Origin of the sequence: Escherichia sp. E14S1, assembly GCF_004211995.1 — a bacterium.
Classification (GTDB): Bacteria; Pseudomonadota; Gammaproteobacteria; order Enterobacterales; family Enterobacteriaceae; genus Escherichia.
This window is the reverse complement of the sequence record NZ_RHJQ01000004.1, coordinates 241219-288526: the sequence shown is the minus strand read 5'-3', so window position 1 is coordinate 288526 and position 47308 is coordinate 241219. Positions and strand designations below refer to the sequence as shown.

The following is a 47308-nucleotide window of genomic DNA, read 5'->3' as shown; positions in this document are numbered from 1 at the left end:
CAAATTCACTATGCCACTACATATTGATTATATACAGGGAGATGGTTATCGGAACCACGACAGCCTCCCTGAACTAGCATTAATATCATCAGATCTCCTATCTCTAAACCATAAGAAAGCAGGAGCAACAGTGATGCATGTTTTTGCCGAATTGAATCAAGAGATCTCAAGGAGAGATACTAATGTAAACGGAGAAATGATGGCGGATGCTCAACGGAAACTTAGAGAGCTTCCAGTTAATAAATTATGCCTAATCAATCCATTCTCACTAAGAACTTAAACAAAAGAAGCCATAAAGCCCCGTTGGTGGTACTAGCGACCAGCGGAGCAAAGCGACAGCCTCAAACGGCTTATGTACAGACTGGCTAACTTATCAGGATAACCGTGTACCCTTGCGGGAGCGTGGCTGAGACGCTGGTAGAGCCTGCATATCGTATACAGGTACGCACCACCATAGACCTGTTTACGCCGCCATTCAGATCTAAAATTCAGATACAGGAAGACAGCACATCGGGCTTGAATGCTTAGTTAGTCTGCTTTGGAAGGATTTATAGACGTGGTATCGTCATCAGCTTCGAGTTCTTAATACCTGTTCGAGCTGTACAACTACAGGCCGTTACAGTTAAGATCTCCCATTACAATCATCAACCATAGCGGCAGTTCAGGGTAATAGATTACGGGAAAATATTAGTAGCAATAGACAGGGTTTTCACCATAACTCGTTGAAAAACAAGCTATTGCAAACTAATGGTGCCGAAGGCCGGACTCGAACCGGCACGTATTTCTACGGTTGATTTTGAATCAACTGCGTCTACCGATTTCGCCACTTCGGCACTGAAGAGGTATGCGGAAAACGTTGTGGATTATACCTGCCACGCGCCGCCATGCAAGCGCCAGCTTGCTCCCACTTTGCTAAGTGCTGAAATTTTCAGCATTACACTCAGCGATATGTAACCTTTGTCACACTCCAGGCCCCGTCCTACCATGCTCTACACTTCCCGGGCAACACCAGAGGACGACAAAAGCATGTCGATAATCAATAACGAATAGGGATTTTCGCAATATCCGCTACTTGCCGAACATAAGGTGATTCGCCGCGTGGTTGCCCAGGGTAGCGCCACGCAGCAGTGGTCACTGCGGCGCCTGTATTCGCGATAATCAGACCAACTTCTGGCAAGGTGCGGTGCCTACAATTATGAATTGCGGAGACTTTGTTGGGTCGCTTCTGCCAGGCCTTTAAGATATCTCGCAATCGGCTGAATTTAGTGGTGAAAACTTTTTAACCGTGCCTATACTCCAGACAGGGAACTGGAGGAAATCTCATGAGCGAACCACGTTTAATTGCCCGCACGCCGGACACAGAACTGTTTTTACTACCCGCTATGGCTAACCGTCACGGACTGATTACTGGCGCAACGGGGACAGGTAAAACTGTCACGCTGCAAAAACTGGCGGAATCTCTGTCAGAAATCGGCGTACCGGTGTTTATGGCCGATGTAAAAGGTGATTTGACCGGGGTTGCGGCAGAAGGTACCACCTCGGAAAAACTGCTCGCTCGGTTGAAAAATATCGGCGTCAACGACTGGCAACCACATGCTAATCCAGTGGTGGTATGGGATATTTTTGGTGAGAAAGGTCATCCAGTGCGGGCAACGGTATCGGATCTCGGGCCGTTGTTGCTGGCGCGTTTGTTGAATCTCAACGATGTGCAATCTGGCGTCCTGAATATCATTTTCCGTATTGCTGACGATCAGGGATTGTTGCTTCTCGACTTTAAAGATTTGCGGGCGATTACCCAATACATCGGTGATAACGCCAAATCATTCCAGAATCAGTACGGTAATATCAGTAGCGCATCGGTTGGCGCCATCCAGCGCGGATTACTGACGCTGGAACAGCAAGGGGCGACGCATTTCTTTGGCGAGCCGATGCTGGATATCAAAGACTGGATGCGTACCGATGCCAACGGTAAGGGTGTTATCAATATCCTTAGCGCCGAAAAACTCTACCAGATGCCAAAACTGTACGCCGCCAGCCTGTTGTGGATGCTTTCAGAGTTGTATGAACAACTGCCGGAAGCAGGCGATCTGGATAAACCGAAACTGGTGTTTTTCTTCGACGAAGCGCATCTGTTGTTTAACGATGCGCCGCAGGTGCTGCTGGATAAGATTGAACAGGTAATAAGGCTTATCCGTTCAAAAGGCGTGGGCGTCTGGTTTGTTTCGCAAAACCCTTCTGATATTCCAGACAACGTGCTTGGGCAGTTGGGAAATCGCGTTCAGCACGCTCTGCGCGCCTTTACACCGAAAGACCAGAAAGCGGTGAAGACAGCAGCGCAAACCATGCGACCTAATCCTGCATTTGATACGGAAAAGGCGATTCAGGAACTAGGAACCGGCGAAGCGTTGATCTCTTTTCTGGATGCGAAAGGAAGCCCTTCTGTGGTAGAGCGTGCGATGGTGATCGCGCCTTGTTCACGGATGGGGCCGGTGACAGAAGATGAGCGTAATGGCTTGATTAATCACTCCCCGGTGTATGGCAAGTATGAAGATGACGTGGACCGGGAATCCGCCTATGAGATGTTGCAAAAAGGCGTACAGGCAAGTACCGAGCAGCAAAATACCCCTCCGGCCAAAGGGAAAGAGATAAGTGAAGATGATGGTATTCTGGGTGGGTTGAAGGATATTTTGTTTGGCACTACCGGACCACGCGGCGGGAAGAAAGATGGCGTGGTGCAAACAATGGCGAAAAGCGCCGCCCGCCAGGTGACGAATCAGATTGTACGCGGTGTGCTGGGGAGTTTGCTTGGGGGGAGAAAAAGGTAAGTCAGGCGCTGTTTGTGTTCTCTCACACCAGCTTGCCTTTGCCTGATGCACTACGCGTATCAGGCCTACGCCACTTTGCTAACAATAATAAAGGGAGCTTTAGCTCCCTTTATTCATTCATCAAGTTACGATTTTCTCATTAACAGCCACAGACTGATTAAGAAGAAGCTGGCGCTTGGCAACAGTGCGCCGATAATCGGCGGGATGCCGTAAACCAACGTCAGCGGGCCGAAGATCTGGTCCAGTACGTAGAACACAAAACCGAAGCTAATACCGGTGACCACACGAACGCCCATCGGCACGCTGCGCAGTGGACCGAAGATAAATGACAGCGCCATCAGCATCATTACCGCCACGGATAGCGGCTGGAAGATTTTGCTCCACATATTAAGCTGGTAGCGCCCGGCGTCCTGACCGCTCGACTTCAGATACTTCACGTAGTTGTGCAAACCACTGATGGAGAGCGCATCCGGATCCAGCGCTACCACGCCCAGTTTGTCCGGCGTGAGGTTGGTTTTCCAGGTGCCGCTCACCGTCTGCGAACCGGTTATCTGTTTTGGATTGGTCAGGTCAGATTCATCAACCTGCGACAGACGCCAGACTTTATGTTCAGGGTCAAACTTCGCGGAAGCGGCATAGCGAACGGATTGCAGACGACGATTCTCGTTAAAGGCATAAATACTGATACCACCTAACTCTTCATCACCTTTTACTCGCTCAATATAGACAAAGTTGTCACCATCTTTAGCCCATAAACCTTGCTGAGTAGAAAGCAACGAACCACCGTACATCGCCTGCGCGCGGTAATTACGCGCCATCTGTTCGCCCTGCGGCGCGACCCATTCGCCAATCGCCATCGTCAGCAAAACCAGTGGAATGGCGGTTTTCATTACTGACAACGCGACTTGCATGCGGGTAAAACCAGAAGCCTGCATCACCACCAGTTCGCTGCGCTGCGCCAGCATCCCTAGCCCGAGCAACGCGCCCAGCAGGGCCGCCATCGGGAAGAAGATTTGCACATCTTTCGGCACGCTCAACAGGGTATACATTCCCGCGCCTACCGCGTCGTAACTCCCCTGCCCGGCTTTTTTCAGCTGATCGACAAACTTGATAATGCCGGAGAGCGACACCAGCATGAACAGCGTCATCATGATGGTGGTGAAAATGGTTTTACCGATATAGCGGTCAAGAACACCAAAAGGTTGCATCACACCGCTCCTTTACGCGAAAAACTGGCGCGCAGTCGGCGGACCGGTACTGTGTCCCAAAGGTTGAGAACAATCGCCAAAGCCAGATAAATCAGGTTAACGGTCCACATCCACAGCGTCGGGTCCAGCTTACCTTTACCGCCGTTAGATTTAAGGGAGGTCTGGATCAGGAAGAAAAGCAGATATAGCAGCATGGCTGGCAGCATCGACAGGACACGTCCCTGACGCGGGTTAACCACGCTCAGAGGCACAACCATGAGCGCCATCATAAACACGGTGAATACCAGCGTGATACGCCAGTTCAGTTCTGCGCGGGCACGATCGGTGTCGGTGTTCCACAATGTGCGCATGTCCATCTGGTCGGTATCGTTCGGGTCGAGCGCCACCGCCTGGTGACCAATGATCGCCTGATAATCCTGGAAGTCCGTAATGCGGAAATCACGTAACAGTGCAGTGCCTTCGAAGCGCGTTCCCTGGTTGAGGCTGACGACCTGGGATCCGTCGCGAAGTTGCGTTAAATGTCCGGAATCGGCCACCACCACGGAAGGACGCGCGTTACCTTTTGGTCGAATTTGCGCGAGGAACACATCTTTGAAATCGCTGCCGTCAACGCTTTCGATGAACAGCACTGAGCTGCCATTAGTCGCTTGCTGGAATTGCCCTTGCGCCAGCGCCGCCATGCCTGGGTTAGCTTTCGCTTCTGCCAGCACTTCATCCTGATGGCGCGATGACCACGGCCCCGCCCACATAACGTTAACCGCCGCGACAATCGCCGTGAACACCGCGAGAACCATCGCCGCTTTCACCAGCACCGCTTTGCTCAGGCCGCAGGCATGCATTACCGTAATTTCACTTTCGGTATACAGTTTGCCCAGCGTCATCAGCAGCCCGAGGAACAGGCTTAATGGCAGGATAAGCTGCGCCATTTCCGGCACGCCCAACCCGAGAAGGGAGAGCACCAGATTCGCCGGAATATCGCCGTCAACTGCTGCGCCGAGGATCCTCACTAACTTTTGACAGAAGAAGATCAAAAGCAAGATGAAGAGTATCGCCAGCTGGCTTTTGAGCGTCTCCCGCACCAGATATCTTATGATTATCACTTTAAATACGCCCGTAAAAACTCGTCTTTTGCAGGATTTTAGCTTGTTTCATGGCTTAAACGTCATTTATTCTCTTGAGTCGTCGAAATCGTCGCTAAGATAATTATACTCAACGGATTCACCTCTCAGATTTTGTTCTGACGTGCCAATGCCGTAATAACGTTAAGATTAACACGAAGTCATCGCAACAGCGGACATGAGTTACGAAAGCTTGCAATTCTATCTGTAGCCACCGCCGTTGTCTTTAAGATTCAGGAGCGTAGTGCATGGAGTTTAGTGTAAAAAGCGGTAGCCCGGAGAAACAGCGGAGTGCCTGCATCGTCGTGGGCGTCTTCGAACCACGTCGCCTTTCTCCGATTGCAGAACAGCTCGATAAAATCAGCGATGGGTACATCAGCGCCCTGCTGCGCCGAGGCGAACTGGAAGGAAAACCGGGGCAGACGCTGTTGCTGCACCATGTGCCGAACGTGCTTTCTGAGCGCATTCTCCTTATTGGTTGCGGTAAAGAACGTGAGCTGGATGAGCGCCAGTACAAGCAGGTGATTCAGAAAACCATTAATACGCTGAATGATACTGGCTCGATGGAAGCGGTCTGCTTCCTGACTGAACTGCACGTTAAAGGCCGTAACAACTACTGGAAAGTGCGCCAGGCTGTCGAGACGGCAAAAGAGACACTCTACAGTTTCGATCAGCTGAAAACGAACAAGAGCGAACCGCGTCGTCCGCTGCGTAAAATGGTGTTCAACGTGCCGACCCGCCGTGAACTGACCAGCGGGGAGCGCGCGATCCAGCACGGTCTGGCGATTGCCGCCGGGATTAAAGCAGCAAAAGATCTCGGCAATATGCCGCCGAATATCTGTAACGCCGCTTACCTCGCCTCTCAGGCGCGCCAGCTGGCTGACAGCTACAGCAAGAATGTTATTACCCGCGTTATCGGCGAACAGCAGATGAAAGAGCTGGGGATGCATTCCTATCTGGCAGTCGGTCAGGGTTCGCAAAACGAATCGCTGATGTCGGTGATTGAGTACAAAGGCAACGCGTCGGAAGATGCACGCCCTATCGTGCTGGTCGGTAAAGGTTTAACCTTCGACTCCGGCGGCATCTCCATCAAGCCTTCAGAAGGCATGGATGAGATGAAGTACGATATGTGCGGTGCGGCGGCGGTTTATGGCGTGATGAGGATGGTCGCGGAACTGCAACTGCCGATTAACGTTATCGGCGTGCTGGCAGGCTGCGAAAACATGCCTGGCGGGCGTGCCTATCGTCCGGGCGATGTGTTAACCACCATGTCCGGTCAAACCGTAGAAGTGCTGAATACCGACGCCGAAGGCCGCCTGGTACTGTGCGACGTGTTAACTTACGTTGAGCGTTTTGAGCCGGAAGCGGTGATTGACGTGGCGACGCTGACCGGTGCTTGCGTTATCGCGCTGGGTCATCACATTACCGGTCTGATGGCGAACCATAACCCGCTGGCCCATGAGCTGATTGCTGCATCTGAACAATCCGGTGACCGCGCATGGCGTTTACCGCTGGGTGACGAGTACCAGGAACAACTGGAGTCCAATTTTGCCGATATGGCGAACATTGGCGGTCGTCCTGGCGGGGCGATTACCGCAGGTTGCTTCCTGTCGCGCTTTACCCGCAAGTACAACTGGGCGCACCTGGATATTGCAGGAACAGCCTGGCGTTCTGGTAAAGCAAAAGGCGCAACCGGTCGTCCGGTGGCGTTGCTGGCACAGTTCCTGTTGAATCGCGCCGGGTTTAACGGCGAAGAGTAATTGCATCAGGCAAAGTTGTTATTGTCGGATGCGGTGTGAACGCCTTATCCGACCGACACACAGCACTGAACTCGCAGGCCTGATAAGACGCGGCAGCGTCGCATCAGGCAACGCTGTTATTGTCGGATGCGGCGTGAACGCCTTATCCGACCGACACACAGCACTGAACTTGTAGGCCTGATAAGACGTGGCAGCGTCGCATCAGGCAATGCTGTGTATTACCAGATGCATATTTAAATCCACCACAAGAAGCCCCATATATGAAAAACGCAACGTTCTACCTTCTGGACAATGACACCACCGTCGATGGCTTAAGCGCCGTTGAGCAGCTGGTGTGTGAAATTGCCGCAGAACGTTGGCGCAGTGGTAAGCGCGTGCTCATCGCCTGTGAAGATGAAAAGCAGGCTTACCGGCTGGATGAAGCCCTGTGGGCGCGTCCGGCAGAAAGCTTTGTTCCGCATAATTTAGCGGGAGAAGGACCGCGCGGCGGTGCGCCGGTGGAGATCGCCTGGCCGCAAAAACGCAGCAGCAGCCCGCGCGATATATTGATTAGTCTGCGAACAAGCTTTGCAGATTTTGCCACCGCTTTCACAGAAGTGGTAGACTTCGTTCCTTATGAAGATTCTCTGAAACAACTGGCGCGCGAACGCTATAAAGCCTACCGCGTGGCTGGTTTCAACCTGAATACGGCAACCTGGAAATAATGGAAAAGACATATAACCCACAAGATATCGAACAGCCGCTTTACGAGCACTGGGAAAAGCAGGGCTACTTTAAGCCTAATGGCGATGAAAGCCAGGAAAGTTTCTGCATCATGATCCCGCCGCCGAACGTCACCGGCAGTTTGCATATGGGTCACGCCTTCCAGCAAACCATCATGGATACCATGATCCGCTATCAGCGCATGCAGGGCAAAAACACCCTGTGGCAGGTCGGTACTGACCACGCCGGGATCGCTACCCAGATGGTCGTTGAGCGCAAGATTGCCGCAGAAGAAGGTAAAACCCGTCACGATTACGGCCGCGAAGCTTTCATCGACAAAATCTGGGAATGGAAAGCGGAATCCGGCGGCACCATTACCCGTCAGATGCGCCGTCTCGGCAACTCCGTCGACTGGGAGCGTGAACGCTTCACCATGGACGAAGGCCTGTCCAATGCGGTGAAAGAAGTTTTCGTCCGTCTGTATAAAGAAGACCTGATTTACCGTGGCAAACGCCTGGTAAACTGGGACCCGAAACTGCGTACCGCTATCTCTGACCTGGAAGTAGAAAACCGCGAATCGAAAGGTTCGATGTGGCACATCCGCTATCTGCTGGCTGATGGCGCGAAAACCGCAGACGGTAAAGATTATCTGGTGGTTGCGACTACCCGTCCGGAAACCTTGCTGGGCGACACCGGCGTGGCCGTTAACCCGGAAGACCCGCGTTACAAAGATCTGATTGGCAAATATGTCATTCTGCCGCTGGTTAACCGTCGTATTCCGATCGTGGGCGACGAACACGCCGATATGGAAAAAGGCACCGGCTGCGTGAAGATCACTCCGGCGCACGACTTTAACGACTATGAAGTCGGTAAACGTCACGCCCTGCCGATGATCAACATCCTGACCTTTGACGGTGATATCCGTGAAAGCGCTCAAGTGTTCGATACCAAAGGTAACGAATCTGATGTTTATTCCAGCGAGATCCCGGCAGAGTTCCAGAAACTGGAGCGTTTTGCTGCGCGTAAAGCCATCGTTGCTGCGGTTGACGCGCTTGGCCTGCTGGAAGAAATTAAACCGCACGACCTGACCGTTCCTTACGGCGACCGTGGCGGCGTAGTTATCGAACCGATGCTGACCGATCAGTGGTACGTGCGTGCCGATGTACTGGCGAAACCGGCGGTTGAAGCGGTTGAGAACGGCGACATTCAGTTCGTACCGAAGCAGTACGAAAACATGTACTTCTCCTGGATGCGCGATATTCAGGACTGGTGTATCTCTCGTCAGCTGTGGTGGGGTCATCGTATCCCGGCATGGTACGACGAAGCGGGTAACGTTTATGTTGGCCGCAACGAAGACGAAGTGCGTAAAGAAAATAACCTTGGTGCTGATGTTGCCCTGCGTCAGGACGAAGACGTTCTCGACACCTGGTTCTCTTCTGCACTGTGGACCTTCTCCACGCTTGGCTGGCCGGAAAACACCGACGCCCTGCGTCAGTTCCACCCAACCAGCGTAATGGTGTCTGGTTTCGACATCATCTTCTTCTGGATTGCCCGCATGATCATGATGACCATGCACTTCATCAAAGATGAAAATGGCAAACCGCAGGTGCCGTTCCACACCGTTTACATGACCGGTCTGATTCGTGATGACGAAGGCCAGAAGATGTCCAAATCCAAGGGTAACGTTATCGACCCGCTGGATATGGTTGACGGTATTTCGCTGCCAGAACTGCTGGAAAAACGTACCGGCAATATGATGCAGCCACAGCTGGCGGATAAAATCCGTAAGCGCACCGAGAAGCAGTTCCCGAACGGCATTGAGCCGCACGGTACTGACGCGCTGCGCTTCACCCTGGCGGCGCTGGCTTCTACCGGTCGTGACATCAACTGGGATATGAAGCGTCTGGAAGGCTACCGTAACTTCTGTAACAAGCTGTGGAACGCCAGCCGCTTTGTGCTGATGAACACGGAAGGTCAGGATTGCGGCTTCAACGGCGGCGAAATGACACTGTCACTGGCGGACCGCTGGATTCTGGCTGAGTTCAACCAGACCATCAAAGCGTACCGCGAAGCGCTGGACAGCTTCCGCTTCGATATTGCCGCAGGCATTCTGTATGAGTTCACCTGGAACCAGTTCTGTGACTGGTATCTGGAGCTGACTAAGCCGGTAATGAACGGTGGCACCGAAGCCGAACTGCGCGGTACTCGCCATACGCTGGTGACCGTGCTGGAAGGTCTGCTGCGCCTCGCGCATCCGATCATTCCGTTCATCACCGAAACCATCTGGCAGCGTGTGAAAGTACTTTGCGGCATCACTGCCGACACCATCATGCTGCAACCGTTCCCGCAGTACGATGCGTCTCAGGTGGATGAAGCGGCGCTGGCCGACACTGAGTGGCTGAAGCAGGCGATCGTTGCGGTACGTAACATCCGTGCAGAAATGAACATCGCGCCGGGCAAACCGCTGGAGCTGCTGCTGCGTGGTTGCAGCGCGGATGCAGAACGTCGCGTAAATGAAAACCGTGGCTTCCTGCAAACGCTGGCGCGTCTGGAAAGCATCACCGTGCTGCCTGCCGATGACAAAGGTCCGGTTTCCGTTACCAAGATCGTCGACGGTGCAGAGCTGCTGATCCCGATGGCTGGCCTCATTAACAAAGAAGATGAGCTGGCGCGTCTGGCAAAAGAAGTGGCAAAGATTGAAGGTGAAATCAGCCGCATCGAGAACAAGCTGGCGAACGAAGGCTTTGTAGCGCGCGCACCGGAAGCGGTCATCGCGAAAGAGCGTGAAAAGCTGGAAGGTTATGCGGAAGCGAAAGCGAAGCTGATTGAACAGCAGGCAGTTATCGCCGCGCTGTAATCAACACTGTGAAGAAAACGAAGGCCGGAGCATGCTCCGGCCTTTTTATTTAGATAAACGGAACATACGGCATAATACCGCGAGATATCCACATTAACGGACCGCTATCCTGCGGTTTGTCATCATTGGTTAACTCCAGCGAATCAAGGTCGCCCTGGACATGGGTATTGTTAGCAACCCAGCTAACCATCCACATTTTCAGCCAGGGATAAGCCAGACCACAGGTAATTGAGGACCCCATTAATACCGCCAACATGCGCAAAAGCATACCGATCGCGGTAACAGATGAATGAAAACGAATAGTGCCATTTGCCAGTGTCAGATTATTCAAAAACAGATTGCGTAACGTGACATAGAGATAACTGGCAAAAACAAGAATCGCGACAAAATACAGGAAATAAGAAGCCGTAATCTGCGGGTAATATTGCAATACTAGCTCCCTGCCCGCATCAGACCTACCCAACATGGTCATCATCATTAACTGCTGAAATACTGGCGCAATCATAATACCAATCACAATGATGAAAGGAACCATGGTTAATATTGCGAGCATACAGCCTTTAATGCATTCTTTTACGTTGACCTTAATGGAAAATTGATGGACACCAAAAGTCGCGTTATTACCCAGTAATGGCATCCACTTGCTATAGGTAATACCATTGATAACACCCAGTCCGATGACGGAAAGCAAACTTAAGACCACTAAGTTAAAGATTAACCCACCTATCGATGTCGTCACTTGCGCAATAAGGTGCAGTGCGAGCCAAAAAGCTAACGCCAACAGAACAGGCAGACCTAACATAACCCACCATGCACGAAGCATTGAGCAGTTAAAGCCAAAGCGAATGTCATTCAGCGAGGTCATGTTCGCCTGATACTGCAGACTCTTCACTGCCATGCAAGGAATACCGCAGATCAAGAGAGCAAACAGGAATAAACCGAGCGCAAAGTGTTGGCCTGCAAAACAAGAAATACTGAGAAGATAAACCGCCACAATAAGTAACATGCTAACAAAAATGGCACCACCTGTTCCCTTATAACTAAATGGTTGCCCCTTGAGTGTCACATGTTGATAAATATAACGACGGCATTTTATCAATGCCCACGGCCCATATATCCCCAGAGTAATAATTGTCAGTAAAAAATTCACAAGACAAATAAGAAAATACTCACTACCCTTGCCTGTAAAAACAAATGCGTGACGAGGATTATCTTTCCCGACGTTTACACCATTCATGAACTATATCCCTAAAATAAATTCCATTCATATAGATAATAATTCCAGTCAATTGATACTGGACCACCTAGAATACGCTTTATCTAAGCGATATATGCTTAATATTTTCTGATTTATCTTCTTCTTGCACCACATAAGCGAGGGTGGTATTAAAGGGAGCTATAAATCATACATTTGAAATTGAGCTATGCTATGAATGTTGTCGTTTCGCCCGCGCTCCGTTTGCGCAAACTTACCGCCGCCGATAATCCCGCCATCGCCAGCGTCATCCGCCAGGTGTCCGCAGAGTACGGTCTTACCGCTGATAAAGGCTATACCGTCGCCGATCCCAATCTCGACGAATTGTATCAAGTGTATAGTCAGCCCGGTCATGCCTATTGGGTAGTTGAGCACAATGGCGAAGTGGTGGGCGGCGGCGGGATTGCGCCATTAGCAGGTAGTGAATCGGACATTTGCGAACTGCAGAAAATGTATTTTCTTCCCGCCATTCGCGGCAAAGGGCTGGCGAAAAAACTGGCCTTAATGGCGATGGAGCAGGCACGAGAAATGGGCTTCAAACGCTGCTATCTGGAAACGACCGCTTTTTTGAAAGAAGCGATTGGTTTGTATGAACATTTAGGTTTTCAACATATCGACTATGCACTTGGCTGCACGGGCCATGTTGATTGTGAAGTGCGGATGTTGCGCGAACTCTAAAAAAATGCCCGCTAGTGTGTGCTATCGGGCATTTTAATCAATTAATTAATGGCGAACACCGTCATCGTCTTCGTCGACATAATCTTCATCGTCGCCATCTTCGCCGTTAGGATCTTCAAAATAAGTCCCCCAACCGTCGTATTCAACGTCGAATTTCTCTGCCAGGTTCATCAATTGCTCAACCTGGGCATCGATCAGATCGGCATTCAACGCGCATTCGCTGACGATGTCACAGCAAATTACGATATCGCCATCTTCCACTTCCAGCTCTTCCGGATCGGTCACTTCGTAACCGAGTTTAAACGCTTCAACCGCTGCTTTTTCCAGGGTTTCCAGATCGTCTGCGGAAAGGTGATGTTCGATGGTGTACAGCGCGTCCGGATCGCTGCCATCTTCCAGTAATTCTTCAATAATCAAACGTGTTTCTTCACGCTGTTCTTCGAGTTGTTCCGGGTTTGCCATGACTTATTCCTCTTAATGTCCTGCTGATACTCTTATTGTCACACACCACTGACATTGCCTCCACCTTTGTGACAAAGTTTTATGCTTTAGGCTTGCAAATGAATATTCATACATATAAATTGAATTTTAATTCATTATGGCGTAAGCCACAGGAGGGATCTATGTCCGGGTTTTATCATAAGCATTTCCTGAAATTACTTGATTTCACGCCAGCTGAACTCAACACCTTGCTCCAGCTAGCCGCTAAACTAAAAGCAGATAAAAAAAGCGGTAAAGAAGAAGCCAGACTCACCGGTAAAAACATCGCGCTCATCTTCGAAAAAGACTCAACCCGTACCCGATGCTCTTTCGAAGTTGCCGCATATGACCAGGGCGCTCGCGTTACTTATCTCGGCCCGAGCGGCAGCCAGATTGGCCATAAAGAGTCAATTAAAGATACCGCCCGCGTGCTTGGCCGCATGTATGACGGTATTCAGTATCGCGGCTATGGTCAGGAGATTGTCGAAACACTGGCGGAATACGCTGGCGTCCCGGTATGGAATGGGCTGACCAATGAGTTCCACCCCACGCAACTGCTGGCAGATCTGCTGACCATGCAAGAACATTTACCGGGTAAAGCGTTTAATGAGATGAAGCTGGTCTACGCCGGAGATGCCCGCAATAACATGGGGAACTCGATGCTGGAAGCGGCCGCGCTGACCGGTCTGGATTTGCGTCTGGTGGCGCCACAGGCATGCTGGCCAGAATCTTCGCTGGTTACGGAATGCCGCGCCCTGGCACAACAAAATGGCGGGAATATTACCCTGACAGAAGATGTCGCGACTGGCGTTAAAGGTGCTGACTTTATCTATACCGATGTGTGGGTATCAATGGGTGAAGCAAAAGAGAAATGGGCTGAACGGATTGCATTGCTGCGTGATTATCAGGTGAATAGCAAGATGATGCAGTTAACTGGTAACCCGGAGGTCAAATTCCTCCACTGTCTGCCCGCGTTTCATGATGACCAAACAACGCTTGGCAAAAAGATGGCTGAAGAATTTGGCCTACATGGTGGGATGGAAGTAACAGACGAGGTTTTCGAATCTCCCGCCAGCATTGTTTTTGATCAGGCGGAAAACCGTATGCATACTATCAAAGCGGTAATGGTCGCGACGCTTGCCAAATAATTTCAGTACCGGAGGCGGCTTCACGTCGCCACCGGCAGGTACTCGCTTAAGCCATCAGCATCTTAACAACCGCTTTGCGAACCTGAGCAGGCTCACCCACTGCGCACAGCGGTTTGTGCACTTCACCCGGATAAAACACAACAAAATCGCCTTCATTAAGGATAACTGTTTTCTCTTCAATACCTTCAGGCAAAAAGGCGATGTCTTTATCAGCTAACCAGTCAGTATCCGGCGTACCCGCAGGCTGTGTGCTAAAAGTCATTCCTTCATGCCCTTTTAACACAATCTGGATGTCGAGATAGCGGGCATGATACTCCGCGCGACGCGCTTCATACGGCTCAGTCATATCTTCAGAGATAAGATAAAACAGACGATTGCCTTCGATATCATGCTTACCTTTTGGCGTTTCTGCCGTAACGTGCATTTTGATATGTTCAATGGCCTGGCGTAACTCTTCTGGCAACCACGGCTGGAGATTATGAATATTTCCGATGATCATCTTTTTCATTCCTCAATTAAAACAATGTTTCATTTCTCTCGTTATACGTAATTCCTTACTGCCATACCAGCATTTTTTGCTGTCCGATTGCGCCAGAGCATGTTTTTATGCCCGCCTACCACAAAAACAAATTTTGTTAAAAACTCAATTTTAAAGCATATAAATTCACCACAATCGTTTACCTGGGCAATTTTTTGCATTGATTGCTTGATCCCACTTTCTGGCTGAGTATAATGCCGGACAATTTGCCGGGAGGATGTATGGTTCAGTGTGTTCGACATTTTGTCTTACCGCGTCTGAAAAAAGACGCTGGCCTGCCGTTTTTCTTCCCGTTGTTCACCTATTCCCAGCCCCTCAATCGAGGGGCTTTTTTTTGCCCAGGCGTCAGGAGATAAAAGATGGCTAATCCGCTATATCAAAAACATATCATTTCCATAAACGACCTTAGTCGCGATGACCTTAATCTGGTGCTGGCGACAGCGGCGAAACTGAAAGCGAACCCGCAACCAGAACTGTTGAAACATAAAGTGATTGCCAGTTGCTTCTTCGAAGCATCAACCCGCACCCGCCTCTCTTTCGAAACCTCGATGCACCGCCTGGGCGCTAGTGTGGTGGGATTCTCTGACAGCGCAAACACCTCACTGGGAAAAAAAGGGGAAACGCTGGCTGATACCATCTCGGTTATCAGCACTTACGTCGATGCGATTGTGATGCGCCATCCACAGGAAGGTGCGGCACGCCTGGCAACCGAATTTTCCGGCAATGTACCGGTACTGAATGCCGGTGATGGCTCCAACCAACATCCGACGCAAACCTTGCTGGATCTGTTCACCATTCAGGAAACCCAGGGACGTCTCGACAATCTTCGCGTCGCAATGGTCGGCGACCTGAAATATGGTCGCACCGTTCACTCCCTGACCCAGGCGCTGGCGAAGTTCGACGGCAACCGTTTTTACTTCATCGCGCCGGACGCGCTGGCAATGCCGCAATACATTCTGGATATGCTCGATGAAAAAGGTATCGCCTGGAGTCTGCATAGTTCCATTGAAGAAGTGATGGCGGAAGTGGACATTCTGTATATGACTCGCGTGCAAAAAGAGCGTCTGGACCCGTCCGAATACGCCAACGTAAAAGCACAGTTTGTCCTGCGCGCCAGCGATCTCCACAACGCCAAAGCCAATATGAAAGTGCTGCATCCGCTGCCGCGTATTGATGAAATTGCGACGGATGTCGATAAAACGCCGCACGCCTGGTACTTCCAGCAAGCAGGCAATGGGATTTTCGCTCGCCAGGCGTTACTGGCACTGGTTCTGAATCGCGATCTGGTACTGTAAGGGGAAATAGAGATGACACACGATAATAAATTGCAGGTTGAAGCTATTAAACGCGGCACGGTAATTGACCATATCCCCGCCCAGATCGGATTTAAGCTGTTGAGCTTGTTCAAGTTAACCGAAACCGATCAGCGCATCACCATCGGTCTGAACCTACCTTCCGGCGAGATGGGCCGCAAGGATCTGATCAAAATCGAAAATACCTTTTTAAGTGAAGATCAAGTAGACCAACTGGCACTGTATGCACCGCAAGCCACGGTAAACCGTATCGACAACTATGAAGTGGTCGGCAAATCACGCCCCAGTCTGCCGGAACGTATTGATAATGTGCTGGTCTGCCCGAACAGCAACTGTATCAGCCATGCAGAACCGGTTTCTTCCAGCTTTGCCGTGAGAAAACGCGCCAATGATATTGCGCTCAAATGCAAATATTGTGAAAAAGAGTTTTCGCATAATGTGGTGCTGGCCAATTAATTGCGGTTGGTAATAAATGTCAGGCTCCCTATAATGAGCCAGACTTTTTACCGCTGTAATAAAGGAGAAATCATGAGCAAAACTATCGCGACGGAAAATGCACCCGCAGCTATCGGTCCGTATGTTCAGGGCGTTGATCTGGGCAGTATGATCATCACTTCCGGTCAGATCCCGGTAAACCCGAAAACTGGCGAAGTACCGGCAGACGTCGCTGCACAGGCGCGTCAGTCGCTGGATAACGTAAAAGCGATCGTGGAAGCGGCAGGTCTGAAAGTGGGCGATATCGTTAAAACCACCGTGTTTGTGAAAGATTTGAACGATTTCGCAACCGTAAACGCCACTTACGAAGCGTTCTTTACCGAGCACAATGCCACCTTCCCGGCACGTTCTTGCGTTGAAGTTGCACGTCTGCCGAAAGACGTGAAGATTGAGATCGAAGCGATCGCTGTTCGTCGCTAATCTTGATGGAAATCCGGGCTATCATGCCCGGATTAAGTCTGATGACAAAAGCAAAATCGCCTGATGCGCTACGCTTATCAGGCCTACGTGATTCCTGCAATTTATTGAATTTGTAGGCCGGATAAGGCGTTTACGCCGCATCCGGCATGAACAAAGCTCACTTTGTCTGCAATCTGAATCCGGGCCACCATGCCCAGTTAATTCTTTACTGCCAGCCGTAACGACGACTATAAATCCCTTTAACCAACTGCGTTAACACCATATACCCTGCCAGAATCGCAATCAGCCACGGGAAGTAACTTAACGGCAGTGCCTGCAGTTGCAGATAACCCGCCAGCGGTGAAAACGGCAACGCGATCCCCACGACTATCACGATCGCGGTCATCGCCATTAATGGCCACGACGCACAACTCTGAATAAACGGCACACGGCGGGTGCGGATCATATGCACAACCAGCGTTTGCGACAGTAATCCCACCACAAACCAGCCCGACTGAAACAGCGTTTGCGTTTCCGGCGTATTGGCATGAAATACCCACCACATCAGGCAAAACGTCAGAATATCGAAGATCGAGCTGATCGGTCCGAAGAAGATCATAAAGCGCCCCAAATCCGCCGGATTCCAACGCTGCGGCTTTTGAATTTGCTCGTCGTCGACATTATCAAACGGGATCGCCACCTGTGACACATCGTACAGCAGGTTTTGAATAAGCAAGTGTAACGGCAACATCGGCAGGAAGGGCAAGAATGCACTCGCCACCAGCACGCTGAACACATTACCGAAGTTAGAACTGGCCGTCATTTTGATGTATTTCAGCATGTTGGCAAAAGTTCGGCGTCCCTCAATAACCCCCTCTTCCAGTACCATCAGGCTTTTTTCCAGCAGAATGATATCAGCCGCTTCACGGGCAATATCTACCGCACCGTCCACAGAAATGCCGATATCCGCAGCGCGTAAGGCGGGCGCATCATTAATACCATCGCCCATAAAGCCAACCACATGCCCTTCGCGCTTTAGCAAGGTCACGATGCGTTCTTTATGCATCGGCGTCAGGCGGGCAAACAGTGTGGTACGTTGCGCCAGGCTTGACAGTTCATCGTCATTTAGCGTTTCAATATCACTACCAATTACCACCTCTCCCGCATCTAGTCCCACTTCATGGCACACTTTCGCCGCCACTAACTCACTGTCGCCAGTAAGGATTTTGACGGTAATTCCACTCGCTTTTAATGCCTTCAGTGCCGGAGCGGTTGTCTCTTTTGGCGGATCAAGGAAAGCAATATATCCTTCGAGGATCAGGTCGGATTCATCAATCCGCTGATAATCCCCTTCACGCGCGGGCAGATATTTCGTCGCCACCGCCACCACACGCAACCCCTGACGATTAAGCGTATTTGTAACCCGCTTAATCTTACGCAGCATGGTGTCATCGAGCGGAACAATCGCGCCATTGTGACGCACCTGCGAACACACATTGAGGATTTCCTGCAATGCGCCTTTGCACACCAGTTGATGGTGTTCGGCATTTTCTGCCACTACCACCGACATCCGGCGACGCTCGAAATCAAAAGGAATTTCATCCACTTTCTGCCAACGACTGGCCAGCGAGCGCGCTGACTTTTCATCTATACCTTCCAGCACCGCCGTATCAAGCAGGTTTTTAAGTCCGGTCTGGTAATGACTGTTCAACCACGCGCTATGCAGCACGCGCTCACTGGTTTTACCGGAGATATCGGTATGATTCTCCAGCACAATTTTATCTTGCGTCAGGGTGCCTGTTTTATCAGTGCACAGAATATCCATTGCACCAAAGTTCTGAATCGCATCCAGATGTTTGACGATCACTTTCTGTTTCGACAGTTTTACTGCTCCACGCGCCAGCGTCGAGGTGACAATCATCGGCAACATTTCCGGCGTTAAGCCCACCGCCACTGAAAGCGCGAAAAGTGCCGCTTCCCACCAGTCGCCTTTGGTGTACCCGTTGATCAACAGCACCACAGGCGCCATCACCAGCATAAAGCGAATCAGCAGCATACTGACGCGACTGATCCCTTGCTGAAAAGCATTCGGCTCGCTTTCCTGCTCGCTGACACGCCCCGCCAGTTGACCAAACCAGGTGTTGGCACCTGTGGCAATCACCATTGCTTGTGCCGTACCGCTCACCACGGTGGTGCCCATAAAACACAGGGTATCGCACTCCAGCGGATTGCTGTGCTCTGGCTGGCGAGTGGTTGCAGCTTTTTCCAAGGGCAGAGACTCACCGGTTAACGATGCCTGGGCGACGAACAGATCCCGCGCCTGCAAAATACGTAAATCTGCCGGGATCATATCTCCCGCCGCCAGTTTAATAATATCGCCAGGCACCAGCTGATCGATCGGGATCTCCAGCCAGCCATTTTCGCCTTTATCGTTAATTACGCGCAGCACCGTCGCAGTATTACTGACCATCGCTTTCAGGGCATCTGCTGCTTTGGTGGAGCGCGCTTCCTGAATAAAGTTCAGCAACGTAGAAATAGCTACCATTAACGCAATAACGCCCGCGGCAAATAAATCTTCCGTGGCGTAAGAAATGCCGCCGAGGATCGTGAGCAAAATATTAAAGGGGTTGCGATAACAGACCCACAAATGTACCCACCACGGCGACGGTTGTTGCGCGGGTAGTTTATTTTCACCGTGTTGTTCGCGGGCTAATTCCACTTCCGCCTGATTTAACCCTTCTGGATGCGTGCCGAAGGTTTTCCATAATTCCTTTTCTGGCATCACCGCCATTTTCAGGCAATGCGCGCTTAAGGAAGGCGGGATCGGAATATTCGCTGTCTGTTGCGCACCAGGCAACGGATCGCGATGGACCAGACGAGAAGGTAAATGGCGAATGAGCCGGGTAAAAATTTCTTTAAACATAGGAAGTCCCTCCGCACCCTGTAAGCATGGTGCAGAAAATATCTTCAGGCGTCGCAAAGCCTTACCTGAAGGTAATAAACATGAGCTGGGACGTTAAAACGTCACGGCCTTACACATCCGGTAATGCCGTGAAAAGACGGGCTTACCGGAAAAGTTTTAATCTCCGTCGAGGGAGAGGCGTGGGATCAGGTTCCATATAACCTCCGGTAAGTGAAAAAAGCGCCGCAAATAATAAGGAGAATCCAATAATATTCGTAGCATTTATGCCGATATAATATCTGCAAGCAACTAAACCAACGATAAACCAGACTTTACCCATTGCTGAATGCGTGGGTAAAGTTAGGCTCAAATAATTAAACGCAAATTACGGGACAACAGGATGCAAAATCGGCTGACCATCAAAGACATTGCTCGTTTAAGCGGCGTGGGGAAATCCACGGTTTCCCGAGTGCTGAATAACGAAAGTGGCGTGAGTCAGCACACGCGCGAGCGCGTGGAAGCAGTGATGAATCAGCATAGATTTTCCCCTTCCCGATCCGCGCGTGCTATGCGTGGGCAAAGCGATAAAGTGGTTGCTATTATCGTCACCCGTCTGGATTCGTTATCAGAAAATCTCGCCGTTCAGACGATGCTGCCGGCATTCTATGAACAGGGTTACGATCCGATCATGATGGAAAGCCAGTTTTCGCCACAGCTGGTTACTGAACATTTAGGCGTTCTGAAACGTCGCAATATTGACGGAGTGGTGCTGTTCGGTTTTACCGGCATAACGGAAGAAATGTTAGCTCACTGGCAATCATCTCTGGTACTGCTGGCGCATGACGCAAAAGGTTTTGCTTCGGTCTGTTATGACGACGAAGGGGCGATTAAGATTCTGATGCAATGCCTCTACGATCGGGGGCATCGCAATATCAGTTATCTTGGCGTACCACACAGCGACATTACCACTGGTAAGCGGCGTCATGAGGCTTATCTGGCATTTTGCAAAGCACATAAACTACATCCCGTCGCCGCCCTGCCCGGCCTGGCCATGAAGCAAGGTTACGAGAACGTGGCAAAAGTGATTACGCCAGAAACCACTGCGTTGCTGTGCGCAACCGACACGCTGGCGCTCGGGGCATGTAAGTACCTGCAAGAGCAACACATCGACACACTGCAACTGGCGAGCGTCGGTAATACGCCGTTAATGAAGTTTCTCCATCCGGAGATCGTCACCGTTGATCCAGGCTACGCCGAAGCCGGACGTCAGGCTGCCAGCCAGTTGATCGAACAGGTAACCGGACGCAGCGAACCTCAACAAATCGTCATCCCAGCAGCCCTTTCCTGAGAGTTACCTTCTACCAGATTTATCCAAAGAGTGTTCAGAACACTACTGGCAGCTTCTGATGTATAGCTTTGAAGAAACCTCACCACAACTCTGTGCCACGACATTACGGTCTTTTGAGGCTGTCTGGTGGTTTCAGAGATAATCCCTCTCCAGACCATGCTAAAGCGAGTATTTCCGGGGACTTACCGGGTAGTATATTGTTTTTGTTGATTTTATAACCAGAAAATCATCAAAAAATTTACACATCGCTCTAGCGCCCGCCATCCGTACTCTCTGCTTTTTACTTTGAGCTAAATCAAAAAAAACGCAAACATCCTTAATGCAAAGCACTATATATAGACTTTAAAATGCATCTAAACCCAATATGTTGTATCCATCGTCTAAACTTGCAACAAGATACACATCAACGAAGCCGACACAATTGTGGATAAAGCGAATTGGGATTGCAGTAAATCCCCGTAACAAGAGCTGAATAAACCGGGGCGCACTTCCCAACTTTCTGTGGATAACCTGTTCTTAAAAATATGGAGCGATCATGACACCGCATGTGATGAAACGAGACGGCTGCAAAGTGCCGTTTAAATCAGAGCGCATCAAAGAAGCTATTCTGCGTGCAGCTAAAGCAGCGGAAGTCGATGATGCAGATTATTGTGCCACTGTTGCCGCTATCGTCAGCGAGCAAATGCAGGGGCGTAACCAGGTAGATATCAACGAAATCCAGACCGCTGTTGAAAACCAACTGATGTCTGGCCCGTACAAACAACTGGCCCGTGCATATATTGAGTACCGTCACGATCGCGACATTGAACGTGAAAAACGCGGTCGTCTGAACCAGGAGATCCGTGGTCTGGTCGAGCAGACTAATTCCTCGCTGCTCAATGAAAACGCGAATAAAGACAGTAAAGTCATTCCGACCCAGCGTGACCTGCTGGCCGGGATTGTTGCTAAACACTATGCACGTCAGCACCTGCTGCCGCGTGACGTGGTGCAGGCGCATGAACGTGGTGATATCCACTACCACGATCTCGATTACTCGCCGTTCTTCCCAATGTTCAACTGCATGTTGATCGACCTGAAAGGCATGCTGACGCAAGGCTTTAAGATGGGGAATGCAGAGATTGAACCGCCGAAGTCGATCTCTACAGCTACCGCAGTAACTGCGCAAATTATTGCTCAGGTCGCCAGCCATATTTATGGTGGCACCACCATTAACCGTATCGACGAAGTTCTGGCGCCATTTGTCACCGCCAGCTACAACAAGCACCGTAAAACTGCGGAAGAGTGGAGCATTCCTGACGTCGAAGGTTACGCTAACTCTCGTACCATCAAAGAGTGCTACGACGCATTCCAGTCGCTGGAATATGAAGTAAATACCCTGCACACCGCCAACGGTCAGACGCCGTTTGTGACCTTTGGCTTTGGTCTGGGTACCAGCTGGGAATCGCGCCTGATTCAGGAATCTATCCTGCGTAACCGTATCGCGGGCCTGGGTAAAAACCGTAAAACCGCCGTGTTCCCGAAACTGGTGTTCGCAATTCGCGATGGTCTGAACCATAAAGTGGGCGATCCGAACTACGACATCAAACAACTGGCGCTGGAGTGCGCGAGCAAGCGCATGTATCCGGATATCCTGAACTACGATCAGGTAGTGAAAGTCACCGGTTCGTTTAAAACCCCGATGGGCTGCCGCAGCTTCCTCGGCGTGTGGGAAGACGAAAACGGTGAGCAGATCCACGATGGTCGTAACAACCTCGGCGTGATCAGCCTGAACCTGCCGCGTATTGCTCTGGAAGCAAAAGGCGATGAAGCCACCTTCTGGAAGCTGCTGGATGAACGTCTGGTGCTGGCACGTAAGGCGCTGATGACCCGTATCGCTCGTCTGGAAGGCGTGAAAGCGCGCGTAGCCCCGATCCTCTATATGGAAGGTGCTTGTGGCGTGCGTCTGAATGCAGACGACGACGTGTCTGAAATCTTCAAAAACGGTCGTGCATCTATTTCGCTGGGTTACATCGGCATCCACGAAACCATTAACGCGCTGTTCGGCGGCGAGCATGTTTACGACAACGAGCAGCTGCGCGCGAAAGGCATCGCGATTGTTGAACGTCTGCGTCAGGCGGTGGATCAGTGGAAAGAAGAAACCGGCTACGGTTTCAGTCTCTACAGTACGCCGAGTGAGAACCTGTGCGACCGCTTCTGCCGTCTCGATACCGCCGAGTTTGGCGTGGTGCCGGGCGTGACCGATAAAGGTTACTACACCAACAGTTTCCACCTTGATGTGGAGAAGAAGGTGAACCCGTACGACAAGATCGACTTTGAAGCGCCTTACCCGCCGCTGGCGAACGGTGGCTTCATTTGCTACGGCGAGTATCCAAACATTCAGCACAACCTGAAGGCGCTGGAAGATGTCTGGGATTACAGCTATCAGCATGTGCCGTATTACGGCACCAACACACCGATCGATGAATGCTACGAATGTGGCTTTACCGGCGAGTTTGAGTGCACCAGCAAAGGCTTCACTTGTCCGAAATGTGGTAACCATGACACCTCCCGTGTGTCGGTAACTCGCCGCGTGTGCGGATATTTAGGTAGTCCGGATGCGCGTCCGTTTAACGCCGGCAAGCAGGAAGAAGTTAAGCGCCGCGTTAAACATTTGGGAAATGGGCAGATCGGTTGATCTCCACGCTGCGTTAAGCAAATGCCGGATGTGATGTGAAAGCGTCGCATCCGGCGTTGATTGCAGGATGTGACGTAAACCGCCTTATCCGACCTACAAATTCCAGACTGTAGCAACAGCTGTAGGCCTGATAAGACGCGACAGCGTCGCATCAGGCATTGATTGCCGGATGTGGCGTAAACGCCTTATCCGGCCTACAAATTCCAGACTGTAGCAACGGCTGTAGGCCTGATAAGACGCGACAGCGTCGCATCAGGCGTTAATTGCCGGATGCGGCGTAAACCTTATCCGGCCTACACGCAGACTGATAAGCCAGGCGAAATATGAACTTCCATCAATACTATCCTGTCGACATCGTCAACGGCCCCGGCACTCGTTGCACCCTGTTTGTCTCCGGGTGTGTTCATGAATGCCCCGGTTGCTATAACAAAAGCACCTGGCGGGTAAATTCCGGTCAGCCATTTACCAAAGAAATGGAAGACCAGATCATCAACGATCTGAACGACACTCGCATCAAACGCCAGGGCATTTCCCTCTCCGGCGGCGATCCGCTGCATCCGCAAAACGTGCCGGATATTCTGAAACTGGTACAGCGCATCCGTGCCGAATGCCCGGGTAAAGACATTTGGGTGTGGACAGGGTATAAACTCGACGAACTCAACGCTGCACAAATGCAGGTTGTTGATTTGATTAACGTGCTGGTTGATGGCAAGTTTATGCAGGATTTAAAAGACCCTTCCTTGATCTGGCGCGGCAGCAGCAACCAGGTGGTACACCATTTACGTTAATCACTCTTCCAGCCGTTTATCCGCACCTTCATAAACGGCTGAGTTCTTTCTCTTACCAATAGCTATCACCAACACGAGCAACTCTTTATCGTTAACCTGATAAACCAGGCGATATCCCAGAGTGCGAAGCTTAATTTTGTAGCTGTCCAGTAAATCCCGCAGTTTAGCCGATGGATTGCGCGGCCTTTTCAGCACATCCTCAAGCTCTTTTTTAAAATTGTTCCCGGACTGTCACGCCCAGTTTTTGCCACTCTTTCAGCGCTCGCGGATCAAAGGCCAGCTCATAGTTCATCCGGTCGGACCTTAATGGCCTCTTGTGGGTTGGCCAGTCGTTCCCTGACAGTGCGTAACAAGGCTTCTTCACTATCACTGACAGTGAGCGTTTTTACCGGCATTCGCCCATTTTCCGCAACGTACTGAAACAGCAGCCGTACGGCTTCAGTAGGCGTGATATTTAATTTTTCCAGCACCGCATAAGCCTCATTTTTCAATTTGTCATCCAGGCGGACGTTAAGTGTGGCCATTATGCCTCCGGTAATTATGAAAAGTGTAATGCATTATAGCATTACATATGCATTACATTCATTTCTGGAAAACGCCTCGCAAAAATGGCGGCGACACGCAGAAATATGCCGTAGTGAAGAGAGATTTAGCGGTGATTTTACGAAGGGAGAGGAGAGCATTGGGCGGCGACGTTTCACCGCCCAATGAGGAATTAACGATACTTCTTGTGATATGAATTGCGGGTCGTTTTCAGTTGCTCTGCGGCGGCCTGCGCTTCTTTTACTTTACCTTCATTAGCCAGCTTCAGCGCGTCGTCAATCTGGCCAACCAGAATGTCGAAACCGTGGCGGAAGTCTTTCATTTCCGGGCTGTCTGGCGATTTTCCTTCCAGCTTCGGCGGCGTTGCTTTTTGCGCATCCAGCGCCGCGGCACGCATTTTGGTTAACGCGTCTTTGACTTGCGCCGCGTTATCCGCTTTTTCGACCACTTTTAAATTGTCGTTGAGGGTTTCCATATTGTCTTCCAGCTCAGCGGCAAACGACACCGAACTGAATACCAACGAGGAGACTGCAAGAATAGCTAACAGGCTTTTACGCATTGCTCACTTCCTTTTTTATTTACACTTCATCCTTCACACTGCCTCATCGACGGCTACGCTCATTCGCCCGAGTCACGTACTACGAGTACGCTCCCCGGCCCTCATTCACTTTCCGTCTCGATGCAGTGCGAATGATTTTGTGTAATTTTTTAGTTTATAGCGCGGCAGGTCGCGCCAGTTTTTTTACTGTCCGGCGATTTTCATCTCCGGCAACAGCACAGAACCACACTGTATATTACTGCGTGTTTCAATATCGTTACCGACGGTGACAATATTGCGCCACATATCTTTTAAATTACCTGCGATGGTGATTTCGCTAACCGGATACTGAATTTCGCCGTTTTCTACCCAGAAGCCCGCCGCACCACGGGAATAATCACCGGTAATTGCACTCACGCCCTGGCCCATCAATTCCGTCACCACCAGCCCAGTGCCCATCTCTTTGAGCATCTGCTCGAAGCTTAGACCTTGTCCGGCAATGCGCCAGTTGTGAATACCGCCCGCGTGTCCGGTGCTTTTCAGCCCCAATTTGCGCGCCGAGTAGCTGGTCAGCAGCCACTGAGTCAGGATGCCATCTTTAATAATGTCGCGACGTTCGGTACGAACACCTTCGCTGTCGAATGGCGTAGATGCCAGCCCTTTCAGCAGATGCGGATGCTCTTCAATGGTCAGCCAGTCCGGCAGAATTTGTTTACCCAGCGAATCCAGCAGGAAGGTGGATTTACGGTAAACCGATCCACCCGCTATCGCCCCAACCAGATGCCCAAAAAGCCCGGTTGCCACTTCATTGGCAAAAATTACCGGCGCTTTCATGGTGGAGAGTTTACGCGGTGACAGACGCGATAAGGTACGGCGAGCGCAGTCGGCCCCGACCCACTCTGGCGTTTGTAGATCGCTCATCGCGCGGCCAATGGTGTAGGCATAATCACGCTCCATATCGCCATTTTCTTCGGCAATCACGCAACTGGAGAGCGAATGACGCGTTGAGCAGTAGCCTTGCAACATACCGTGGCTATTACCGAAAACTTTGACGCCGTAATGGCTGTTAAAACTGCCGCCTTCGGTGTTGGTAATGCGTTTATCCGCCTGTAATGCCGCCTGTTCAGCACGGGCCGCCAGTTCAATGGCTTCGTCTGGAGAGACTTCTGCGGGGTGGAACAAGTCAAGATCCGGCGCGTCGAAAGCCAGCAGTTCTTTATCTGCCACGCCTGCATACGGATCTGGCGAAGTGTAACGCGCAATATCCAGCGCCGCCTGTACGGTGCGTGCAATGGCCTGCGGGCTTAAATCGGTGGATGATGCGCTACCTTTGCGGTTCTGGTGATAAACGGTTATCCCCAGCGCGCCATCACTATTGAATTCGACATTCTCCACTTCACCATAGCGCGTACTAACGCTAATGCCGGTGGTCTTGCTGACGGCAACTTCCGCACCGTCCGATTTGCCTGAGGCCAACTCCAGCGCAGTCGAAACTGCTTCTTCCAGAATCTTGCGCTGCGCTTCAACTTGAGAGATTACTTTCATTGCAAGTGCCATAATGTAGAGAGTTTCTCTGAAGTCTAACAGAGAACCGTTTTTCAGTGCGCATCTTAACTGGTAACATTAGCCTCTTTTTTTTAAGGAGCCTGACATGACTAAGCAGCCCGAAGACTGGCTCGACGACGTTCCCGGTGATGACATCGAAGACGAAGACGATGAAATTATCTGGGTCAGTAAAAGTGAAATTAAACGTGACGCCGAGGAGCTAAAACGCCTGGGCGCAGAAATTGTTGATCTGGGGAAAAACGCGCTGGATAAGATCCCGTTAGATGCGGATCTGCGTGCGGCTATTGAGTTAGCCCAGCGTATTAAGATGGAAGGTCGCCGCCGCCAGTTGCAGCTCATTGGTAAGATGCTGCGCCAACGCGATGTAGAGCCTATCCGTCAGGCGCTGGATAAGCTGAAAAACCGCCACAACCAGCAGGTGGTGTTGTTCCATAAACTGGAAAACCTGCGCGATCGTCTGATCGATCAAGGGGATGATGCTATCGCTGAAGTATTGAATCTGTGGCCAGATGCCGATCGTCAGCAACTGCGTGCTCTGATCCGCAACGCGAAGAAAGAGAAAGAAGGGAATAAGCTGCCGAAATCCGCACGCCAGATTTTCCAGTATCTGCGCGAGCTGGCAGAGAACGAAGGGTAATTTTCGTTGTTGATGTGAGTATGGTTTGCCGGATGCAGTGCACCGCCAGATCTGTAGGCCTGATAAGACGCGTCAAGCGTCGCATCAGGCGCTATGCTCAAATGCCGGGTGCGGCGTCAACGCCTTATCCGGCCTACAAAAGCACGTTGCCCCTGTAGGCCTGATAAAACGTCTCAGGATTACTGCGCAGCTTCCGCTTTCTTCGCCAGACCATCCAGCAGTTTCTGATGGATCCCACCAAAACCGCCGTTGCTCATCACCAGAATATGGTCGCCAGGCTGAGCGGTTTTCACCACCATTTCTGCCAGCGCATCAACATCTCCACTCCAGTGCGCAGGCTGAATACATGCTTCTGCCACTTCAGCTACCTGCCACGGAATATGTGACGGTTGCAGCAGGAAGACTTCATCGGCACGACCTAATGACGGTGCCAAATCATCTTTGCAGACGCCCATCTTCATGGTGTTGGAACGCGGCTCAAGCACGGCAATAATACGCGCCGTACCGCCAACTTTGCCGCGCAGCGCCGCCAGCGTTGCCAGAATTGCCGTTGGGTGATGGGCAAAATCGTCATACACCGTCACGCCATTAGCTTCGCCACGCAGTTCCAGGCGGCGACGGGCATTGATAAACAATCCCAGCGCGTTAGCAGCATCAGCCGGTGCGATGCCAACATGACGGGCCGCAGCAATCGCCATCAAACCATTGTGCATATTATGTTCGCCCACCAGCGACCATTTCACTTCGCCCACTTTTTCGCCATCCAGCAAGACTTCCCATTCGGAAGCGTCAGTGGTCAGCTTTTTCGCCTGCCAGTGACCTTGCTCGCCCACCAGCTCCTGTTCACTCCAGCAGCCCATCGCCAGGGTTTGTTTCAGGTTGATGTCGTTTTCCGGCCAGATAATACGCCCCTGACCAGGAACAATACGCACCAGATGGTGGAATTGTTTCTGAATCGCTTTCAGGTCGTCGAAGATATCGGCGTGGTCGAACTCAAGGTTGTTGAGGATCAGCGTTCGCGGGCAGTAATGAACAAACTTAGAGCGTTTGTCGAAGAAGGCGCAGTCATACTCGTCTGCTTCGATAACAAAGAAGTCGCTTTCGCCCAGGCGTGCAGAAACGTCAAAGTTCCCCGGTACTCCACCGATCACAAAACCTGGTTTATAGCCGCACTGTTCCAGAATCCAGGTCGCCATTCCCGCGGTGGTGGTTTTACCGTGTGTACCGGCAACGGCCAGCACCCAGCGGTCACGCAGCACAAAATCGTGCAACCACTGCGGACCTGACATATATGGAATGTTTTTTTCCAGTACCGCTTCCACACACGGATTTCCACGGGTCATGGCGTTGCCAATAATCACCAGATCCGGCTGAGGATCGAGCTGGCTGGCATCATAACCCTGAATCAGTTCAATGCCTTGCTTCTCAAGTAAGGTGCTCATCGGCGGATACACATTGGCGTCCGAACCCGTTACTTCATGGCCCAACTGGCGCGCCAGAATCGCCAGACCGCCCATAAACGTGCCACAAATTCCTAATATATGAATGCGCATACGTCACTATCCTTTTTTAATCTACCGTTCATTTTACGCATATGTCGGGCAACAGAGAAACGCATTTCAGGATAATCCATAATTTGCTGGCGCGATTCACCTGAGCGCAACATTGAGATTATTTGTTAAGATTATTGCGGTCGCTTTACTCCATAAACATTGCAGGGAAAGTTTTATGAAAACGTTAGGTGAATTTATTGTCGAAAAGCAGCACGAGTTTTCTCATGCTACCGGTGAGCTCACTGCTTTGCTATCGGCAATAAAACTGGGCGCCAAGATTATTCATCGCGATATCAACAAAGCTGGACTGGTTGATATCCTGGGTGCCAGCGGTGCTGAGAATGTGCAGGGCGAGGTTCAACAAAAACTCGACTTGTTCGCTAATGAAAAACTGAAAGCCGCACTGAAAGCACGCGATATTGTTGCGGGCATTGCATCCGAAGAAGAAGATGAGATTGTCGTCTTTGAAGGTTGTGAACACGCAAAATACGTTGTGCTGATGGATCCGCTGGATGGCTCGTCCAACATCGATGTTAACGTCTCTGTCGGTACCATTTTCTCCATTTACCGCCGCGTTACACCGGTCGGCACGCCGGTAACGGAAGAAGATTTCCTCCAGCCTGGTAACAAACAGGTTGCTGCAGGTTACGTGGTATACGGCTCCTCTACCATGCTGGTTTACACCACCGGATGCGGTGTTCACGCCTTTACTTACGATCCTTCGCTCGGCGTTTTCTGCCTGTGCCAGGAACGGATGCGCTTCCCGGAGAAAGGAAAAACCTACTCTATCAACGAAGGGAACTACATTAAGTTTCCGAACGGGGTGAAGAAGTACATTAAATTCTGCCAGGAAGAAGATAAATCTACCAACCGCCCGTATACCTCACGTTATATCGGCTCGCTGGTCGCGGATTTCCACCGTAATCTGCTGAAAGGCGGTATTTATCTCTACCCAAGCACCGCCAGCCATCCGGACGGCAAACTGCGTTTGCTGTATGAGTGCAACCCGATGGCATTCCTGGCGGAACAAGCGGGCGGTAAAGCGAGCGATGGCAAAGAGCGTATTCTGGATATCATCCCGGAAACCCTGCACCAGCGTCGTTCGTTCTTCGTCGGCAACGACCATATGGTTGAAGATGTCGAACGCTTTATCCGTGAGTTCCCGGACGCGTAATCTCCTGCGCCTCTCCACACGGAGAGGCGTTTTTATCGCTGCGCAATGTTGACTCTTGTCACTGGCGAACTCTGACGATTCTCCCACAACACCGTTAACCCACGCTGTAAGGCAATAAAAATGAATAACAAAATGCCGATGGCGATTTTCGTCCACCATGAGCTCAGCGTGCCGTCAAAGTTTATGTAAGTCTGGATCAGTCCCTGAATCGCCACACCAAAAAGCGTCCCTAAAACTGTTCCAACGCCACCGCTCAAAAGTGTACCGCCAATCACCACCGACGCGATAGCGTCCAGTTCCACACCTACGCCCGCCAGCGCATATCCGGCCTGGGTATAAATCGAGAAGACAATTCCTGCCAGCGTTGCCAGTCCGGTAGAGAGCATATAAATGCGAATAGTGGTGCTGCGAGTGGAAATCCCCATCAGGTTTGCCGACGTTGAGTTGCCGCCAATGGCGTATACCTGATTACCAAAACGGGTACGATGCGCGAGGAATATGCCGATAACCACCACCGCCAGCATCAGCAGCCCCATCGCGCTTAAGCGACCACCGCCGGGGATTTTCCACGCCAGGCTTGAAAGCGTGTCATAAATTGGATGATTTATCGGGATCGACTCTTCCGATACGAGATAGCTGACGCCGCGCAAAAAGAACATCCCGGCAAGCGTAATGATGAACGCAGGGATCTTCAGGGCGTCGATCAGAAGCCCCATAAATGCGCCGAAGGCGCAACCCATCGCCAGCACCAGCGGAAACGCCAGCAGCGGTGAGAGACCGAAATCGCCAATCACTTTCGCCAGAAACACGCCGGTAAAGGCGATCACCGAACCGACAGAGAGATCGATCCCACCGGAGAGGATCACAAAGGTCATGCCAACGGCAATGATCCCAAGAAAGGCGTTATCGGTCAGGATATTGCAGATCACGCGCGTGGAAGCAAAACCGGGAAACTGGGTCAGGCAGTAGAGATAGCCCAGCACAAAGACGCCGATGGTGATCATAAGCGGCAGGTTACGTTTTATCACGGCTACGCACTCCTTTAATCAGACTGATAAAGCGTTGCGACTGGACAATCAGCACGCAAAGCACCACCACCGCTTTCACCACCTGGTTCATCTCTGGCGGAAAGCCCGAAAGCAAAATTCCGGTATTCATCCCCTGAATAATCAGCGCCCCCACCACCGAAAGCAGCAGGTTAAAGCGCCCGCCCATCAGCGATCCGCCGCCAATTACCACCGCGAGAATGGCGTCCAGCTCCAGCCATAACCCAGCGTTATTGGCATCGGCACCGCGAATATCCGCCGCCACGATAATGCCCGCGATTGCCGCACACAGCCCGCTCAATACGTAGGTGAGCATGACGATGATTCGTGTGTTGACTCCGGCATTTTTTGCCGCCCGAATGTTGATGCCAACGGCTTCAATAAACATCCCCAGCGCCGTTTTGCGGGTCAACAGCCAGAAGAAGAGGAGCGTCAGCACAGCGATAATGACTGGCGTTGGCAGGAACAATAGCGATCCGCTGCCGAACCATGAGAGATCCGGCGAGTTGAACGTGACGATCTGCCCGGAGGTGATCAGTTGAGCCACACCGCGCCCGGCAACCATCAGGATCAGGGTGGCAACAAACGGCTGAATTTTGAGGATCGCCACCAGTATGCCGTTCCACAATCCAGCCAGAATTCCGGTACCCAGGGCGCTTAACAAAACAATTGGCAGGCTGAACCCCGCGACCGTCATCGCAGCCGTTGTGGCTCCGGCGATGGCCATCACCGCCCCTACGGAGAGATCAATCCCCCCCGTAGCGATCACCAGCGTCATGCCAATCGCCAGTAACGCAACCGGGGCGGCGCGATTAAGAATGTCGATAGGACTACCGAACAAACGCCCATCCTGAAGCACCACCTGCCAGAAATGCGGGGCCACCAGGCTATCGACCACCAGCACCAACAATAGCGCCACCAACTGCGGCATCCCCGTCGGCCAGCGAAAGCGCTTTTTCGACGACGCGGTGTCAGGGAGAGATTGAGGCATCACACTGTTCTCCTTACGCCGCAATGGCGTTCATGATCGCCGGAACGGAAAGCTCTGCCAGCGGGATCTCCGCCACCTGTTTGCGATCGCGCATGATAATCACCCGATCGGCATAGCCCACCAGTTCTTCCAGTTCGGAGGAGATCACCAGCAGCGCCAGACCGTCAGCGCACAGCGTTTCAATCAGGCGAATGATCTCGGCATGGGCGCCAACGTCAATGCCACGCGTTGGCTCATCGAGGATCAGAAATTGCGGACGAGTCAGCAGCCAGCGTGAGAGCAACACTTTTTGCTGATTGCCGCCGGAGAGAAATTCAATCGGTTGTTCGCTGGAAGGAGTACGAATGCCCAGCTGACGGATAAAGCGTTCGGCAATCTCTTGCTGTTCTTTACGGGAAATCGGCCGTAGCCAGCCGCGCTGGGCCTGGAGAGCGAGGATGATATTTTCCCGCACCGAGGCGGCGGCGATGATGCCATCGGTTTTCCTGTCTTCCGGGCAAAAGCCGATGCCCAGTACCGAAGCCTGATGTGGCGATCGCAGGGTTTGCTGTTTGCCTTTGATCAGCGCCGTGCCGCTATCGGCTGGTTTGATGCCGAAGATCACTTCAGCGGTTTCGGTACGTCCTGATCCCAGCAAGCCTGCCAGACCGACGATCTCGCCGGGGCGTACTTCCAGATCAAACGGCGCGATCGTTCCTTTCTTGCCGTAATCTTTAAACGCTGCAACAGGATTGTCACTAAGCAATGTTCTTCCGGCACGCTGTAGCGCATGAGTATCCAGCTCACGCCCCAGCATCATTTTCACCAGTTCGATCTGCGGTAGCTCGCGGGTTTCCCGACAGCCAACAAAACTGCCGTTGCGTAAGACGGTGATCCGATCGCTGACCTGATAGACCTGATCGAGAAAGTGAGTAACGAAGATCAGGCTGACGCCGCGATCGCGCAACTGGCGCATCAGGCCAAATAATAACTCCACTTCCTGAGTGTCGAGACTGGCGGTGGGTTCATCGAGGATTAGCACTTTGGCGGAGAGATCGATGGCCCGACAAATGGCGACGATTTGCTGCATCGCAACTGAAAAGCGGTTGAGCGGTTCACGCACGTCGAGGGAGAAACCGTAAGATGCCATCAGTTCGGTGGCGCGCTTTTCCATCTCTTTACGTCGTAGCAGGCCGAAACGCTTAGGTTCGCGACCTATGAATAGATTATCAGCGACCGACATATTGGGTAGCAGGTTAACTTCCTGATAGACAGTGCCGATGCCGAGCTGCTGTGCGTGGGCGGTGTTTTTCGGTGAAATAACCTGACCTTCCAGCCAGATGGTGCCGCGATCGGCATGGTAAACGCCGGTAAGTGCTTTGATTAACGTTGATTTACCCGCCCCGTTTTCACCGAGTAGCGCCATAATTTCACCACGGCGCAGGCTGAAATCAACGTTATCTAACGCTTTGACGCCAGGGAAAAATTTGCTTAATCCTTCGGTACGGAGGATTTCCTGGTGTTGGTCGGTCGTCATGGTTTCCCCCGAAGTAAAGCGTGCTCCCGCCAGGCCTGTAAGACGCGCCAGCGTCGCATCAGGCACCAGTGCACAACTGCCGGATGCGGCGTAAACGCCTTATCCGGCCTACGAGTCGGTATCAGGCATTAATGCCTGATACGTCTCAATACCCCATGTTTTTCTTCTTCTCTAACTCTTCTTTTGCGGTATCAGGCAGGTAAAGGGTGGACTTGGTCAGCGTCAGTTTTTCAGGCATGGTGCCGTCCTTTTTATATTTCTCCAGCGCGTCAAAGGCGGGTCCCGCCATGTTTGGCGTCAGTTCAACGCTGGCGTTCGCTTCGCCATCAATCATCGCTTTGTAGATGTCCGGCACGCCGTCGATAGAGCCTGTCAGGATATCTTTGCCCGGTTTCAGGCCCGCTTCTTTAATTGCCTGAATTGCGCCAATCACCATGTCGTCGTTATGGGCGTAAACCATGCAGATGTTTTTGCCGTTGTTTTCCGCTTTGATAAAGCTCTCCATCACTTCTTTACCTTTACTACGGGTGAAGTCACCGGACTGCGAGCGGATGATTTTAATATTTGGCGCATTCTTAATGGCTTCGGCAAAGCCTTTCTTACGGTCAATGGCGACGCTGGCCCCAACGGTGCCCTGTAACTCAACCACGTTACACGGTTTACCATTGATCTCTTTGACCAGCCAGTCACCGATCAACTTGCCTTCAAGAATGTTGTCGGCGGTGACGGTGGTCATATAGAGAGATTTGTCTTTCACGTCGATGGAACGGTCAAGCAAAAAGACCGGAATTTCGGCTTCCTTTGCTTCTTTCAAAACAGGTTCCCAACCCGTTGCAACCACCGGGGCGATAAAGATGGCATCTACCCCTTGCGCGACAAAGGAACGCACTGCTTTAATCTGGTTTTCCTGCTTTTGCTGACCATCGGCAATTTTCAGTGTGATACCGCGTTTCTCGGCCTCACTTTTCGCCACATTAGTTTCTGCTGCGCGCCAGCCGGATTCGGATCCAACCTGCGAAAATCCTACGGTTAACGGAGCTGCCAACGCCATAGACGACATGGCTGCCGAGACTGCAGAGACTACAAGTAAGCGTTTCCACATAGGGTTGTCCTCGTCGGGGTGATTATTATTGGTGAAAAGATGTTCGCGAAAAAACTATAGACAATTGGTTCTGTAACAGATTGCGTTACATCACACTTCAAAAAAGTAAATACATCGTTAATCACAAGTTTGTAATCGCTTTCATATCACTATGAAAAATGCGGCTACGGTTATGGATTTTCCAGCTCTGCGAACCGTCTTAAAACTGGCGAAAAAGGAAAATGAGGGCGAAAACAAGCGAAGACATTCGGCGCGAGTTGGCTATAATACTCGGCACTTGTTTGCCACATATTCTAAAGGAAACAGACATGAGCTTACTCAACGTCCCTGCGGGTAAAGATCTGCCGGAAGACATCTACGTTGTTATCGAAATCCCGGCTAACGCTGATCCGATCAAATACGAAATCGACAAAGAGAGCGGCGCACTGTTCGTTGACCGCTTCATGTCCACCGCGATGTTCTACCCGTGCAACTACGGCTATATCAACCACACTCTGTCTCTGGACGGTGACCCGGTTGACGTTCTGGTCCCGACTCCGTACCCGCTGCAGCCGGGTTCTGTGATCCGTTGCCGTCCGGTTGGCGTTCTGAAAATGACCGACGAAGCTGGTGAAGATGCGAAACTGGTTGCTGTTCCGCACAGCAAACTGAGCAAAGAATACGATCACATCAAAGACGTTAACGATCTGCCGGAGCTGCTGAAAGCTCAGATCGCTCACTTCTTCGAGCACTACAAAGACCTCGAAAAAGGCAAGTGGGTGAAAGTTGAAGGTTGGGAAAACGCTGAAGCCGCTAAAGCTGAAATCGTTGCTTCCTTCGAGCGCGCAAAGAATAAATAAGTTCTTAGATACTCTAAATAATTCAACTTGCAGGACAAAACGCCAGCGGCGTTTTGAACAACGCTTGCGTTGGCCCTGAAAGGGCGAGGCCTAAGGCCGAGTAACGCGACAAGTGAGTGAATCCCCTGGAGCTTACAGAAGTAAGTGACTGGGGTGAATGAACGCAGTCGCAGCACATGCAACTTGAAGTATGACGAGTATAGCGCAATAACCCTGAACGCCGGACTTCGGTTAGTAAGGGTTTTTTTATGCCCGCAATTTATAAACTATCTACTCCACTATTATTATTTTCAGTAGTTGAAAGGCTTGAACGGTAAGAACAAGCTAAACTCGACCACCATTTTGCTGTTCATAGCCACTTGCTGGAAGTTAGCCGACCTCACTCATACTCACCGTTCAAAGCGTGCCCCCGTTTTACCCCTGCACATTTGTGAACGCCAGCAGAGTTTTTTATGCGATTGCAGATATGGAAAGCGGCTCGGAGAGAAAAGCAAAAGATGTGAAAGTTACAAAAAAATCGCGAGATACATCGCAAAAAACAACGCCACCCGAAGGTGGCGTGTTTATATTATGACTGATCCCTGTCTAACCAGTCGCCGCTTTCAATCAGCGTTAATCCATCGACGGGTCGTTGATAAACGTACATCCATGCACTCCCGTACGGCGTCTGAATCAACTGGCGCGCGTATTCACCGCCCCTGGTGCGCAAGGCATCAAGTTCGGCCAGCGTGGCGTTGTCAATACGATAAACTTCACCATGTACCGTTCCGTTTCCCGGAACTGCGCCTGGATAGTGGCCCAGGCTATACAACTGGTAGTTATCGATACTGAAATCGCCCAGCAACTGGGCATTTGTCATCCAGTGGCTGTTGCCTTGTTTGTGACGTAAACTGCCGTAGACAAATATTCGCATAGCTAAAACTCGAACTGATAGAGCAAATCCAGTGCCTGATCTACACCAGACACGGCTTCCAGATATAGCTTCGGCATCAGGCGATAACGTAACGTGAGTGTTGCTATAGAGTCAAATATCCCCACGCCGTATTTCACTTGTAAGCCTGGTAATACATAGCCGCTGACCACCACCTGGGAAGAATCACCTACCCCCTCGGTGTCGAGCGCTAAATTACTTACACCAAATGTCTCGCCGATTTTACCCACAATCTGACCACTTTGCGCAACCCCCAGACCAATCAGCATCGAAGTCATCGCCGCGCTGTCGCTCTGATCGCTCTCCAGCCCTTGTCCACGCAATAAGTAAGACAATGCAGCCTGTTGTGACATCGCCGGGTCAGAGAAGATCTCCGCTTTCGGCTCATCCGCCAGCCCGGTGACACGAACACCAGCGATTACGTCATCTTCTGTAGCATCCGGGTTACGAATGGCTTCGATATTGAGATACGGTTGATCCGGTGGACCAGAGAACAGCAGCTCGCCTTTGCGCACAATCAGATCCTGGCCATATGCATGGAAGCGCCCTTCAGGGATGTTAATTTGCCCGTTCAGGCCCAGACCTTGTTTGTCCTGTACGACGTTGAGATCGCCCGTCAGCCGCGCCTTCAGGCCAAAGGCATCAATGCGCACGTTATTGCCGACGTGGACAATCAGGTTGCTGTTGATCGGAATTGACGCGGTTTTCGTCTCCTCCGGTTGCAGGTTATCGTTGAGCATCACCACATCGCTTGAGACACCCACCGCACTTTCCGGCAGATCGTGCACCACAATGCGCGCCCACGGTACATCCACGCGACCATCAAGGGTAAACAGGCTTGGTGTCGCTTCGAATACGATGTCAGGCGACACATCCATTCGCACCATCGGTGGTACGGTGATCCGTACCTTACTGCCTTTCGCCGTTACCCGCGCCCGCCAGTTTTCAATCTGGCTCCAGTCAGCATCACCGTTCAGGTAGATGTCACCCTGCTGAGTCCTCACGGTCCCCGCAAGCGTCGAGCGCATACCGTTAAAATTGACCGCAAGCTGGCTCGGCTGCATATCAAATGGCATAAAGTTGCCGTCGATATCCACGCCTGTGACCTGTAGCTGACCAAACAGCTGCGGGCTTTGCACATCACCGCCCAGACGTAGGTTGGCGCTCACCATCCCCGCTGCTTTTTCACCACGCGTAAAGATGGGGTTCACCATTGCGAGGTTAAAATTGCGGATGTTGACGTTGCCACCAAGATTCCGGCGGCCTTGTGGATCGGTCACCTGCACCTGACCATCAAACTGGCCGTTATTGGTCAGACGGATGGTCCAGCCCAGCTCAGCGCGATTATTCCGCAGCTCTGCCGATAGGTTCAGCGTCTGAAACGCCACCGGTAGCGCCGCATCGTTGACGGTTTGCGTCACCTGCACGTTACGCCCCGAAAGAGTGATACTGCCCTGTGGCAGCCCCTCTTTGGTGGTGTCCCAGGCAACGTCCGCTTTACCCGTGAAGATACCGCTTGCCTGAGTAGTTTCCGGCATAAACGGTTTCAGCATTGCCAGGTCGAAGCGGTTGAGATTCACAACCGCACGCCCTTCAGCCCCGGCATCAATGGTTTGCGGCACGCACAGTTCCGCATTCGGGTTAAGCCAGCAGTGTGGCCCAATGCTGATTTTTTGCTCCTGATTGCGATAGTCCAGCGCGATATCACGCGTCAGCGACCACGGTCCGACCGGCGTCTGGAAGCGCGTATTGCTAAGTGTTCCCTTCCAGCGTTCTTCTTTGCGATCAAAGCTACCTGCCAGATTAAGCTGCCCGGAAACCGGCTCGCCCTGAATCCTCAGTTGTAACTCGTGCTGCTTTTCGCTGCCTTTCGCATTCAGAGTAACGAGGCTGATATTCACATCCGGCTGCGAGATTTGCTCAACGCGCACGTCGAGTTTACCCGCAATCTGATCGGTGGATTTGATGTCGCCTTCCACGCGAACCTGCGACACAGAAAGTTCCTGCCAGCGCAAGCCGCGCGCGGTGATATCCGCCAGCAACTGCGGCGCTTCCACCGTACCGCGAACTTTCACCAGCCCTTTCGCTGTACCGCCAAGTCCTGGCAGCGCGTTATCCAGCCCCGGCGCATTGATGGTGGCGTCAAGATTGAGATCTTTTACCCCCAGCTCGCCTTTCACTTCGGCACTGTTTGGCCCCAGTTCCAGATGCAGACCTGGGATCATCCACTGCATATAACTGTTGCCTTTCAGCGTTCCCTCAACGTTCACTTTGTTATGTTTGACGTTGCCGGTCAGCTTCAACTCCGGCACGTCCATCTGCCAGGTGCCGCCGTACAGGCTACCGCGCGTTTTGATCAAACCATTGAGTTTCGATGGCCAGTCCGGGAACTCTTTCGCCGTATTAATGCCGTTGAACGTCAATTCGCCGCGCCAACTAATGGCCTGCTGCCAGTCGAGCAGCGCCTTCAGCTCGGTTTTTCCTTCCAGCGCCGCAACGGTGAGTTTATCGAGATTGACCTGCTGTTCATTCCCTTTCGCATCAAGGGTAATGGTCGCTGGCGGGATCTCCTGCCCTTTCACCGCCGTACGCATAGACAGCGTGTAATCGGTCATTTTGCCGGTGAGTTTCAGTTTCAGGTCATCCGCCTGATATTGCTTCTCACCAGTGAACGGCCAGTAAAGTTGTTTGCTGTTCACTTCCACGTTGAGCGGTAATCCAGCTTCCGCCAGCCGCGTCTGGGCGCGCAAATCCATATCCACCGGGCCGGAAAGGTTAACGCCTATCTCCAGCTGTTCGCGCAGCGCGCCGCCCACTTTTAGCTTCACCTTTTCACCTTTCAACGGCTCCACATTCAAAGTGCTGTTGAGGGTGATATCTACTGGCCAGTTGTTGGACAATTGTGCCGTACCGCTGGCATTGACAATCCCCTGGTTAGAGTCAATATCCAGCGCGTCCAGTTTGGTATTGCCGTCGATGCTGCTCACTTTCAGCAGCATGGTGCTCACGGTGATATCCGTGTCGCCTGTCACGCGCAGTTGCTCGCCTTTAAACTCTTCAATGTTCAGGTTGAGCGGCAAATGCACGTCGGTCATTTCCGGCAATACCGGGCGAGAAAAGAGATCTTTCAGCGTTTCGCCGAGCGGTTTTTCCTCCGGCTGCGGATTTTCAATCTTCGGCTCGACCACTTCTTCCTGCGCCACGTCCGCCACTTTTGGCAAAGCAATCAACAGGCCTTTCAGCGACGTCGGTTTCAGGGTCAGGGTTTTCTCCTGCCAGTTCAGGCCGGAGGTGAAGTCCATCACCGACACCGTGGTGTCATCAATTTTGATGTTGACGTTATCCAGCGCCACGCGCGTCAGGGTGATGGGATACGGCGTGGAGAGATCCAGCGGCCCGCTATCTTCCTCTTCTTCAACCTGCTCAGAAGGAGGCATTTTTTTGCTGTCGATGTTGACCTGAATATCTTTCAGCGCCAGATCGTTAACACAAACGCTGCTGTTCCACAGACAATCCAGCCCAACGGCCAGGTGCAGATTGCCCGCTTTTACCGCCACGCCTGGCTGCTCATAACGAACGTCAGACAGGGTAAGGTCGCGCCAGCCGCCAGTGACCTTGCCGATGTCCAGCCCAGGCACCCAGCGGTCCGCCGCTTTAAATACCAGATGCAGGCCGCTGGTGGTGCCAACCAGAAATGCCACCGAGCCCAGCAGTAGTAAGATGACGATAACCGCGCCGAGGCTGATTTTTTTCCATAAACTCATAATTCTGGCCCCAGACCGATGTAAAACTGTAACCCGTGCTCGTCTTTATCCGCGACCGGTACGGCGAAATCGAGCTTGATTGGCCCGACCGGCGATTCCCAGCGCACGCCGACCCCGGTGCCGGTTTTGAAGTCGCTGCGGCGGATATCACTCACCGCTTCACCGCTATCGACAAACACCGCGCCCCACCATTTTCCGGTCACGTTGTACTGGTACTCCAGTGATCCGGTAATTAGCTTTGATGCCCCTTTCAGGTCACCATTGTCATATTTCGGCGCAATAGATTTGTATTTATAGCCGCGAATACTGCGGTCGCCCCCGGCGAAGAAACGCAGATCCGGCGGTACTTTGTCGAAGTCACCGGTTTCAATCCAGCCCAACGTGCCGCGCGTAACAAAGCGATGGCGATCGTACAGTGTGCGGATCCAGACGTTCTGTGCCTGGAAAACGGAGAAATCGACATCCGATCCCCAGGCTGTGTTGGAATAGTCGATAGAGTAGCGTTGCGAGTCGCCCCAGGTCGGCATCAGGCCGCCGCGTGATCGCGTCCGGCTAATCATCACCCCTGGATAAAACAGCATTGTGGTGTTAGTAATTTCACCCTGAGTAAAGTGGTCGAGACTCCAGCGTAGGTTAATGGCGCGCTGCCAGCCGCTGGAGAGATCCCAGTAGCGAGAAGCGACCAGGGTAGTGGAATCGGATTCGGTATCGTTCAGGTCAGTGCGCTTAAAACCGCCCTGCACCAAATAATATTGTTCCAGTGGATTCTTCAGCAGCGGCATTTTATAGCTGAAGTCGAGGGTCTGTTCCGGCGCGGAAATACTGGTACTGGTGGTCAGACTGTGACCGTATGAGTTCATCCACGGCTTTTTCCACGTCGCTTTCACGCGCGGTCCCACGTCCGTAGAGTAACCGACCCCGGTTTCGATGGTGTTTTCTGTTCGCGGCGAAACCACGCCCGTCAATGGTAATACTTTCGTTTCGCGCGCTTTATCAAATTGCGGTGCCACTACCACCGAATTAAACCAGCCAGTCGCGGAAAGGCGACGGTTCAGTTCCGCCAGATCTTTTGACTCGTATTCATCGCCTTCTTTGAACGGTACCAGGTTTTGCAGGTACTCGTCGCGAATTTGCGAACCTTCAAAAGTGACATGCCCAAAGCGGTAACGTTCGCCACTGTTGTAATCAATATCCCAGTACGCTTTATGCAGGCCAAGCGCTATGCCTAACTGAGCTTTGGTAAATTCGCTATCGAAATAGCCTTTACGCAGCGCAATACTGGTTAAGGACTTTTTGAAATTTTCATAATCGCCCTGGTTTAGCACCGTACCTATAGCCGGGCGAGTATCCAGCAACTTCAAATAGTCTTTATCGGTTCGCGCACCGCCGCGCAAGACTACATCGGTGCCGCCAATCAACACGGGTACACCCGGTGTAACTTTAGCAACCAGCACCTGCCGTCCTTTCTTTGGCGGTGGCTGGAGATCAAATTCAATTGTTGGCTGGTAATAGCCCAGTGCTTTTAGACCTTCCCGAATGGCATCATCAACACGTGCGCGAAAGCGCCGGTCTGGCGTCACTTCATCACTTTGAATCGTAGAAAGCTGTGCACGAACGTTTTTTTCCAGCTGTCCCGATAACCCTTCCACCTGTAGACGGACATTCGCGGCGATGGCAGAACCACTAAAGCAGAGTAAGCTTACACAGCATAACTGTCGGATATAGCGCACATTTTCTCCTGAATATCCTTTATTCCTGCCCCTGGAACTCCGTTAAACGGCTTAACAATAATCCAGCAATATGGATTAAAAAGCAGACTAAACCCAAAATATTACTTATGTTTTACTTTAGACCCATTCACGGGGGTTATTGTGTGCAAATACGTCCCTTGTTACAACCTAAACCCCTATGACCGACTTTCGGGAGAACGACACCATGAGTTTATTTGATAAAAAGCATCTGGTTTCCCCCACCGATGCCCTTCCTGGACGGAATACCCCGATGCCCGTAGCTACGCTGCATGCGGTCAACGGTCACTCAATGACAAATGTGCCTGACGGAATGGAGATCGCCATTTTTGCGATGGGCTGTTTCTGGGGCGTTGAACGCCTTTTCTGGCAACTTCCCGGTGTTTACAGCACTGCCGCAGGCTACACTGGCGGTTACACGCCAAACCCGACTTATCGGGAAGTGTGTTCCGGTGAGACCGGCCACGCCGAAGCGGTGCGGGTGGTTTATGATCCGTCGGTAATCAGCTATGAACAACTGTTGCAGGTTTTCTGGGAAAACCACGATCCTGCACAAGGGATGCGTCAAGGTAATGATCACGGCACGCAGTACCGTTCCGCGATTTACCCGCTGACACCAGAACAGGATGCCGCAGCCCGCGCCAGTCTGGAACGTTTTCAGGCCGCAATGCTCACCGCCGATGACGATCGCCAGATAACCACCGAGATTGCTAACGCCACACCGTTCTATTATGCCGAAGATGACCACCAACAGTATCTACATAAAAACCCTTATGGCTATTGCGGAATTGGTGGAATAGGCGTTTGTCTGCCGCCTGAAGTGTAGTATTAAAAGGTGGCCCCAAAGTGAAATGAGACAAAAATTTAACCCTCTGGCGACTTTACAGTACCTTACGCTATACTAGCCTCTGAAAATGCCGGTTCACTCTCTTCGAATCGGCTTTCAATGTGTATTTCACACAAATTAATCAACTTCCCCTTCCGAGGATCTGACCTGAACGGTTAGATAAGATATGTTAAACAGTATTTTAGTCATACTCTGCTTGATCGCCGTAAGTGCGTTCTTCTCGATGTCCGAGATCTCGCTTGCCGCCTCACGCAAAATCAAACTTAAACTGCTGGCTGATGAAGGCAATATAAATGCCCAACGCGTTATGAATATGCAGGAAAATCCCGGCATGTTCTTTACCGTGGTACAAATCGGTCTGAACGCAGTGGCGATTCTCGGCGGTATCGTCGGTGATGCAGCGTTCTCCCCGGCTTTTAACAGCCTGTTCTCCCGCTATATGTCGGCAGAGCTCTCTGAGCAACTGAGCTTTATTCTCTCTTTCTCGTTAGTGACTGGCATGTTTATCCTGTTTGCGGATTTAACCCCGAAACGCATCGGTATGATTGCGCCAGAAGCTGTGGCTTTGCGTATCATCAACCCGATGCGCTTCTGCCTGTACGTCTGCACCCCGCTGGTGTGGTTCTTCAACGGCCTGGCGAACATGATCTTCCGTATCTTTAAATTGCCGATGGTGCGCAAGGATGACATCACTTCCGATGATATTTACGCGGTAGTAGAAGCAGGGGCGCTGGCGGGGGTATTACGTAAACAAGAGCATGAACTGATTGAAAACGTGTTCGAGCTTGAATCCCGTACTGTCCCGTCGTCTATGACTCCGCGTGAGAACGTCATCTGGTTCGATCTCCACGAAGACGAGCAAAGTCTGAAGAATAAAGTGGCGGAACATCCGCACTCAAAATTCCTCGTCTGTACTGAAGATATCGACCACATCATCGGCTATGTGGATTCGAAAGATCTGCTTAACCGCGTGCTGGCCAATCAAAGCCTGGCGCTGAACAGTGGCGTACAAATTCGCAACACGCTGATCGTGCCAGACACGCTGACCCTTTCTGAGGCGCTGGAAAGTTTTAAAACTGCGGGCGAAGACTTTGCAGTAATCATGAATGAATACGCGCTGGTTGTGGGGATAATCACCCTCAACGACGTGATGACCACACTGATGGGCGATCTGGTTGGTCAGGGTCTGGAAGAGCAGATTGTGGCGCGTGATGAGAACTCATGGCTAATCGATGGTGGAACACCGATTGATGACGTGATGCGTGTACTGGATATTGACGAGTTCCCGCAGTCAGGCAATTACGAAACCATTGGCGGCTTTATGATGTTTATGCTGCGTAAGATCCCCAAACGCACTGATTCGGTGAAATTCGCCGGCTACAAATTTGAAGTGGTGGATATCGATAACTACCGCATCGACCAGCTGCTGGTAACGCGGATCGACAGCAAAGCCACCGTCCTTTCGCCAAAACTGACTGACGCAAAAGATAAAGACAAAGATAAAGAAGAAAACGTCGCATAACCTCAGAAACATCAACGGCTCCTGAATCAGGAGCCGTCTTATTACTGCATAGCACTTTGGTTAAGCCATCTCTGTTTGCAGACGCATAACCTGACGGTTTACCTCGGACATCACTGATAAATGCAGTTTATCCTTCACTTTTGGGATAAGAATTTTACCCTTATCAAATTCAAAAGCGCCAACATCCTTGATGTATAACCGTCCACGAAACAGGATCTTCACGTACTTCGCCACTTGCAGTGGGTTGTACCGTTGGAAAATTTTCATTGTTGTCTCCTGCTGAGTATTACGCCTTTGCGGTACCACAATCGGTCCAACTATTATGAGGCGCAAATTTTAATGCCTAATGACTATAGACTACTGCGGTAATGTTTCCAGCCTGTATGAGTTTTTTTACCGTAACGTTACAATTATTCAGAATTATCTTTTCGCCTAATCAGAATCTTTAGTATAAGCATTCATTTTTCATATGATTTGTGCGCTTGTCCGCAAACTGGCATCACACTTGCGGGATTTTCGATAAATAGCACATATGATTAAAAGTCAGACCCAAGTGGTCGGATCACCTGCATATCATAAGAAGGAAACACCATGACTCTACGCAAGATTCTGGCCCTCACCTGCCTGCTGCTGCCGATGATGGCCTCTGCACATCAGTTCGAAACCGGCCAGCGAGTACCGCCGATTGGCATTACCGATCGTGGCGAGTTGGTGCTTGATAAAGATCAGTTTAGCTACAAAACCTGGAACAGCGCGCAGTTAGCGGGAAAAGTGCGAGTGCTACAACATATAGCTGGTCGTACGTCAGCCAAAGAGAAAAACGCGACGCTGATAGAAGCGATTAAATCGGCGAAGTTGCCGCACGATCGCTACCAGACCACCACCATTGTCAACACAGATGACGCAATTCCGGGTTCCGGCATGTTTGTGCGCAGCAGTCTGGAAAGTAATAAAAAGCTTTATCCGTGGTCGCAGTTTATTGTCGATAGCAACGGCGTCGCGCGCGGCGCCTGGCAGTTGGATGAAGAGAGTTCTGCCATTGCCGTGCTCGATAAAGACGGCCGAGTGCAATGGGCGAAGGACGGAGCGCTCACCCAGGAAGAGGTGCAGCAAGTGATGGACTTGCTGCATAAGTTGCTCAATAAATAGAAACTCTGAATCCTGGGTTCAGGAACGATTCACGCGGGGTATAATCCAGCGGTTTACCCTGCCAATCGTGTACGTGCGCTCCGGCTGCAGCAGCAACAGCGTGGCCGGCGGCAGTGTCCCAAATATTGGTTGGTCCGAAACGTGGGTAGAGCTGCGCCTGCCCTTCCGCCACCAGACAGAATTTCAGCGAAGAGCCAATGGACGTCGTCTGATGTTCGCCAAGCTGTTGCAGATACTCTTTCAGCTCTGCATCCGCATGGGATCGGCTGATGACCACCAGCGGCGGCCGCGCATCGCGTACCTGAATCTGCTTGCGCACGCCGCACTCTTCTTTCCAGGCTTTGCCTTCTGCCGCACTGTACATTACGTTCATTACTGGCGCATACACCACACCTAAAATCGGTTTTCCGTGGTCGATGAGCGCAATATTAACGGTGAATTCGCCGTTACGTTTAATAAACTCTTTAGTGCCATCCAGCGGGTCCACCAGCCAGTAACGCTGCCAGTGCTGACGGACTTCCCAGCCGGGAGGATCTTCTTCAGACAGAACCGGAATATCCGGCGTCAGCGTACGTAAACCGTCCATGATTACGGTATGCGCGGCAATGTCCGCCGCTGTCACCGGTGAGTTATCCGCTTTGCTGACGACGTCCATCGGTTTCGTCCCGTCGTAGACCTGCATAATGGCATCGCCCGCAATCCGTGCGAGTTGACATACTTGTTCTAACATTCTCCACCTCTTTTGTTTCAGTGGTGTTAACTCGTTGTTTTACTTATACCCTATCGTTAAAGAATCCGCCAACTGTGATGGCGTCATCGTTTCCTGATTTATTATTTATGGCATCCTTCAACGCTCTGTATGAAAGACGTTTCATCTACTCATTCATAAAAGGATGCCCAGATGGTTAAGTTTAGTGCAACGCTCCTTGCTACGCTGATTGCCGCCAGTGTGAATGCGGCAACAGTCGATCTCCGCATAATGGAAACCTCTGATTTGCATAGCAATATGATGGATTTCGATTATTACAAAGACTCCGCCACAGAAAAATTCGGACTGGTTCGTACTGCGAGTCTGATTAATGGCGCGCGTAATGAAGTGAAAAACAGCGTGCTGGTCGATAACGGCGATTTGATTCAGGGGAGTCCGCTGGCAGATTACATGTCGGCGAAAGGATTAAAAGCAGGTGATGTTCATCCGGTTTATAAGGCGCTGAATACGCTGGATTATACGGTCGGCACACTCGGCAATCATGAATTTAACTACGGTCTGGATTACCTGAAAAATGCGCTGGCAGGGGCGAAATTCCCTTATATAAACGCCAACGTCATTGACGCTAAGACCAAACAGCCGATG

Annotated in this window: 44 protein-coding genes, 1 tRNA gene and 3 pseudogenes (1 of these 48 cut by a window edge); 23 read left to right on the top strand and 25 right to left on the bottom strand. The window is 51.4% G+C overall.

What is annotated here, in order from left to right; all coding sequences use genetic code 11:
- Positions 1-280: hypothetical protein (locus tag D9734_RS23345; protein WP_205712812.1), on the top strand; the 280-nt coding region annotated here is incomplete at its 5' end.
- A gap of 468 nt (positions 281-748) precedes the next feature.
- On the opposite strand, the gene D9734_RS06095 is transcribed toward D9734_RS23345, so the two are convergent.
- Positions 749-833, bottom strand: a tRNA-Leu gene (locus tag D9734_RS06095).
- Between the two features lie 30 nt (positions 834-863).
- A complete protein-coding gene (locus D9734_RS23695; protein ID WP_276320411.1) occupies positions 864-986 on the bottom strand; it encodes a hypothetical protein in 123 nt (40 codons plus the stop codon).
- Positions 987-1026: 40 nt separating this feature from the next.
- On the opposite strand from D9734_RS23695, the pseudogene D9734_RS06090 reads away from it, so the two are divergent.
- Both D9734_RS06090 and D9734_RS06085 read left to right on the top strand, forming a co-directional pair.
- A pseudogene (locus D9734_RS06090) lies at positions 1027-1213 on the top strand (alcohol dehydrogenase); the annotation flags it as partial.
- Between the two features lie 109 nt (positions 1214-1322).
- Positions 1323-2825 carry a helicase HerA-like C-terminal domain-containing protein gene (locus D9734_RS06085; RefSeq protein ID WP_130206088.1) on the top strand — a complete coding sequence of 501 codons (1503 nt, stop codon included), beginning with the start codon at positions 1323-1325 and terminating at the stop codon, positions 2823-2825.
- Positions 2826-2950: 125 nt separating this feature from the next.
- On the opposite strand, the gene lptG is transcribed toward D9734_RS06085, so the two are convergent.
- The 3 genes from lptG to ytgA form a co-directional block, all read right to left on the bottom strand.
- Entirely contained in the window at positions 2951-4033 is a 1083-nt protein-coding gene (lptG, locus tag D9734_RS06080; RefSeq protein ID WP_105290080.1) for an LPS export ABC transporter permease LptG, read from the bottom strand.
- Entirely contained in the window at positions 4033-5133 is a 1101-nt protein-coding gene (gene lptF, locus D9734_RS06075) for an LPS export ABC transporter permease LptF (protein ID WP_105290081.1), read from the bottom strand. The genes lptG and lptF overlap by 1 nt, the downstream gene beginning before the upstream one ends.
- A gap of 62 nt (positions 5134-5195) precedes the next feature.
- A complete protein-coding gene (ytgA, locus tag D9734_RS23485) occupies positions 5196-5246 on the bottom strand; it encodes a protein YtgA (RefSeq protein WP_211180521.1) in 51 nt (16 codons plus the stop codon).
- Between the two features lie 153 nt (positions 5247-5399).
- On the opposite strand from ytgA, the gene pepA reads away from it, so the two are divergent.
- The 3 genes from pepA to valS all read left to right on the top strand — a co-directional run bounded on the left by pepA (position 5400) and on the right by valS (position 10470).
- Positions 5400-6911: a leucyl aminopeptidase gene (gene pepA / locus D9734_RS06070; protein ID WP_000397144.1), complete on the top strand. Its 1512-nt coding sequence runs from the start codon at positions 5400-5402 to the stop codon at positions 6909-6911.
- 260 nt (positions 6912-7171) lie between these two features.
- Positions 7172-7615, top strand: a complete 444-nt coding sequence (holC, locus tag D9734_RS06065) for a DNA polymerase III subunit chi (protein ID WP_000786399.1) — start codon at positions 7172-7174, stop codon at positions 7613-7615.
- Complete coding sequence (valS, locus tag D9734_RS06060; protein ID WP_130206086.1) at positions 7615-10470, top strand: valine--tRNA ligase; 2856 nt, start codon at positions 7615-7617, stop codon at positions 10468-10470. The genes holC and valS overlap by 1 nt, the downstream gene beginning before the upstream one ends.
- A 49-nt stretch (positions 10471-10519) precedes the next feature.
- On the opposite strand, the gene D9734_RS06055 is transcribed toward valS, so the two are convergent.
- Complete coding sequence (locus D9734_RS06055) at positions 10520-11707, bottom strand: DUF898 family protein (RefSeq protein WP_130206084.1); 1188 nt, start codon at positions 11705-11707, stop codon at positions 10520-10522.
- Positions 11708-11899: 192 nt separating this feature from the next.
- On the opposite strand from D9734_RS06055, the gene D9734_RS06050 reads away from it, so the two are divergent.
- Positions 11900-12403 carry a GNAT family N-acetyltransferase gene (locus tag D9734_RS06050; RefSeq protein ID WP_130206082.1) on the top strand — a complete coding sequence of 168 codons (504 nt, stop codon included), beginning with the start codon at positions 11900-11902 and terminating at the stop codon, positions 12401-12403.
- A 45-nt stretch (positions 12404-12448) separates the two neighbouring features.
- On the opposite strand, the gene rraB is transcribed toward D9734_RS06050, so the two are convergent.
- On the bottom strand, positions 12449-12865 hold the full coding sequence (gene rraB, locus D9734_RS06045; protein WP_130206080.1) for a ribonuclease E inhibitor RraB: 417 nt from the start codon (positions 12863-12865) through the stop codon (positions 12449-12451).
- A gap of 161 nt (positions 12866-13026) precedes the next feature.
- Here rraB and argF point away from each other — a divergent pair, with 161 nt between their 5' ends.
- Positions 13027-14031, top strand: coding sequence for an ornithine carbamoyltransferase (gene argF, locus D9734_RS06040; protein ID WP_130206078.1), 1005 nt, complete (start codon positions 13027-13029; stop codon positions 14029-14031).
- Between the two features lie 46 nt (positions 14032-14077).
- Here the strand turns inward: argF and tabA are convergent, their stop codons facing one another.
- Positions 14078-14530 (bottom strand): toxin-antitoxin biofilm protein TabA, encoded by a 453-nt coding sequence (gene tabA, locus D9734_RS06035; RefSeq protein ID WP_130206076.1) that lies wholly within the window; start codon positions 14528-14530, stop codon positions 14078-14080.
- A 41-nt stretch (positions 14531-14571) separates the two neighbouring features.
- Complete coding sequence (locus D9734_RS06030; protein WP_130206074.1) at positions 14572-14811, bottom strand: hypothetical protein; 240 nt, start codon at positions 14809-14811, stop codon at positions 14572-14574.
- On the opposite strand from D9734_RS06030, the gene pyrL reads away from it, so the two are divergent.
- From pyrL to D9734_RS06010, 4 genes are all read left to right on the top strand, one after another.
- Positions 14791-14925, top strand: coding sequence for a pyr operon leader peptide (gene pyrL, locus D9734_RS06025; protein ID WP_032341226.1), 135 nt, complete (start codon positions 14791-14793; stop codon positions 14923-14925). The genes D9734_RS06030 and pyrL overlap by 21 nt on opposite strands.
- Before the next feature lie 3 nt (positions 14926-14928).
- Positions 14929-15864 (top strand): aspartate carbamoyltransferase, encoded by a 936-nt coding sequence (pyrB, locus tag D9734_RS06020; RefSeq protein ID WP_000013052.1) that lies wholly within the window; start codon positions 14929-14931, stop codon positions 15862-15864.
- Between the two features lie 12 nt (positions 15865-15876).
- Positions 15877-16338 carry an aspartate carbamoyltransferase regulatory subunit gene (gene pyrI / locus D9734_RS06015; RefSeq protein WP_000148581.1) on the top strand — a complete coding sequence of 154 codons (462 nt, stop codon included), beginning with the start codon at positions 15877-15879 and terminating at the stop codon, positions 16336-16338.
- Positions 16339-16410: 72 nt separating this feature from the next.
- Positions 16411-16797: an enamine/imine deaminase gene (locus D9734_RS06010; RefSeq protein ID WP_000047542.1), complete on the top strand. Its 387-nt coding sequence runs from the start codon at positions 16411-16413 to the stop codon at positions 16795-16797.
- 205 nt (positions 16798-17002) lie between these two features.
- On the opposite strand, the gene mgtA is transcribed toward D9734_RS06010, so the two are convergent.
- Together mgtA and mgtL are read right to left on the bottom strand one after the other, a co-directional pair.
- Complete coding sequence (mgtA, locus tag D9734_RS06005; protein ID WP_130206072.1) at positions 17003-19699, bottom strand: magnesium-translocating P-type ATPase; 2697 nt, start codon at positions 19697-19699, stop codon at positions 17003-17005.
- Between the two features lie 142 nt (positions 19700-19841).
- On the bottom strand, positions 19842-19895 hold the full coding sequence (gene mgtL, locus D9734_RS06000; protein ID WP_001387276.1) for a mgtA regulatory leader peptide MgtL: 54 nt from the start codon (positions 19893-19895) through the stop codon (positions 19842-19844).
- Between the two features lie 156 nt (positions 19896-20051).
- On the opposite strand from mgtL, the gene treR reads away from it, so the two are divergent.
- The 4 genes and pseudogenes from treR to nrdG all read left to right on the top strand — a co-directional run bounded on the left by treR (position 20052) and on the right by nrdG (position 24488).
- Positions 20052-21026 (top strand): trehalose operon repressor TreR, encoded by a 975-nt coding sequence (gene treR / locus D9734_RS05995; protein ID WP_276320292.1) that lies wholly within the window; start codon positions 20052-20054, stop codon positions 21024-21026.
- Between the two features lie 46 nt (positions 21027-21072).
- Positions 21073-21168 (top strand): annotated as a pseudogene (locus D9734_RS23480) (hypothetical protein); the annotation flags it as partial.
- Positions 21169-21561: 393 nt separating this feature from the next.
- Positions 21562-23700, top strand: coding sequence for an anaerobic ribonucleoside-triphosphate reductase (nrdD, locus tag D9734_RS05990; RefSeq protein WP_130206068.1), 2139 nt, complete (start codon positions 21562-21564; stop codon positions 23698-23700).
- A gap of 323 nt (positions 23701-24023) precedes the next feature.
- Complete coding sequence (gene nrdG, locus D9734_RS05985; RefSeq protein ID WP_064530204.1) at positions 24024-24488, top strand: anaerobic ribonucleoside-triphosphate reductase-activating protein; 465 nt, start codon at positions 24024-24026, stop codon at positions 24486-24488.
- On the opposite strand, the pseudogene D9734_RS05980 reads toward nrdG, so the two are convergent.
- The 4 genes and pseudogenes from D9734_RS05980 to pmbA form a co-directional block, all read right to left on the bottom strand.
- Positions 24489-24780, bottom strand: a pseudogene (locus tag D9734_RS05980) (type II toxin-antitoxin system RelE/ParE family toxin).
- Positions 24770-25012 (bottom strand): type II toxin-antitoxin system RelB/DinJ family antitoxin, encoded by a 243-nt coding sequence (locus tag D9734_RS05975; protein WP_097748117.1) that lies wholly within the window; start codon positions 25010-25012, stop codon positions 24770-24772. The pseudogene D9734_RS05980 and the gene D9734_RS05975 overlap by 11 nt, the downstream one beginning before the upstream one ends.
- A gap of 191 nt (positions 25013-25203) precedes the next feature.
- On the bottom strand, positions 25204-25590 hold the full coding sequence (gene cybC, locus D9734_RS05965) for a cytochrome b562 (protein ID WP_130206066.1): 387 nt from the start codon (positions 25588-25590) through the stop codon (positions 25204-25206).
- Between the two features lie 183 nt (positions 25591-25773).
- Positions 25774-27126 (bottom strand): metalloprotease PmbA, encoded by a 1353-nt coding sequence (gene pmbA, locus D9734_RS05960; protein WP_032230414.1) that lies wholly within the window; start codon positions 27124-27126, stop codon positions 25774-25776.
- Between the two features lie 94 nt (positions 27127-27220).
- Here pmbA and yjgA point away from each other — a divergent pair, with 94 nt between their 5' ends.
- Complete coding sequence (yjgA, locus tag D9734_RS05955; protein WP_130206065.1) at positions 27221-27772, top strand: ribosome biogenesis factor YjgA; 552 nt, start codon at positions 27221-27223, stop codon at positions 27770-27772.
- A 179-nt stretch (positions 27773-27951) separates the two neighbouring features.
- Here yjgA and mpl read toward each other — a convergent pair whose 3' ends face one another.
- Positions 27952-29325 carry a UDP-N-acetylmuramate:L-alanyl-gamma-D-glutamyl-meso-diaminopimelate ligase gene (mpl, locus tag D9734_RS05950; RefSeq protein ID WP_130206063.1) on the bottom strand — a complete coding sequence of 458 codons (1374 nt, stop codon included), beginning with the start codon at positions 29323-29325 and terminating at the stop codon, positions 27952-27954.
- 175 nt (positions 29326-29500) lie between these two features.
- Here mpl and fbp point away from each other — a divergent pair, with 175 nt between their 5' ends.
- The gene (fbp, locus tag D9734_RS05945; RefSeq protein ID WP_000853753.1) at positions 29501-30499 is read left to right on the top strand and encodes a class 1 fructose-bisphosphatase; all 999 of its coding nucleotides are present in this window, start codon (positions 29501-29503) and stop codon (positions 30497-30499) included.
- A gap of 32 nt (positions 30500-30531) precedes the next feature.
- On the opposite strand, the gene yjfF is transcribed toward fbp, so the two are convergent.
- The 4 genes from yjfF to ytfQ form a co-directional block, all read right to left on the bottom strand.
- The gene (yjfF, locus tag D9734_RS05940; RefSeq protein ID WP_130206061.1) at positions 30532-31527 is read right to left on the bottom strand and encodes a galactofuranose ABC transporter, permease protein YjfF; all 996 of its coding nucleotides are present in this window, start codon (positions 31525-31527) and stop codon (positions 30532-30534) included.
- Positions 31514-32536: a galactofuranose ABC transporter, ATP-binding protein YtfT gene (ytfT, locus tag D9734_RS05935; protein ID WP_130206106.1), complete on the bottom strand. Its 1023-nt coding sequence runs from the start codon at positions 32534-32536 to the stop codon at positions 31514-31516. Before ytfT ends, yjfF begins: the two co-directional genes overlap by 14 nt.
- 13 nt (positions 32537-32549) lie before the next feature.
- A complete protein-coding gene (gene ytfR, locus D9734_RS05930; RefSeq protein WP_130206059.1) occupies positions 32550-34052 on the bottom strand; it encodes a galactofuranose ABC transporter, ATP-binding protein YtfR in 1503 nt (500 codons plus the stop codon).
- Positions 34053-34197: 145 nt separating this feature from the next.
- Complete coding sequence (ytfQ, locus tag D9734_RS05925) at positions 34198-35154, bottom strand: galactofuranose ABC transporter substrate-binding protein YtfQ (RefSeq protein ID WP_130206057.1); 957 nt, start codon at positions 35152-35154, stop codon at positions 34198-34200.
- Between the two features lie 308 nt (positions 35155-35462).
- On the opposite strand from ytfQ, the gene ppa reads away from it, so the two are divergent.
- Complete coding sequence (ppa, locus tag D9734_RS05920) at positions 35463-35993, top strand: inorganic diphosphatase (RefSeq protein ID WP_000055075.1); 531 nt, start codon at positions 35463-35465, stop codon at positions 35991-35993.
- A 568-nt stretch (positions 35994-36561) separates the two neighbouring features.
- Here the strand turns inward: ppa and D9734_RS05915 are convergent.
- The 3 genes from D9734_RS05915 to tamA are packed head-to-tail and all read right to left on the bottom strand — an operon-like array spanning position 36562 to position 42418.
- Positions 36562-36906 (bottom strand): gamma-glutamylcyclotransferase, encoded by a 345-nt coding sequence (locus tag D9734_RS05915; RefSeq protein ID WP_130206055.1) that lies wholly within the window; start codon positions 36904-36906, stop codon positions 36562-36564.
- A 2-nt stretch (positions 36907-36908) separates the two neighbouring features.
- The gene (gene tamB, locus D9734_RS05910) at positions 36909-40688 is read right to left on the bottom strand and encodes an autotransporter assembly complex protein TamB (protein ID WP_130206053.1); all 3780 of its coding nucleotides are present in this window, start codon (positions 40686-40688) and stop codon (positions 36909-36911) included.
- Positions 40685-42418 (bottom strand): autotransporter assembly complex protein TamA, encoded by a 1734-nt coding sequence (tamA, locus tag D9734_RS05905; RefSeq protein ID WP_130206051.1) that lies wholly within the window; start codon positions 42416-42418, stop codon positions 40685-40687. Before tamA ends, tamB begins: the two co-directional genes overlap by 4 nt.
- 205 nt (positions 42419-42623) lie before the next feature.
- Here tamA and msrA point away from each other — a divergent pair, with 205 nt between their 5' ends.
- Together msrA and D9734_RS05895 are read left to right on the top strand one after the other, a co-directional pair.
- Positions 42624-43262: a peptide-methionine (S)-S-oxide reductase MsrA gene (gene msrA, locus D9734_RS05900; RefSeq protein WP_130206049.1), complete on the top strand. Its 639-nt coding sequence runs from the start codon at positions 42624-42626 to the stop codon at positions 43260-43262.
- Between the two features lie 187 nt (positions 43263-43449).
- Entirely contained in the window at positions 43450-44805 is a 1356-nt protein-coding gene (locus tag D9734_RS05895) for a hemolysin family protein (RefSeq protein ID WP_130206047.1), read from the top strand.
- 60 nt (positions 44806-44865) lie between these two features.
- Here the strand turns inward: D9734_RS05895 and D9734_RS05890 are convergent, their stop codons facing one another.
- The gene (locus D9734_RS05890; protein ID WP_000689228.1) at positions 44866-45072 is read right to left on the bottom strand and encodes a DUF1107 domain-containing protein; all 207 of its coding nucleotides are present in this window, start codon (positions 45070-45072) and stop codon (positions 44866-44868) included.
- 324 nt (positions 45073-45396) lie between these two features.
- Here D9734_RS05890 and D9734_RS05885 point away from each other — a divergent pair, with 324 nt between their 5' ends.
- A complete protein-coding gene (locus D9734_RS05885; protein ID WP_064525852.1) occupies positions 45397-45954 on the top strand; it encodes a YtfJ family protein in 558 nt (185 codons plus the stop codon).
- On the opposite strand, the gene cysQ is transcribed toward D9734_RS05885, so the two are convergent.
- Positions 45944-46684 (bottom strand): 3'(2'),5'-bisphosphate nucleotidase CysQ, encoded by a 741-nt coding sequence (cysQ, locus tag D9734_RS05880; protein WP_130206045.1) that lies wholly within the window; start codon positions 46682-46684, stop codon positions 45944-45946. The genes D9734_RS05885 and cysQ overlap by 11 nt on opposite strands.
- A 171-nt stretch (positions 46685-46855) precedes the next feature.
- Between cysQ and cpdB the strand changes: the two genes are divergently transcribed.
- Positions 46856-47308, top strand: partial view of a 2',3'-cyclic-nucleotide 2'-phosphodiesterase gene (gene cpdB / locus D9734_RS05875; RefSeq protein WP_130206043.1) — the 5' end (the start) only. Its footprint extends 1491 nt past the window's final position; the window shows 453 of its 1944 coding nt (coding positions 1-453); its start codon is at positions 46856-46858; its stop codon lies off the right edge, out of view.

Excerpts from the sequence above, each read along its gene's own strand:
- mgtA (WP_130206072.1), bottom strand. The coding sequence starts at position 19,699 with ATGTTTAAAGAAATTTTTACCCGGCTCATTCGCCATTTACCTTCTCGT.
- rraB (WP_130206080.1), bottom strand. The coding sequence starts at position 12,865 with ATGGCAAACCCGGAACAACTCGAAGAACAGCGTGAAGAAACACGTTTG.
- D9734_RS06010 (WP_000047542.1), top strand. The coding sequence starts at position 16,411 with ATGAGCAAAACTATCGCGACGGAAAATGCACCCGCAGCTATCGGTCCG.
- msrA (WP_130206049.1), top strand. The coding sequence starts at position 42,624 with ATGAGTTTATTTGATAAAAAGCATCTGGTTTCCCCCACCGATGCCCTT.
- D9734_RS05895 (WP_130206047.1), top strand. The coding sequence starts at position 43,450 with ATGTTAAACAGTATTTTAGTCATACTCTGCTTGATCGCCGTAAGTGCG.
- lptG (WP_105290080.1), bottom strand. The coding sequence starts at position 4,033 with ATGCAACCTTTTGGTGTTCTTGACCGCTATATCGGTAAAACCATTTTC.
- pepA (WP_000397144.1), top strand. The coding sequence starts at position 5,400 with ATGGAGTTTAGTGTAAAAAGCGGTAGCCCGGAGAAACAGCGGAGTGCC.
- D9734_RS05890 (WP_000689228.1), bottom strand. The coding sequence starts at position 45,072 with ATGAAAATTTTCCAACGGTACAACCCACTGCAAGTGGCGAAGTACGTG.
- mpl (WP_130206063.1), bottom strand. The coding sequence starts at position 29,325 with ATGCGCATTCATATATTAGGAATTTGTGGCACGTTTATGGGCGGTCTG.
- pyrB (WP_000013052.1), top strand. The coding sequence starts at position 14,929 with ATGGCTAATCCGCTATATCAAAAACATATCATTTCCATAAACGACCTT.
- pyrL (WP_032341226.1), top strand. The coding sequence starts at position 14,791 with ATGGTTCAGTGTGTTCGACATTTTGTCTTACCGCGTCTGAAAAAAGAC.
- argF (WP_130206078.1), top strand. The coding sequence starts at position 13,027 with ATGTCCGGGTTTTATCATAAGCATTTCCTGAAATTACTTGATTTCACG.
- D9734_RS23695 (WP_276320411.1), bottom strand. The coding sequence starts at position 986 with ATGGTAGGACGGGGCCTGGAGTGTGACAAAGGTTACATATCGCTGAGT.
- ytfR (WP_130206059.1), bottom strand. The coding sequence starts at position 34,052 with ATGACGACCGACCAACACCAGGAAATCCTCCGTACCGAAGGATTAAGC.
- D9734_RS06050 (WP_130206082.1), top strand. The coding sequence starts at position 11,900 with ATGAATGTTGTCGTTTCGCCCGCGCTCCGTTTGCGCAAACTTACCGCC.
- holC (WP_000786399.1), top strand. The coding sequence starts at position 7,172 with ATGAAAAACGCAACGTTCTACCTTCTGGACAATGACACCACCGTCGAT.
- tabA (WP_130206076.1), bottom strand. The coding sequence starts at position 14,530 with ATGATCATCGGAAATATTCATAATCTCCAGCCGTGGTTGCCAGAAGAG.
- D9734_RS05885 (WP_064525852.1), top strand. The coding sequence starts at position 45,397 with ATGACTCTACGCAAGATTCTGGCCCTCACCTGCCTGCTGCTGCCGATG.
- D9734_RS05975 (WP_097748117.1), bottom strand. The coding sequence starts at position 25,012 with ATGGCCACACTTAACGTCCGCCTGGATGACAAATTGAAAAATGAGGCT.
- D9734_RS06085 (WP_130206088.1), top strand. The coding sequence starts at position 1,323 with ATGAGCGAACCACGTTTAATTGCCCGCACGCCGGACACAGAACTGTTT.
- nrdG (WP_064530204.1), top strand. The coding sequence starts at position 24,024 with ATGAACTTCCATCAATACTATCCTGTCGACATCGTCAACGGCCCCGGC.
- yjgA (WP_130206065.1), top strand. The coding sequence starts at position 27,221 with ATGACTAAGCAGCCCGAAGACTGGCTCGACGACGTTCCCGGTGATGAC.
- cysQ (WP_130206045.1), bottom strand. The coding sequence starts at position 46,684 with ATGTTAGAACAAGTATGTCAACTCGCACGGATTGCGGGCGATGCCATT.
- nrdD (WP_130206068.1), top strand. The coding sequence starts at position 21,562 with ATGACACCGCATGTGATGAAACGAGACGGCTGCAAAGTGCCGTTTAAA.
- ytfT (WP_130206106.1), bottom strand. The coding sequence starts at position 32,536 with ATGCCTCAATCTCTCCCTGACACCGCGTCGTCGAAAAAGCGCTTTCGC.
- D9734_RS05915 (WP_130206055.1), bottom strand. The coding sequence starts at position 36,906 with ATGCGAATATTTGTCTACGGCAGTTTACGTCACAAACAAGGCAACAGC.
- tamB (WP_130206053.1), bottom strand. The coding sequence starts at position 40,688 with ATGAGTTTATGGAAAAAAATCAGCCTCGGCGCGGTTATCGTCATCTTA.
- D9734_RS06055 (WP_130206084.1), bottom strand. The coding sequence starts at position 11,707 with ATGAATGGTGTAAACGTCGGGAAAGATAATCCTCGTCACGCATTTGTT.
- D9734_RS06030 (WP_130206074.1), bottom strand. The coding sequence starts at position 14,811 with ATGTCGAACACACTGAACCATACATCCTCCCGGCAAATTGTCCGGCAT.
- pmbA (WP_032230414.1), bottom strand. The coding sequence starts at position 27,126 with ATGGCACTTGCAATGAAAGTAATCTCTCAAGTTGAAGCGCAGCGCAAG.
- ppa (WP_000055075.1), top strand. The coding sequence starts at position 35,463 with ATGAGCTTACTCAACGTCCCTGCGGGTAAAGATCTGCCGGAAGACATC.
- valS (WP_130206086.1), top strand. The coding sequence starts at position 7,615 with ATGGAAAAGACATATAACCCACAAGATATCGAACAGCCGCTTTACGAG.
- cybC (WP_130206066.1), bottom strand. The coding sequence starts at position 25,590 with ATGCGTAAAAGCCTGTTAGCTATTCTTGCAGTCTCCTCGTTGGTATTC.
- fbp (WP_000853753.1), top strand. The coding sequence starts at position 29,501 with ATGAAAACGTTAGGTGAATTTATTGTCGAAAAGCAGCACGAGTTTTCT.
- ytfQ (WP_130206057.1), bottom strand. The coding sequence starts at position 35,154 with ATGTGGAAACGCTTACTTGTAGTCTCTGCAGTCTCGGCAGCCATGTCG.
- pyrI (WP_000148581.1), top strand. The coding sequence starts at position 15,877 with ATGACACACGATAATAAATTGCAGGTTGAAGCTATTAAACGCGGCACG.